The organism is Burkholderia sp. BCC1640, from assembly GCF_902833125.1.
GTDB lineage: Bacteria > Pseudomonadota > Gammaproteobacteria > Burkholderiales > Burkholderiaceae > Burkholderia > Burkholderia diffusa.
In genome coordinates, this window is sequence record NZ_CADFEF010000028.1 from 1 (window position 1) to 55,463 (window position 55,463).

The following is a 55,463-nucleotide window of genomic DNA, read 5'->3' on the forward strand; positions in this document are numbered from 1 at the left end:
CACCGCCTCAACCTTGAATTCCTTCGTGTACTGCCGTCTCGGTACCACGTTCTCTGCCATGTTCTTCTCCATACAGGCAAAAAGTTATCAAACTTCTTGCTGTACGTGGAATCGAGGCAGGGTCAGTCGCCGCCGCTCCGCTCGGTCATCCAGCGCTGGCTGATCTGGGTCAGAGCAGTGATCAAAGGTCGAGCCTGGTCCGTCGTTGTCGCCGTCCCCGCTAGCCCCTCCATGACATTGGCGTACGCCCCTGCCGGGTCGAACGTCATCACTCTCACAAGCTGTGCAACACTTTGAAGCACGGTCGGACTCCATGGTTCGGCCGTAGTGTTGCCCCAAGCCTCACGCATGCATATCTCGAACACCTCCAGTGCCTTTTGCTGACCTTGCGTCATCGCGCTTGGCGATGGCTGTGAGTAAGACCTCAGCGCAGCCGGGAGATCTACGCGAATCGAAGCGGGCGCCGTGGGCCCCACTGCCAGCACGAGTCGATCCTTGCTCGGATCGAGGCAGCGATCCCAAAGTTGTTCGCCCTGACCGTCGCGGCAGACAAGCCAGTGTCGAATGAACTGCTGGATGGTCTTTGCCAAGCCGCCATCAGGCCCGGACGAGAGGTTCACGGTTGTCTTGGCCTGCACCGCGATGAACCCACCTTTCGAGGTTGCGACCAGGATATCGTCTACCGGCGCCTCGGTCTCAAAGCGAATCCAGACAGGAACGGCTGCCCCCAATTCCAGGACATAGTCGACCGGAACCTGGGCAAGCAACTGCAGGCCGAAAAGCGCCCCAAGCTGGGCCTGAAACCCAATACCTCCTGCTGCTGCAGCGCCACCGCTGGAGATACCGCGGGAACTAGTCGGATGCTGTGAGGTTGCCAAGTTGACTCGCTAAAGTTGACGGGGGTATGGCCGCAGTGATTGTACAAGGCGAACTGCTCTCAGTCGCGTAGACAGGCCGCGCCCTCAGGCACTCCCCTGCGATTTTTCATTGCTAGGTAGATTTGGGCTAGGCGGTCACCGCCCACTGCTCGCGGAGCGATTGAGATTACTCTCACTGCCCCCCAGTTGATGCGATGGCAGATAGCCCGCCTACCGTTAGAAGTCGAGGTTACCCAAAAGAGCGAGCACAAAAAGCAGAAAGCCCTCATACCGAGGGCTTTCAATTTCACTACAGTTTCAAAACTTTATTGCACTGTCCAGTCTGGATTTTCCAATCTCTATTGCACTTTCCAGACTATATTGTCACGCTACAGCCCGGACTTACGCGAAGTTCTTCGCTGCGAAGTCCCAGTTCACGATGTTCCAGAACGCTTCGACGAACTTCGGACGTGCGTTGCGGTAGTCGATGTAGTACGCGTGTTCCCACACGTCGATCGTCAGCAGCGGCTTGTCGGCCGTCGTCAGCGGCGTGGCGGCGTTGCTCGTCGACACGATGTCGAGCGAACCGTCGGCCTTCTTCACGAGCCATGCCCAGCCCGAACCGAACGTGCCGACCGCGGCCTTCGTGAACGCTTCCTTGAATGCGTCGTACGAACCCCACTTCGCGTTGATCGCGTCGCCCAGCGCGCCCGACGGTGCGCCGCCGCCGTTCGGCGACAGGCTGTTCCAGAAGAACGTGTGGTTCCAGATTTGCGCGGCGTTGTTGAAGATGCCGCCCGACGACTTCTTCACGATCTCTTCCAGCGACAGGTTTTCGAATTCCGTGCCCGGGATCAGATTGTTCAGGTTCGTCACATATGCCTGGTGATGCTTGCCGTAGTGGTACTCGATCGTCTCTTTCGAGATGGTCGGCGCGAGTGCGTCTTCAGCGTACGGGAGCGGCGGGAGCGTATGAGCCATGGCGATTCCTTCGTTGAGTATGTAGGGAGGCTGTGTTGAATGCTGCCGAGCGTCCGATTGTAGGCGAGTCCGAATATCCCCGCAAACTCACGGGCATTTATCCGCGGTATGCAGAAAATCGCCGCTGACGCTTCATCCGGCAGGACGAGACGACGATGCGCAGCATCCGTTCCCGCGTCCGGCGACCGGTATATCCGGACCGCCGGGCGCGCGACCTTCGTTTCGCTTACGCCGTCGTCGTCGTCGTCGTCACATCGTGTCGGTCAGCCGCGGCTGCACGTCGGCGAGCGACACGTCGGCCGAGCCTTCCGCAAGATGCACGGTGAGTCGGCGCTGCGGCTTCAGCGCGCTCGGCGCGCGCACCGCGCGGCCGGTCTGCGTGTCGATCAGCGCCGCATAGCCGCGCTCAAGCGTGCGCTGCGGGCTCAGCACCTCGAGCCGCGCCGCGCAGGCCGACACGCGCGCGGTATCGCGCTCGTGACGGCGCTGCAGCGCCACCGCGAGACGTTGCGACAGCCCGGCGAGCGCCTGACGCGCCTGCGCCGGGTCGGGCCGCGCGCGCTGCCAGCGCAATTGCGCGAGCGCGAAACGCGCGCGCGCGTCGCGCACCGGCCGCGACGCCGCCGACGCGAGCCGCACCGCCAGCTGTTCGACGTGCGTGCGTTGCCGCTGCAGCCGTTCGGCCGGGCTGACCAGCCGGCGCGCGAGCCAGTCGAGCTGCTGCGCACGCTGCTCGAGCCCGCGTTCCAGGCTGCGCGCAAGCGCGCGCTGACGGTCGGCAACCTCGCGCAACAGCAACGCGCGCTGCGGACTCGCGAGCTCGGCCGCGCCGGTCGGCGTCGGCGCGCGCAGGTCGGCCGCGAAGTCCGCGATCGTGAAATCGGTTTCGTGGCCGACGCCGCTGACGACCGGCAGTTCGCTCGCCGCGATCGCTCGCGCGAGCGCTTCGTCGTTGAACGACCACAGATCCTCGATCGACCCGCCGCCGCGACAGACGAGCAGCACGTCGACCTCGCGCCGCGCATTCGCGGTCTGCACGGCCGCGACGAGCTTTTCGGCGGAACCGGCACCCTGCACGGGCGCCGGATAGACGATCACCGGAATGTGCGGCGCGCGGCGCGCGAGCGTGGTCAGCACGTCACGCAGCGCGGCGGCCTGCAGCGACGTGACGATGCCGATCGCGCGCGGATGCGCAGGCAGCGGCCGCTTGCGCTCGGCAGCGAACAGCCCCTCGGCCTCGAGCTGCGCCTTCAGCCGCAGGAACGCCTCGTACAGACGCCCTTGGCCCGTGCGCCGCACGGCCTCGACGTTGAGCTGCACTTCGCCGCGCGGCTCGTACATCGTGACGACCGCGCGCACCTCGATCCGGTCACCTTCGCGCGGCGTGAATTCCGCGTACTGCGCGCGACCGCGGAACATCACGCAGCGCATCTGCGCCTGCTGGTCCTTGATCGAGAAATACCAGTGGCCGCTCGCGGCGCGCGTGAAATTCGACACTTCGCCCGAGATCCACAGCAGCGGAAACGAACGCTCGAGCATCGTCGAAATCGCGCGATTGAGCGCCGAAACGGGAATCACTTCGTCGCCGCCGCGCGTGGCGCCGGGCGCGGAAAAAGGAGAGTCGGAAAGCATGGGCGGTCGGATGAATGCTGGCGGCGACACGATAGTCCGACACGCGCGCGGCGTCCAGCGCCGGCCGCGCGCACTGCAACACGCGGAAGGTGTCCACACTCTGGCAATCGTCCGCCAAAAACGCTTGAAAACCGTGAAAAAAACCAGACAATTCCGCGTAACACGTTGATTTTTATATATTTTTAAACCTTACAGTTTTGTTCGACGCCGATTCGAAGTCCATCCGGCGGGCGTTTGACGCGAACGGGCGGGGAGTTTTTCACAGAGTTATCCACAACCCGCTCCGATCTGCCCCCATCGGATGCGTCGCCCGGCCGCGCTTGCCGCGCCCGCGTGCGGCGCGCTAGAGTGCCGCCTTCCGAAGACCTTGCGGCATGCGCCGCCCAACGGAGAATCCGTCTTGATGAATCCGTCCCACGCCGCGGTGCACGACGCGCCGCATCCGGCCCGATGAGCGCGCCCAGCGGCCCGCTCGCGCGGCTCGAAGCACGCCTCACGCGCGAATGGCAGCGACGCGGCGCCCTCGCCTGGGCGCTCACGCCGTTCGCGTGCGTGTTCGGCCTGTGCGCGGCGCTGCGCCGCACGGCCTACGCGCAGGGCTGGAAGCAACCGGCCGACGTCGGCGTGCCCGTCGTCGTGGTCGGCAACGTGACCGTCGGCGGCACCGGCAAGACGCCGACCGTGATCGCGCTCGTCGACGCGTTGCGCGCGGCCGGGTTCACGCCGGGCATCGTGTCGCGCGGCTACGGCGCGAACGTGAAGGCACCCACCGCGGTCACGCCCGCATCGCGCGCGAGCGCGGCCGGCGACGAGCCGCTGCTGATCGCGCGCCGCACCGGCGCGCCGGTGTGGGTGTGCCCCGACCGCGTCGCGGCCGCGCAGGCGCTGCGCGCCGCGCACCCGGACGTCGACGTGATCGTCAGCGACGACGGCCTCCAGCACTACCGTCTCGCCCGCACGGTCGAGCTCGTCGTGTTCGACCACCGGCTCGGCGGCAACGGCTTCCTGCTGCCGGCCGGGCCGCTGCGCGAGCCGCTGTCGCGCCACCGCGACGCGACGCTCGTCAACGATCCGTACAGCGGCGCGCTGCCGCCGTGGCCCGACACCTATGCGCTCGCGCTCACGCCGGGCGCCGCGTGGCACCTCGATCAGCCGGCGCTGCGCCGCCCGCTGTCGCAATTCGCGAACGAGCGCGTGCTCGCCGCGGCCGGCATCGGCGCGCCGGAACGCTTCTTCGCGACGCTGCGCGCGGCCGGCCTCGCACCGGCGACGCGCGCGCTGCCCGACCACTACGCGTTCGCCGACAATCCGTTCGTCGACGACGCGGTCGATGCGATCCTGATCACCGAGAAGGATGCAGTAAAATTGGGCGCTTCCTGGCGCGACGCTCGGCTGTGGGTCGTCCCCGTCGAAGCCGCGCTCGATCCTCGCCTCATTGCCCTCGTTGTGGAGAAACTCCGTGGACGCTCGCCTGCTTGAAATCCTTGTGTGCCCTATCTGCAAAGGCCCGCTCCACTATGACCGCGCCGCGCAGGAGCTGATCTGCAACGCGGACAAGCTCGCCTACCCGATCCGCGACGGCATCCCCGTGATGCTCGTCGACGAAGCACGCCAGACCGTCGAAGGCACGCCGGTCGACCCCGCCGGCCCGGCCGGCAGCTGACGCCGCAGCGCTGCACCGGCGCCCGGCCACGGTTCGCCGCGGCCGCGTGCCGGCCCCTGCCCCGGGCGGCCCGCCTTCGACGCGCCGCCCGCCCCGCTCTTCTCACCGCCCAGCCCCGATGACTCATCCGCAGCCCTTCATCGCCGTCATTCCTGCCCGGCTCGCGTCGACGCGTCTGCCGAACAAGCCGCTCGCCGATCTCGGCGGCAAGCCGATGGTCGTCCGCGTCGCCGAGCGTGCGCGCGAAGCGGGCGCGCAGCAGGTGCTCGTCGCGTCCGACGCGCAGAGCGTGCTCGACGCGGCCCGCGAGCACGGTTTCGAAACGGTGCTGACACGCGCCGACCATCCGTCGGGCACCGACCGGCTCGCGGAAGTCGCCGCGACGTTCGGGTGGAGCGACGACACCGTCGTCGTCAACGTGCAGGGCGACGAACCACTGATCGACCCGGCGCTCGTGCGCGACGTAGCGTCGCACCTCGCCGCGCATCCGGACTGCGCGATCGCGACCGCGGCGCACCCGATCCACGCCGCCGCCGACGTGTTCAACCCGAACATCGTGAAGGTCGCGCTCGACGCGCGCAACGTCGCGATGTACTTCTCGCGCGCGCCGATTCCGTGGAGCCGCGATGCGTACCAGCCGCACTGGCCCGACGTTGCGGCCATGCCGGCACCGGCCTTTCCGGTCCATCGTCACATCGGCCTCTACGCGTATCGCGCGCGTTTTCTGCGCACCTATCCGTCGCTCGCGCAGGCGCCGATCGAGCAGGCCGAGCAACTCGAACAGCTGCGCGCGATGTGGCACGGCGAGCGCATCGCGGTGCTGATCACCGAACATGCGCCCGAAGCCGGCATCGACACGCCGGCCGATCTCGCACGCGTGCAGGCCCTTTTTCGGCCGGGTTCAAAATAACCCGTGGCATAATCAGGCGATTGTGCGAGCCGTCCGCGACCCGCGCGTCCTCGCTTGACCCAGCCACGGCCCGCCCCGGCAGCCGCGCGTCGCTTTTCGCCGACGCGCCGCATCAGACCGGTCCGCCGCGCGCAAGGCAAGCCCCGCGCACGCTGTCGCCGACACTTTTACGTCTCGCCACACGAATCTACATACTGGAGATATCACCATGCGTTTGATCCTGTTGGGCGCGCCCGGCGCGGGAAAGGGCACCCAGGCAAACTTCATCAAGGAAAAGTTCGGCATCCCGCAAATCTCGACGGGTGACATGCTGCGCGCGGCCGTCAAGGCCGGCACGCCGCTCGGCATCGAGGCGAAGCGTTTCATGGACGAAGGCAAGCTCGTGACGGACGACCTGATCATCGGTCTCGTGAAGGAGCGCCTGAAGGAAGCCGATTGTGCGAACGGCTATCTGTTCGATGGCTTCCCGCGCACGATCGCGCAGGCTGACGCGATGAAGGACGCCGGCGTCGCGATCGATTACGTGCTCGAAATCGACGTCCCGTTCTCGGAAATCGTCGAGCGCATGAGCGGCCGCCGCACGCACCCGGCGTCGGGTCGCACGTACCACGTCAAGTTCAATCCGCCGAAGGTCGAGGGCGTGGACGACGTGACGGGCGAACCACTGATCCAGCGCGACGACGACAAGGAAGAAACCGTCAAGAAGCGTCTCGAAGTGTACGAAGCGCAGACCAAGCCGCTGATCAAGTACTACGGCGACTGGGCGCAGCGCGGCGAGGAAAATGGCCTGAAGGCCCCGCAGTATCGCAAGATCTCGGGCCTCGGCAGCGTCGACGAAATCCGCGAGCGTGCGTTCGACGCACTGAAGTAAGCACAGTGTCGTGCACCGCGAGCCGCCCTTCCGGGCGGCTTTTTTTCGTCTGCTGCAGCCGTTTCGTCTGACCTGGATTCGCACGACCGTGCCGCACTGGCCGGCGCGCGACGGCGCCCCGTACAATCGATCGAACGCGTGCGCCGTGTGGATCGGCGCACCGGCCTTTCCTCCGATCGACCGGCATCGGACCCAAAACCAAGGAGACAGTGATGGAGATTCGCGGCAACGTCTTTCTAATCACGGGCGGCGCATCGGGCCTCGGCGCCGGAACGGCCCGCATGCTCGCGCAGGCCGGCGGCAAGGTCGTGCTCGCCGACCTGAACGAGGCGGCCGGCACGGCGCTCGCGACCGAGCTGGGCGGTCTGTTCGTGCGCTGCGACGTGTCGAGCGAGGCCGATGCGCAAGCGGCCGTCGACGCCGCGACGCGCGCGGGCACGCTGCGCGGCCTCGTGAACTGCGCGGGCATCGCGCCCGCCGCGAAAACCGTCGGCAAGGACGGCGCGCATCCGCTCGACGTATTCGCGAAAACGATCAACGTGAACCTGGTCGGCACCTTCAACATGATCCGGCTTGCGGCCGCTGCGATGGCGGCGACCGCGCCGAACGACGGCGGCGAGCGCGGCGTGATCGTCAGCACCGCGTCGGTCGCGGCCTACGACGGACAGATCGGCCAGGCCGCGTACGCGGCGTCGAAGGCCGGCGTCGCGGGCATGACGCTGCCGATTGCACGCGACCTGTCGCGCAGCGGCATCCGCGTGATGACGATCGCGCCGGGGCTGTTCGAGACGCCGATGCTGCTCGGCATGCCGAAGGACGTGCAGGACGCGCTCGGCGCGATGGTGCCGTTCCCGCCGCGGCTCGGCAAACCGGACGAATACGCGATGCTGGTGCGCCAGATCGTCGAAAACCCGATGCTCAACGGCGAAGTAATCCGCCTCGACGGCGCGATCCGGATGCAGCCGAAGTAAGGGCCACGCAATTGCTAATGAAAAACGCCCGCGATGCGGGCGTTTTCACGTTCGGCGTTTCGGCGCTACCGCGACGGCTCAGTCCTCGTCGTCGCGCTGCATCCGCTGCCGCAACTCGGTCACCTGCGATTCGACGACGGTCGCGTCGTCCGCATCGGGCCGCTCGCCGAGATACTGCTCGAGATCCTCGAGCGCCGGGCGCAGATAGTCGAGCCGCGCATAGGCGAAGCCGCGGTCGCGCACCTCGTCGAGCTGTTCCGGCAGCAGGATCACGAGCCGCTGCTGCACGGCAAGCAGCCGCTGCCAGCGTTCCGTCTGCAGGTAGATCGTCTTCAGGTTGCGCAGCATCCGCGCGATGATCTCGCGGCTCGTGGCCGGCTGCAGCAGCGCGCGCAACGCGCTGTCGACCGCGCCCGCCGCGCGCGCGACGTACGGCTCGAGCATCTCGACCATCTCGGCTTCGGACAGCGAATGACCGTTGGTCGGATCGATGATCAGGTCGCCGTCCGGCAGCGTCACGCGCAGCAGGAAGTGGCCGGGAAACGACACGCCGCGCGCCGGCACGCCGATCTGCTCGGCGAGCTCCAGGTACAGCACCGACAGCGAGATCGGAATCCCGCGCCGCCGCTTCAGCACCGCGTTCAGGTGGCTGTTATCGGGGTCGTAGTAATCGTTGTGATTGCACGCGAAGCCGAGTTCGCGGAAGAAGAACTCGTTCAGCGCGGCGACGCGGTCCTTCAGGTCCGCATCGTCGGCGAGCCGGCGGCGCAGCCGCGCGGCCAGCATGTCGATTTCGGCCAGCGTGCCCTGCAGGTCGAGGTCGGGATACGCGTCCTGTGCGAGCGACAGCGCGGTTTCCGTGACGGGCAGACTGTCGTCGTCCGCCACGAGCGTGCTGAAGTAGTCGAGGACGCGGGTCATTGCGGTCGTCACTTGGCGCGCCTTCTGAAGTAAGCGTATTTGAAGCCCATCACCCACAACATACCGAAATATAGTGCAGCGAACAGCACCAGGCACGCCGCCATCAGCGCGATGCGATCGAGCGGCTGCGCACGCATGCCGGTCCAGTCGAAGCTGATCGCGCACCAGTGCATCAGGCCCGCGAGCACGAGCGCCGCGCCGATCAGTTGCATGAAGAAGCGCAGCCAGCCCGGCGACGGCTGGTAGATGCCGCGCTTGCGCAGCCCGAGGAACAACAGCAGCGAGTTCAGACATGCGCCGACGCCGATGCTCAGCGTGAGGCCCGCATGGCCGATCAGCGGCACGAACACGTAGTTCGAGATCTGCGTGACGATCAGCACGCCGATCGCGATCTTCACGGGCGTCTTGATGTCCTGCTTCGCGTAGAAGCCCGGCGCGAGGATCTTGATCAGGATGATGCCGACAAGGCCGATCCCGTAGGTCGCGAGCGCGCGCGCGACCATCGTGACCGTATGCGCGTCGAACTTGCCGTAGTTGAACAGCGTCGCGGTGAGCGGCGTCGCGAAGAAGAACAGCGCGAGCGCGCTCGGCGCCGCGAGCAGGAACGTGACGCGCAGCCCCCAGTCGAGCAGTGCCGAATACTCGTGCGAATCGGCGTCGACGTGCGCCTTCGACAGGCTCGGCAGCAGGATCGTGCCGAGCGCGACGCCGAGCAGCGCGGTCGGGAATTCCATCAGGCGGTCGGCGTAGTTGATCCACGACACGGCGCCCTGCCCGAGCCGCGACGCGATGTTGGTGTTGATGATCAACGACAGTTGCGCGACCGACACCGCGAACGTCGCGGGCACCATCTTCGCGAGCACGCGCTTCACGCCGGGATGACGCAGCGCGCGCACCGGGTTGAGGCCGATCAGCGGCACCATGTCGATCTTCTTCAGCCCCGGCAGTTGCACGATGAACTGCAGCACGCCGCCGACGATGACGGCCCATGCGAGCGCGTAGACCGGCACCTTCAGGTGCGGCGCGACGAACACGGCCGCGGCGATGAACGCGACGTTGAGCAGCACCGGCGCGAACGCCGGCAGCGAGAAGCTCTTGTAGGTATTCAGCACGCCGGACGCGAGTGTCGTCAGCGAGATAAACACGATGTACGGGAACATGATCCGCGTCATCGTGACCGCGAGCGGGAACGCCTGCCCGTCGGTATGCAGGCCGGACGCGACCGCGAACACGACCCACGACGCGCCAGCGATCCCGAGGACCGACAGCACGGCGAGCGCCCAGGCGAGCACGGTCGACATCGCGTCGACGAGCGCCTTGGTCGCATCGTGCCCCTGCTGGTTCTTGAACTCGGCCAGGATCGGCACGAACGCCTGCGAGAACGCGCCTTCGGCGGACAGGCGGCGCAGCAAGTTCGGGATGCGGAAAGCGACGTAGAACGCGTCGGTGTATTGACTGGCGCCGAACGCACGGGCGATCAGCGTCTCGCGGGCCAGTCCGGTCACGCGCGACAGCAGCGTGAAGCCGCTGACCGTCAGCAGGGCTCGGAATAGATTCATGGGGCGCTTATTATACGGACGTTGCGTGTCCCGGCACGGACGGATGCCGAAAAGGGCCCACGTCGCCGACGCCCCCGTCCGACCGACGTCACGTTGACCTTGCCACGCGCTTGATTTTGTTGCTATAATCGCCGGTTTCTGAGCCTGTTACATGCACGGCGCCTGTCGTTTTCATGTCTCGGCCTCGGTTAAAATCACCGTTTTTTATGCGCCCCTGGGCAATCGTTCTCAGGGGACGGATCGAAAAGCAGCGCTTGGCCGTCAGGCTCCAAGCTCTGGAAACAGGACAGGATAAGGAACCGTCATGGCTAACTCCGCACAAGCACGCAAGCGCGCCCGCCAAGCCGCGAAGGCAAATTCGCACAACTCGGCGCTGCGCTCGAAATTCCGTACCGCGATCAAGTCGGTTCGCAAGGCTGTTGAAGCCGGCGACCAGGCAAAGGCTGCCGAGCTGTTCAAGGCTGCCGTGAAGACGATCGACACGATCGCCGACAAGAAGATCGTTCACAAGAACAAGGCCGCTCGCAGCAAGAGCCGCCTCGCCGCAGCCGTCAAGGGTCTGCAGGCAGCAGCGTAAATCCGGTGCGCCCGCTCTCGCGGGCGTTCCTGTTTCCTGCGATCGCAAAAAAGCCCGCCTAGGCGGGCTTTTTGTCGTGCGTCGCCTGCGCATCGCGCCGGGCGACCGTCAGACGCGGGCGCGGGATGCTCCCCTCGCCCGCCCAACTCACTTCTTCTCGTTGTAGTCCGGCAACTCGCACGCCTCGGTGACGACGAGGTTGTTGTCCTTCGCAAAGTTCAGCACGAAATCGAACGCCATTGGCTCGATGTCGCGCAGCCGGGAATCGAGGATCACGCATTTCAGGTCGCCGAGCATCGTCGGGCGCACGTACAGCGAATATTTCAGGCGCGCGTTCGGCCCGCTCGCACCCGGCCCGAAACAGGCCATCACGCCGGCCAGACGCTCCGACCAGTCGCTCGGGCGAAACTTTTTCCCGTCTTTCGTGATGCCCTGGATGAAGAATTCGGTCGGAGGGGTTTCAGCCATGTGGTTACCCAAGTGACGGCCCGGCGATGTCCAGGCGACGGCGCCTGGATACGCGAACACAAAGCTGGAGTGGACGGCGACACATGCGCTCCGATATCCCGAAAACAGGACGTCGCTGCGTGCCGCCGGCGCGCCGCACCGGATTTGTGCAGCGCATGGCTTGTGTCCGGCAGAGCGCGAAGAGCCTTGCCTGCCGGGCTGGAGAAAACTTTTGGATTATACCGCAGCGCGACATCGCGCGTCGTCTCGCGGCCCCTCTTCCGGCATCCTCCCGTGCGCGCGACGATCCCGCCCCGGTTTTCGGCGCGGCTCGTCAAAGCACAGAAAATCCTTTATGCTGCTTTGAGTTATCCACACCCGACGGCGGCGCCGTCCGGCCCCGCTGCCGGTCCAGACCCGCCGTATCTCGTTTCATGACCGCCAAAACCATTCGTCACTACCTGCAGTTCAAGGATTTCTCGCTGGAAGACTACGAGTACGTGCTCGAACGCACGGGTATCCTGAAGCGCAAGTTCAAGAACTACGAGACCTATCACCCGCTGCACGACCGCACGCTCGCGATGATCTTCGAGAAGAGCTCGACGCGCACGCGCCTGTCGTTCGAAGCCGGCATCTTCCAGCTCGGCGGCCACGCGGTGTTCATGAGCACGCGCGACACGCAGCTCGGCCGCGGCGAGCCGGTCGAGGATTCCGCGCAGGTCATCTCGCGGATGGTCGACATCATCATGATCCGCACGTTCGAGCAGGACGTGATCACGCGCTTCGCGGAAAATTCCCGCGTGCCGGTGATCAACGGCCTGACCAACGAATACCACCCGTGCCAGGTACTCGCCGACATCTTCACGTACTACGAGCACCGAGGCCCGATCGCCGGCAAGACGGTCGCTTGGGTCGGCGATGCGAACAACATGCTGTACACGTGGATCGAAGCCGCGCAGATCCTCGGCTTCAAGCTGCGCCTGTCGACGCCGCCGGGCTACGCGCTCGACATGAAGCTCGTGTCGCCGGACAGCGCGCCGTTCTACGAGGTGTTCGACGATCCGAACGAAGCGTGCAAGGGCGCCGATCTCGTGACGACCGACGTGTGGACGAGCATGGGTTTCGAAGCCGAGAACGAAGCGCGCAAGCAGGCATTTGCCGACTGGTGCGTCGACGAGGAAATGATGGGCCACGCAAACGCGGACGCGCTCTTCATGCACTGCCTGCCCGCGCACCGCGGCGAGGAAGTGACGGCCGGCGTGATCGACGGCCCGCAGAGCGTCGTGTGGGACGAGGCGGAAAACCGCCTGCACGTGCAGAAGGCGCTGATGGAGTTCCTGCTGCTCGGCCGCCTCAAGCACTGATCGCAGCACCCGCGGCCCGCCGGCATCGGCCGGCATGCGAAAAAAAAGCGCCGATCGACGATCGGCGCTTTTTGTTTGTACGGGGCGAAAGCGAATGAAATGCGCGGTACGAAGCGCCGCGTTACAGGCACACCGGCTCGGGTTCGAGCTCGACGCCGAACCGCTCGCGCACGTCGTCCTGGATCGCGCGCGCCAGCGCGAGGACCTCGGCCCCAGTCGCGCCGCCGTGATTCACCAGCACGAGCGCCTGCCGGTCGTGCACGGCCGCCGCGCCGAGCGCGCGCCCCTTCCAGCCGCAGCGGTCGATCAGCCAGCCGGCCGCGAGCTTCACGTGTCCGTCCGGCTGCGGATACGACACGACTTCGGGCACGCGCGCGCGCAGCGCGTCGAACTGCGCGGCGTCAATCACCGGATTCTTGAAGAAACTGCCCGCGTTGCCGAGCACGAGCGGATCGGGCAGCTTCGCGCGGCGGATCGCGACGACCGCGTCGAACACGTCGCGCGGCGTTGCCGCGTCCGGCGCGATGCCGCGCGCATCGAGCTCGCGCGTGACATCGGCGTAGCCGAGCCGCGGCGTCCAGCGCTTGGGCAGCCGGAACGTCACCGCGACGATTGCGAAGCGGCCGCGCCCTTCCCGCTTGAAGAAGCTGTCGCGATAGCCGAACGCGCAGCGCGCGGCGTCGAAGCGCTCGCTGCGCCCCGTCGCGAGCTCGACGGCGACCAGCGAGTCGAAATACGTCTTCATCTCGAGGCCGTACGCGCCGATGTTCTGGATCGGCGCGGCGCCGACGGTGCCCGGAATCAGCGCAAGGTTCTCGAGGCCAGGCATCCCGTGCTCGAGCGTCCACGCAACGAACGCGTGCCAGATCTCGCCGCCGCCGGCCTCGACGTACCATGCATCGTCGTCCTCGCGCACGACGCGGCGGCCGGCGATCTCGTCGAGCAGCACGATGCCGTCGAAATCGCGCGTGAACACGACGTTGCTGCCGCCGCCGAGCACGAGCTGCGGCAGCGACGCGACGCGCGGGTCGCGGTGCAGCGCCTCGAACTGCGCCGCCTGCGTGATGCGCGCGGCAAAGCGCGCCTTCGCGGCAATGCCGAACGTATTGTGCGCGGCAAGCGGATGGTCGGGGAGCAGCGACAGGGCGGAATCGTCAGGAGGCATCGGCATTCGCGGTCACGTCCGCCGGGCGGGCTCACGGCCGGCCTTGGGCAAACGGAGGGGCATCGGTAAAATGGCAAACAGTCCGCAATTATAGCGAGTGCCCGCGCGCGAGCCGGGCGCCCGCATCTCAAGGGAGAATGCCATGCCATCGTTCGACGTCGTTTCCGAAGCGAACATGATCGAAGTGAAGAACGCCATCGAGCAGTCGAACAAGGAAATTTCGACGCGCTTCGACTTCAAGGGCTCCGACGCGCGCGTCGAGCAGAAGGAGCGCGAGCTGACGCTGTTCGCCGACGACGATTTCAAGCTCGGCCAGGTCAAGGACGTGCTGATCAACAAGCTCGCGAAGCGCAACGTCGACGTGCGCTTCCTCGACTACGGCAAGGTCGAGAAGATCGGCGGCGACAAGGTCAAGCAGATCGTCACCGTGAAGAAGGGCGTGACGGGCGACCTCGCAAAGAAGATCGTCAGGCTCGTGAAAGACAGCAAGATCAAGGTGCAGGCGAGCATCCAGGGCGACGCGGTGCGCGTGGCCGGCACGAAGCGCGACGACCTGCAGAGCGTGATCGCGATGCTGCGCAAGGACGTGACCGACACCCCGCTCGACTTCAATAACTTCCGCGACTGATCGACGCCGCCGACCGCGCAGTCGACCGATCACGCCGCGCCGCCGGGCCCCGCACGCAGGGCGCCCCGGCGGGCGGCAGCAGTCATCCCCTTCCTCAGACCTTCCCGCCGTCCTGCGCACCGCCATCGGACGCAGCTTTCTTCTTGTCGCCGATCCGGCTTTCCTGCCCCGCCAGCAGCTTCGAGATGTTGCCGCGGTGGCGCCATACGAGCAGCACGCTCATCGCGAGCACGGCCCACGCGACCGGGTTGTGCCCGGTGCCGAACAGGAACACGTCGAACACCGGTGCGAACACGGCCGCCACCAACGCCGCGAGCGACGAATAGCGGAAGAAGAACGCGACGATCAACCAGGTCAGCGCGGTCGCCAGGCCGAGCACCGGATGCACGGCGAGCAGCACGCCGGCCGCGGTCGCGACGCCCTTGCCGCCCTGAAAGCGGAAGAACACCGGATACAGGTGGCCGATGAACACGGCGATCGCGACCCACGCGACGGCGACGTCGGACAGCCCGAAGTGCCGCGCGAGCCAGACGGCGAGCCAGCCCTTGAACGCATCGCCGACGAGCGTCAGGATCGCGGCCTTCTTGTTGCCGCTGCGCAGCACATTGGTCGCGCCGGGATTCTTCGACCCGTACGAACGGGGATCGGCCAGGCCCATCGCGGCGCTGACGACGACGGCGAACGACACCGAACCGATCAGGTAAGCAACAAGTGCGGCGAGCAGGATCTGCATGCGGAGAACTCTTCTTTCAACGTATCGGTGAAGGGGCGGCCGGGCACGGCATGCCGGCCGGTTGCGGCGGGCGCCGTCGCGGTGAACCGCCGGCAGGCCGTGGCGGCCGGCCGTGCGGGCCGACCGGCCGAAACGGCGCTCATTCTACCGAACGAGCACGGCCTGCCACGAAGGTGAAACCCTCAGTCGACGCTCGCGCACTGCACGGGCGTCGCGCCGAGCAGCGTCGTGAGCACCGCCGGCGCGAGGCTGACGAGATAGCCGCGGCGGCCGCCGTTCAGGTAGATCGTCGGCAATTCGAGGATGGTCGACTCGACGTACACGGGCATCGTCTTGCGCGTGCCGAACGGCGACGTGCCGCCGACCAGATAGCCGGAATGGCGGTTCGCGACATCGGGCTTGCACGGCTCGACACGCTTCGCACCGATCTGCCGCGCGAGGTTCTTGGTCGACACCGTGCGATCGCCGTGCATCAGCACGATCAGCGGCTTCGCGTGCTCGTCCTCCATCACGAGCGTCTTCACGACGCTGTGTTCGTCGACGCCGAGCTGGCGCGCCGACTCGCCGGTGCCGCCATGCTCGACGTAATCGTACGGATGCTCGCCGAAGGCGACGCCGTGGCGGCGCAGCAGCTGGGTCGCGGGTGTCTCGGACACGTGTCTGGATTTGCTCATGGCGGCATTTTAATGGCGAACGACCGCCGGGCGGGCGTCGACACACGACCGCACCGTCCCGTGTTCGGGGCGGCAGGCCGCGCACCGGCGGTATACTCGCGGCCCTTTTGCACCGGTGCCCCGGGCGAGCCCCCGTCGCCGCGGCGCGTCCGTCCATCATCATTGCGCACATCGCGAAGTGCTATTGCCCGATTGGCCGATTGTGGCGCGCCCGCCGTCATGGCACGATCGTTCGCAAAACTTGCCGCGCCGCCGCCCGGCCCTTCCTCTGGAGACGCCATGTCCTCGCCTGTCCGTTCATCCGCGCCGCTCGACGTCCCGGCGTTGCTCGCCGCCTTGCCCGCGCGCATCGCCGACGTGCCCGCCCGCTGGGCTGCGCAAGCGCCTGCGCATCCGGCGCTGATCGAGGACGCGCGCCGCCTGTCGTACGGCGAGCTGTCGCGAGCGGTCGATGCAGCCGCCGAGCGGCTCGCGCGCCTCGGCGTGCACGGCGGCGATCGCGTGATGATCGTCGCGGAAAACAGCATCGCGCAGATCGTGCTGCTGTTCGCGGCGGCGCGCGTCGACGCATGGGCGCTCGTGTCGAACGCGCGGCTGTCGGCCGGCGAACTCGATGCGATCGCTGCGCATGCGCGGCCGAAGCTGATCGCATTCGCGACGGAGGCATCGCCCGATGCGCGCACACACGCGGCGCGCCACGACGCAACGCCGGCCGACGCGCTGCCGGTCGACATCGGCGCGTGGTCGTACCGCGTCGACCCGAGCGCGCCCGACGAACCGGTGGCGGCCGATGGCGCCGCGCAGTGCGCGGCGCTGATCTACACGACCGGCACGACGGGTTCGCCGAAAGGCGTGATGCTGTCGCACCGCAACCTGCTGTTCATCGCGGCGACGTCGAGCGCGCTGCGCCGCGTGTCGCCGGACGACCTCGTCTACACGGTGCTGCCCGTGTCGCACGTGTACGGGCTCGCGTCGGTCTGCCTCGGCAGCCTGTACGCGGGCGCGACGCTGCGGCTCGCGCCGCGCTTCTCGCCGGAGGCCGTGCGCGTCGCGCTTACCGACGAAGGCGTGACGATCTTCCAGGGCGTGCCCGCGATGCACGCGAAGCTGCTCGAACACCTGCATACGCACGCGCACGCGTGGCGCGCGCCGCGGCTGCGTTTCGCGTATTCGGGCGGCTCGCCGCTCGACGCCGACCTGAAGGCGCGCGTCGAGCGTGTGTACGGCGTGCCGCTGCATAACGGCTACGGAATGACCGAGAGCAGCCCGACGATCACGCAGACGCCGCTCGACGCGCCGCGTGCCGACTGCTCGGTCGGCATGCCGATCCCGGGCGTCGAGATGCGGATCGTCGCGCCGGACGGCGCCGACGTGCCGCAGGGCGAAGTGGGTGAAATCCGCGTGCGCGGGCCGAACGTGATGCTCGGCTACTACCGCAACGCGGATGCCACGCGCGCGGCCGTGTCGCCCGACGGCTGGCTGAGCACCGGCGATCTCGCGCGCCAGGAAGCCGACGGCTCGGTGACGATCGCGGGCCGCAGCAAGGAGTTGATCATCCGCTCGGGCTTCAACGTGTATCCGGTCGAGATCGAACAGGTGCTGAACGCGCACCCGGACGTCGTGCAGGCGGCCGTCGTCGGCCGCGCGGTCGAGGGCAACGAGGAAGTGCTCGCATTCGTCGAGCTGGTGCCGGGCGCGACCGCGACCGAGGCCGCGCTGCAGGCGTGGTGCGCGGAACGGCTCGCGCCTTACAAGCGCCCCGCGCGCATCCGCGTGCTCGATGCGCTGCCCGCCGCATCGACGGGCAAGGTGCTGAAGCACAAACTGCGCGAACTCGCGTGACGCGCGGGCGCGGGCTGCATCCCGCGTGTGGCCCGCGCTAGCCGCGCGGGTGGTGCTGCGCGTGCAGCGTCTTCAGCCGCTCGCGCGCGACGTGCGTGTAGATCTGCGTGGTCGAGATGTCGCTGTGGCCGAGCAGCAACTGCACGACGCGCAGGTCGGCGCCGTGGTTCAGCAAATGCGTCGCGAATGCGTGCCGCAGCGTATGCGGCGACAGGTGCGCGCGCACGTCGGCCTGCTGCGCATGGCGCTTGATGATGTTCCAGAACTGCTGGCGCGTCATCCCGTCGCCGCGTCCGGTCACGAACAGCGCGTCGGCCGCGCGCGCGCCGAGCAGCGCGGGCCGCGCGTCGCGCAGGTAGCGCTCGATCCAGCCGTGCGCGACTTCGCCGAACGGCACGAGCCGTTCCTTCGAGCCCTTGCCCATCACCCGCACGACGCCCTCGTTGAGCCCGACCTCGACGGTCTTCAGCGTGACGAGTTCGCTCACGCGCAGCCCGCTCGCGTACATCAGCTCCAGCATCGTGCGATCGCGCAGGCCGAGCGGCGTGCCGATGTCGGGCGCGCCGAGCAGCGCTTCGACCTGCGCCTCGGACAGCGTCGACGGAAACCGCGCGGCCTGTTTCGCCGAGGTGATCCGCAGCGTCGGGTCCGCGCTCGCGCGATGCTCGCGTACGGCCCAGCCGTAATAGCGACGGAACACCGACAACCGCCGGTTCGACGACGTCGCCTTGCCGTCGCTGCGCGCGGCGATGTAGCCGGTCACCATCGCTTCGTCGACCGAGTCGAGCGACGCGTCGTGCGTCGCGGCCAGCCAGTGCGAAAACAGCATCAGATCGCGCCGGTACGCATCGAGCGTGTTGCGCGCGAGCCCGTGTTCGAGCCACAGCGCGTCGCAGAACACGTCGATCGACGCGCGGCTCGCGAGCAGCGCGGGCGATGCCGCGGCCTCGTCGCCATTGGCGTCGGGCGCGGGGTCGGGATCGGGGGAAAGCAAGGGTTCACTCATCAGTACGGCACGCCTTCGTGCGCCAGCAGCCAGCGCTTCACTTTCTGGTAATAGCCATTGTCGTCGTGGTTCGCGAAGCCGCCGAGGCCGCCTGCCGCCACGACGCGATGGCACGGAATCACGAGCGGGAAATAGTTCGCGCCGCACGCCTGGCCGACCGCGCGCGGCGCGCTGCCGATCCGCTTCGCGACCTGCCCGTAGGTCTGCACCGTGCCCGGCGGAATGTCGCTGATCACGTTCCACACGCGATGCTGGAAAGCACTGCCGACGTCGGCGAGCGGCAGGTCGAAACGCGCCGACGCGCGCTCGAAATAACGTTCGATCTGCTTGACCGCGCGCGTCGCGAGCGGCGAGTCCGGATCGACCGATTTGACCGACTCGGGCAGATAGACGATCTCGCGCACCACCGCGGCATCGGTGCGAATGCCGACCTTGCCGAACGGTGCGTCGATGACTGCGTTGAACATGAGCTTCTCCTCACCGGTGAAACGCGCGGCGCCGCCGCGCGCCGACGACACTTTACGCCGCCTTCATGCGGCACGCAGCGCCCATTCGACATGCTCGCGCACGACCGGCGACGGATCGTCGGCCCGTGCACGCAACGCGGCGACGATCGCGTCGCGCGCATCGGGCGCGAGCCGGTCGGCCGGTGCGCGCAACGCATTGCCCAGCCCGACCGCGAGATTGCGCAGCCAGCTTTCGTATCCGATGCGCCGGATCGCGCTGCCTTGCATCCGCGTGTCGAACGCGTCGGCATCCCAGCCGAACAGCTCGACGAGCGTCGCGCGGTCGAGCCCGTGCCGCACGTCGAAATCGGCGACGGGCGCGGCCTGCGCGAACTTGTTCCACGGGCACACGAGCTGGCAGTCGTCGCAGCCGTATACGCGGTTGCCGATCATCGGCCGCAGCGGCTCCGGAATGCTGCCTTTCAGTTCGATCGTCAGGTAGGAAATGCAACGGCGCGCGTCGACGCGATACGGTTCGACGATCGCGCCGGTCGGGCACGCGCCGATGCAGCGCGTGCAACTGCCGCAGTGCGCGCCGGGCGTCTCGGGCGCGACGTCGGGCGCGGTTTGCGCGTCGGTCGGCAGCGGCACGTCGACATAGATTTCGCCGAGGAAGAACAGCGAACCCGCGTCGCGCTGCAGCAACAACGTGTGCTTGCCGCGCCAGCCGACGCCGGCCTTCTGCGCGAGCTCGACCTCGAGCACCGGCGCCGAGTCGGTGAACACGCGGTAGCCGAATGCGCCGATCTCGCGCTCGATGCGCTCCGCGAGCGTCTGCAACCGGTTGCGCAGCACCTTGTGATAGTCGCGGCCGCGCGCGTAGATCGACACGACGGCCGCCTGCGGATCGTCGAGACGCGCGCGCTCGCGTGCGCGCCAGTCGTGCGGCACGAGCGCACCGGATGACGCGTCGGGTGCGTCGACGGCGAGCGTTTCGGCCGGCAGATAGGCGAGTCGCGCCGAGATCACGCGTCGCGTACCGGCCACAAGTTCGGCCGGCCGCGCGCGTTTCATCCCGTGTTTCGCCATATAATCCATTTCGCCGTGGTACCCGGCTTCCAGCCAGGCGGCGAGGCCCGCTTCGGCATCCGAGAGATCGGTATCGCTGATGCCGATCGCCCCGAAACCCAATTCGCGCCCCCACGCCCTGATGCGCGCGGCGAGCGCTGTCAACGTCGCATCATCGAGCGCGCATGGCGTCGCGCCTTCGGCACGTGTCGAAGGTCTGTCGGATGCGGCGAGTTCCGGTAATCGGTTCATCGCACTATTTTACGAGAATGCCAGCCACGCCCCATACGCCTCATGCCGACACGCTGCCCGTCCCGCTCGCGGAGCGCGTGATCGCACTCGCCGACGAAGCGGCGACCGAGGCCTTCGGCACCCGCTTCGCGCACGCGCTCGACGCGGCACGCAGCGAACTCGCCCATGAACACGCGTTCGACGGGTTGCAGATCCAGCTGATCGGCGACCTCGGCGCGGGCAAAACGACCCTCGTGCGCGCGATCCTGCGCGGCCTCGGCCACCCGGGGCGCGTGCGCAGCCCGACCTACACGCTCGTCGAACCATACGCATTCGCACGCGACGATGGGGAACTTGAGGTCTATCACTTCGATCTGTATCGATTCAACGATCCGGCCGAATGGTCCGACGCCGGCTTTCGCGAATATTTCAATTCCAGCGCGATCTGCCTCGTCGAATGGCCGCAACAGGCGGGCACCCTGCTCGGCGTGCCCGATCTGGTTTTCTCGCTCGACGTGGATGGCGACGGCCGCGCCCTCACCGTCCGGGCGTTCAGCGCTTCAGGAAAGGCATGTCTCGAAAGATGTTGATCAAACCGTTCCGCTCGATCGAATCGGCGGCCACCGCGACGCACAACTGGCGGCGCCGTCAGATCCTGCGCGCGGGCGCGTCGACGCTGGTGCTCGGTCTCGCCGTGCCGCGGCTCGCGCACGCGTCGTCGGTGCTCGGCGTGCGCGTGTGGCCCGCGCGCGATTACACGCGCGTCACGATCGAATCCGACCAGCCGCTGCAGAATAGCCAACAGCTGTTGCAGGGTCCCGACCGGCTCGTCGTCGACCTGAACGGGCTCGATCTCGACCAGGCGCTGCGCGACCTCGTGTCGAAGATCGCGCCGAACGATCCGCAGATCCAGTCGGTGCGCGTCGGCCAGTATCAACCGCACGTCGTGCGGATGGTGTTCGACCTGAAAGGCTCGGTGAAGCCGCAGGTGTTCACGCTGCCGCCGGTCGGCACCTACAAGTACCGGCTCGTGTTCGACCTGTATCCGGCCGTCGCGCCCGATCCGCTGACCGACCTGATCGCGCAGACGGAGCGCAAGGAGCAGGCGCTCAACGACAGCGCGCGCGCGCAGCAGGTGCAGCCGCCGACCGCGCTCGCGGGCCCCGCCGCGCCGCCACCCGCCGCGGGCGACAACAGCGACGCATTCTTCCAGCGCTTCGCGCAGAACACGCCGACCACCCCGCGCACGCCGCCGGCCGCCGCGACACCTTCGGCGCCCGCGAAGCCGGCCGTCAAGCCGCCGCCCGTCATCGCACGCCGCGACGACAGCGAAGACGACGGCGACACCTACAAGTTCACCGCGCCGAAATCGGGCAAGGGCGGCACCGTGCGCCTGCTGACGGTCGCGATCGATCCGGGCCACGGCGGCGAGGATCCGGGCGCGATCGGCGGCGGCGGCACGTACGAAAAACACATCGCGCTCGACATCGCGAAGAAGCTGCGCGCGAAGATCGACGGCGCGCCGAACATGCGCGCGATGATGACGCGCGACGCGGATTTCTTCGTGCCGCTGAACGTGCGCGTGCAGAAGGCGCGCCGCGTCGGCGCCGACCTGTTCGTGTCGATCCACGCCGATGCATTCACGACGCCGTCCGCGCGCGGCTCGTCGGTGTTCGCGCTGTCCGATCACGGCGCGTCGAGCGCCGCGGCACGGTGGCTCGCGAACAAGGAGAACTCGTCCGACCTGATCGGCGGCATCAACATCAAGACACAGGACGCGGCAGTCAGCCGCGCGCTGTTCGACATGTCGACGACCGCGCAGATCCGCGATTCGCTGCGCTACGGCAACTACGTGCTGAAGGAAGTCGGTGGCATCAACAAGCTGCACAAGGGCTCGGTCGAGCAGGCCGGGTTCGCGGTGCTGAAGGCGCCCGACATTCCGTCGATCCTCGTCGAGACCGCGTTCATCAGCAACCCTGACGAAGAACGCCGGCTCAACGACGACAGCTATCGCGACGAGATGGCCGACGCGATCTTCCGCGGCATCAAGCGTTACTTCGCCGCGAATCCGCCGCTCGCGAAGAACCGGATGGCCTGACCGGCCGCCCTTCCCCGCCGCCGGCACGCGCTGCGTGCCGGCGCGTCACGACGCCGCGAAGCGGCGCACCAGCTTTCCGCCGAACACGTTCACAGCGAGCCCGCCCATCACGAGCGCGGCGCCGATCAGCTGCGCGTCCGTCAGATGCTCGTCGAGCAGCAGCGCCGACGACGCCAGCCCGACGACCGGCACCAGCAGCGAGAACTGCGCGACCTGCGCGGCCGGATAGCGCGACATCAGGCGGCTCCACAGGCCGTAGCCGACGAGCGTCGCGACGAACGCGAGATAGACGACCGCGAAGATCGACGCGCCGTCGAGCCCGGCCATCGCGGCGCCGATCCGCTGCGGCCCCTCGAACCAGAGCGACAGCAGGAAGAACGGCACGGGCGGCACGAGGCTCGCCCACACGACGAGCGACACCAGATTGGCCTTGCCGACCTTCTTCGTGACGATATTGCCGAACGCCCACATCGCCGCCGAGCAGATGGTCAGCAGGAAGCCCGCGAGCGTCATCGCGCGGCCGCCCTGCGCCGCGATCACCACGAGCCCGCCCGCGGCGATCGCGAGCCCGATCAGGTTCTGCACGTGCAGCCGCTCGCCCAGAAACACCATCGCGAACACGAGCGTGAAAAATGCCTGCGACTGCAGCACGAGCGACGCCAGGCCGGCCGGCATGCCGACATACATGCCAGTGAACAGGAACGCGAACTGGCCGAGCTGGATCGTCGCGCCGTACAGGATCAGCATCCGCCACGGAATCTGCGGCCGGCGCACGAAGAACACCGCGGGCACCGCCGCGAGCGTGAAGCGCAGCGCGCCGAGCAGCATCGGCGGCATGCCGTGCAGGCCGACCTTGATCACGACGAAGTTCACGCCCCACGCCAGGATCACGACCAGCGCGAGCAGCAAGTCCTTCGGAGCCATCATCGGCGTCTCCTCAATTGTCGGATGGTTTCCTGAAGCCGCTCAGTCTACCCAATTTCGCCGTGCGGCCCGATACCCGCGCGGCGCGCATGGAATCGGCGACGGGCAACGACATGGCGGCCGCACGACGCGTGCCCGCACGTCCGCATCGCGGGGGAGTCATTTCGCACGCGCCCCCGACGCGCGCGTCGCCACCGCGCCGCCAGTACAATGACCGGCATTCCAGCCGTTGCCCACGAGGCCCGCCATGACCGATTCGATCAAAGCCCTGCTCAAGCCGCATGTTCGCGACATCGGCAACCTGCAGGTGCGCCGCACGCTGCCCGCGCTCGCCGCGCGCCTCGTCGGTCCGTTCATCTTCTTCGATCACATGGGGCCCGCGACGCTGCCGGCCGGCACCGGGCTCGACGTGCGCCCGCACCCGCACATCGGGCTCGCCACCGTCACCTATCTGTTCGACGGCGCGATCCTGCACCGCGACAGCCTCGGCTCGCTGCAGGAGATCGTGCCGGGCGACGTGAACTGGATGACGGCCGGTCGCGGCATCGTCCATTCGGAGCGCACGCCCGACGCTCAGCGCGCGAGCGGCCACACGGTGCACGGGATCCAGACCTGGGTCGCGCTGCCCGTCGCCCACGAGACCACCGAGCCGTCGTTCGAGCACCATGCGGCCGACACGCTGCCCAAGCGCGACGAGAACGGCGTGTCGCTGACGGTGATCGCCGGCGACGCGTTCGGCCTGCGCTCGCCCGTCACGACGTTCTCGCGCACGCTGTATGTGGCCGCCGAATTCGCGGCCGGCGGCCGTTTCGAACTCGACGCATCGCACGAGGAGCGCGCGGTCTACGTGGTCGACGGCGACCTCTCGATCGACGGCACGTCGGTGCCGGCCGAGCAGATGGCCGTGCTCGCGCCTGGCGCCACCGTCACGCTCGCGAGCGACGGCGGCGCGCGCGCGATGCTGCTGGGCGGCGCGAAGATCGACGGCGAGCGCTTCATCGAATGGAACTTCGTCGCCAGCAGCCGCGACGCGATCGAGCGCGCGAAACAGGCGTGGACGAACCAGGAAATGGGCAAGGTGCCCGGCGAAACCGAGTGGATTCCGCTGCCCGAATCGAAGCCGCGTTGAAAAAGGGGCACGCTGCCCCCATCCTGACGACATTCGAACGGAAGAGAACGACATGGACACCACGCTTGCCACTTTCGAGAAAGACGTCATCGAGGCGTCGCTGGACACGCCCGTGCTGGTCGACTTCTGGGCGCCGTGGTGCGGCCCCTGCAAGACGCTCGGTCCGCTGCTCGAAAAGCTCGAAGCCGACTACGAAGGCCGCTGGAAGCTCGTGAAGGTGAACGTCGACGAGAACCAGGAACTCGCCGCGCACTTCCAGACGCGCAGCATCCCGCACGTGATCGCGTTCGCCGACGGGCGTCCCGTCGACCAGTTCATCGGCGTGCTGCCGGAAGGCCAGTTGCGCGCATTCCTCGACCGGCTGCTGCCGGCGCCCGACGAAGCCGAGCGCCGCGCCGCGCAAGACGCGATCGCCGAATCGCGCTACGACGATGCGCTGACCCACCTCGAAGCGGCGCTCGCGCTGAATCCGGGCTTCGACGACGCACGGCTCGACCTGATCGAACTGCTGCTCGCGAACAATCAGGTGGACGCCGCGCGCGCCGAGGCCGAGCGCCTGTCGCCGCAGACGGTACAGAGCGGCGATCCGCGCTACCAGGCGATCAAGACCCGTTTCGACGCGCTCGACGCGACGGCCGACCTGCCGCCGACCGACGCGCTCGAAGCGCGCATCGCGGCGAATCCCGCCGATCTCGACGCACGCTTCGACCTCGCGCAGAGTCTGATCGCGCGACGCGCATACGAAGGTGCGCTCGAGCAGTTGCTGGAAATCGTGTTGCGCGACCGCGCGTATGGCGACGACCTCGGCCGCCGCACGATGATCTCGGTGTTCGAGCTGGCGGGCGATCGCCCCGAACTCGTCGCCGCATGGCGGCGCAAGCTGAGCATGGCGCTCAACTGACGAACGACCGGCCGGGCCGCGATGGCCCGGCCGAATCGCATTTCGCGCGCGGCAGGCCTGCCGCGCCGCGACATTCTTCCGCGTGTCGATCTGCTCGCCGATCAGCCCGCTGCGCGCGCCGCGACTGCCCGCAGCGCATGCGCGGCGGCCGCGAAGCCGAAGCTCGCGGTCACGCATACGCTCGAACCGAACCCCGCGCAGTTGAGCCCCGCGACATGCGCGGCGGCGGACGGCTCCGCGCCGTCCTCGATGTCGCACGCGGCCGCTTCCGGATAGATCAGCGGCTCGTCCGAATACACGGCGCTCACCTTGAAACGCGCCTTCGGCCCGCGCGGAAAGCCGTGCTGCTTGCGCAGCTGCGCGCGCACCTTCGACAGCAGCGGATCCTGGATCGTCAGCGCCAGATCGTCGATGCGGATACGCGTCGGGTCAAGCTGCCCGCCCGCGCCGCCGACCGTGACGAGCGGCTGCCCTTTTGCGACGCACCACGCGATCAGCGCGACCTTCGTGCGCACGCTGTCGATCGCGTCGACCACGTAGTCGAAGCCGCCGCCGAGCAGCGCGTCGAAGTTGTCGGGTTCCGCGAAATCCTCGATCCGGTTCACACGGCACGCGGGATCGATCAGCGCGATCCGCTCGGCCATCGCGTCGACCTTCGGCTTGCCGTAATTGCCGTCGAGCGCGTGGATCTGCCGGTTCGTATTGCTTTCCGCGACGTTGTCGAGGTCGATCAGCGTCAGCGTGCCGATCGCGCTGCGCGCGAGCGCCTCGGCCGTCCACGACCCGACGCCGCCGATGCCGATCACGGCGACGTGCGCGCGTTCGAACGCGGCGAGCGCGGGGGCGCCGTACAAGCGCGCGATGCCGCCGAAGCGGCGCTCGCGATCCACGTCAAGCTGGATTGTCGGGCTCGGGGTAAGATCAGAGGAACTGTGCGGGGCAGTGTCGGCAGCGGACATGGCAGCAAGGAAAACGTAAGTCGTGCAGCCCTCTATTTTGCCTGAACTCCCCGCCGACACGCGTCCCTGTGCACGCACGATTCTCGCGCGTTCGCTATACTGGCCCCAGATTGAAGCGTTTGCATAACATGACGACTCTCGCCGATCTCCGCATCAATTATTCGCGTGCTTCGCTCGACGAAGCCGATGCCGCCCCCAACCCCTTCGCCCAGTTCGATCGCTGGTTCAAGGAGGCGCTCGCCGCCAAGCTCCCCGAGCCCAACACGATGACGCTCGCCACCGTCGGCGACGACGGCCGGCCGTCGGCCCGAATCGTGCTCATCAAGGGTGTCGACGAACGCGGGTTCGTCTTCTTTACCAATTACGAAAGCCGCAAGGGCCGCGATCTCGCCGCCAATCCGCATGCGGCGCTGCTGTTCTACTGGATCGAGCTCGAGCGCCAGGTGCGCATCGAAGGCCGGATCGAGAAAACCAGCGCCGACGAAAGCGACCGCTATTTCGCGTCGCGCCCGCTCGGCTCGCGCATCGGCGCGTGGGCGTCCGAGCAGAGTGCCGTGATCGACAGCCGCGCGACGCTCGAAGCGCGCGAAAAGGCCGTGACCGAACGCTACGGCGAGAACCCGCCGCGCCCGCCGCACTGGGGCGGTTACCGCGTCGTGCCCGACGCGATCGAATTCTGGCAGGGCCGCCCGTCGCGGCTGCACGACCGCCTGCTCTATACGCGCGACGCCGCGGCAGGGTCGGGCTGGACGATCTCGCGCCTGTCGCCGTAAGCGCGGCTGCCGCAGTGCCGGCGCGCGCCGGCCGTGTCTCGTGTTGCATCCGGGCGCCCGCGTCGCAAGGCGTGGGCGCCGGTCAAGATACTTGGCTGTATTCGATTCAACGAACAAACGGAGAATCCAAATGTTCTGGGAAAAGAAGCTGGCACAGTGGGCGGACGAAGTACGGGCGAAAGCGAACATACCGGCGCGACTCGTGCTGTGGAACGGCGATCAACTCGATTTCGGCACCTTCAGCGCGCCGCAGGTCACGCTGAAGGTCAACAGCGCGTCGGCGTTGCCGCTCCTGCTCGAACCGAGCCTCGACAATCTCGGCGAGGCGTACGTGAAGGGCAAGATCGACATCGAGGGCAGGCTGTCGGACATCATCAACATCAGCTACTCGCTCGCGCGCAGCACGGTCACCAGCGCAAGCAAGCTCGCGCGCGTGAAGCGCTACTTCAATCACACGAAAAACACCGACAGGAAGGCGATCCAGTATCACTACGACGTCTCGAACGCGTTCTACCAGCTGTGGCTGGACGAAAACATGGTGTACTCGTGCGCGTACTTCGAGAACGGCGACGAGGATCTCTCGACCGCTCAGATCAAGAAGATCGACCACATCCTGACCAAGATCCAGCTCGAGCCCGGCCAGCGCCTGCTCGACATCGGCTGCGGCTGGGGCGCGCTCGTGCTGCGCGCCGCGCAGAAGTTCGGCGCGACGTGCCTGGGCGTGACGCTGTCGCAGAACCAGTTCGATCTCGCGACCGCGCGCGTGAAAGCCGCCGGGCTCGAGGACAAGATCGAGATCCGCCTGCAGGACTACCGCGAGATCGAGGGACAGTTCGACCGCATCACGAGCGTCGGGATGTTCGAGCACGTCGGCCGCAAGAACCTGCCGCTCTATTTCTCGCGCGTGCACGATCTGCTCACCGACGACGGCATCGCGATGAACCACGGAATCACGTCGACTGACGCGGAAAGCGGCGAAACGGCGCTCGGCGGCGGCGAATTCATCGACCGCTACGTGTTCCCGGACGGCGAGCTGCCGCACATCAGCCTCGCGCTCGAAGCGGCGCAGCGCGGCGGGCTCGAGGCGATTGACGTCGAAAGCCTGCGGCGGCACTATGCGCGCACGCTCGAAATCTGGACCGAGAATTTCGAGGCGAAGGCGGAAGAGGCGCGCACGCTCGTTGACGACGAAAAATTCCGCATCTGGCGCGTGTATCTCGCCGGTTGCGCGTATGCGTTCGAGCACGACGACGTGTCGATCTTCCAGATCGTGTGCCGCAAGGCCGGACGCAGCGCGAAAACGCTGCCGTGGTCGCGCCGCTACATGTACGAACACACGCTGCCGCGCTAGGCGGCACTTCACGCTGGGCATGCATGGGTGACGGCAGGACGCGGCGCAGCACGCCGACGCAACGACAGCAGCGCGACGAACCGGACGAGTCGCACGCCGACGGGCAGTTCGACCTGTTCGGCGCGTCGCCCGACGACGCGCGCGCGTCCGCGCCCGCGGACGACGACAACCCCGCAGGCGCCGGCGATCGCGCGACGCCTGACGAACACGACACCGCGCGACCGGCAAAGTCGCCCGCACGCGCGGGCCGTGCATCGCCCCGCCTTCCCGCCGACCAGGAACCGGAACCGCCGCCCGCCTCCGGCATGCTGTGGGACGAACCGCCGCCGGCCACGCCGCCGAAGAAGGCCCGGCGTCGGCGCGGCGTGCCGCCCGCACCGGTTTCCGCGGAAGTCGCCGCCGCCGCGGCCGCGCTGCCGCCGAACGTGCGGCTCGGCACGTCGTCGTGGTATTTCCCCGGCTGGGACGGCATCGTCTACGACGGCGATTTCGCGCAGACGAAGCTGTCTCGCGAGGGGCTCGAGGCGTACGGCGCACATCCGCTGCTGAAGAGCGTGAGCCTCGACCGGTCGTTCTACGGGCCGCTGTCGGTGGCCGACTACCTGCGCTACGCGCAACAGGTGCCGGACGACTTCCGCTTCGTCGTGAAGGCGCCGGCGTCCGTCACCGATGCGGTCGTGCGCGGCCGGCGCGGCGAGCCGTCGGGCCCGAACCCGACCTTTCTCGACGCGCAGCTCGCCACTCGCGAATTCGTGCAGCCGTGCCTCGAAGGGCTCGGCAGGAAGGCCGGCGTGCTGGTGTTCCAGTTTTCTCCGATGCCCGATCAACTGCTCGCCGAACCGGCCGCGCTGATCGACCGGCTGTCGGCGTTCTTCGCGGCGCTGCCGACGCTGCCGCCGGACGCCGACGGCACGCGCTACGCGATCGAGATCCGCGACGCGAGCCTGCTCACGCCGCGCTTCATCCGCGCGCTCGCGGCGCTCGGCGTGCGCTACTGCGTCGGCCTGCATGCGCGGATGCCCGACCCGCTGCGCCAGGCAGCCGCGCTCGCGCTGCTCGACGGCGACGCGCCGGGCCCGCTGATCGTGCGCTGGAGCCTGCATGGCGGCTTCAGGTACGAACAGGCCAAAGCGAAATACGAGCCGTTCGACAAGCTCGTCGACGAGGATCCCGCCACGCGCTCGGCGCTCGCCGAGCTGGCCGCGCGCTACGCGCTGGCCGGACAGCCCGTGATCATCACGATCAACAACAAGGCGGAAGGCTCCGCGCCGCTGTCGTGCCTCGCGCTCGCGCGCGAGATCGCCGCCGCGTGCGCGCACTGGCGCAGCGAGGCGGCGTAAGCATCGCGGGCGCGGGCGCCGTTTGCGCGCCGGCGAACCGCGCCGGAAAATCGATTACGCGCCGCGCAGCGACTTCAGCCGGTGCGAGAACTTCTGGCGGAATTTCGCGAGCTTCGGCCCGATCACGACCGAGCAGTAGCCCTGCCCCGGATTGCGCGCGTAATAGTTCTGGTGATAGTCCTCGGCCGGCCAGTAGTTGTCGTCGAGCGGCACGACCTGCGTGACGATCGGCTGCCCGAACACCTGCTCGCGCTCCAGTTCGCGGATCACGTCGAGCGCGACGTCGCGCTGCGCGTCCGAATGCGTGAACACGACCGAACGGTATTGCGTGCCGACGTCGTTGCCTTGGCGGTTCAGCTGGGTCGGATCGTGCGTCGCGAAGAAGATCTCGAGGATCTCGCGATAACCGATGCGCGCCGGATCGAACGTCACGTTCACGACCTCCGCGTGACCGGTATCGCCGTCGCATACGTCGCGATAGCCGGGATTGCGCGTATGGCCGCCTGCATAGCCCGACTGGACGGCCGTCACGCCGTCGACGTCGAGAAACACGGCCTCCGTGCACCAGAAGCACCCGCCGCCAACAGTCGCGGTTTCAAGCATCTCGTTCACCATGAAATCATTACCTCGTTGATGACGACGGCCGGCACGCGGGCGCGCGCGGGCATCGCCGGTCCTTATCTCCGCTGCCCGGCTGCGGCCCGGTTGCCCGATGCGCAGCGGCAGCGTTCAAGTATCTCACTCGTGCGCGAATCCGGCAGAACCGCATGCGTGCCACGCACCACCGGCCGCGCGTTTCTCGTCTACACTTAGGCACGCTTCGCCGTGACGGCACACCGTCCGGCTGCGCGCAGCGTCCGATGCATGCCCGTCCTGATGCCAACATCATCCGCCGGAACATCGATATGCACGCCTCAGCAGAATTCGCCCGCATCGCGGGCCCGACCGCCGGCGCTTTCACCGCGCCCTCGCGCCGCCGTGCGCCCGTTGCGCTGCGTGCGCGGCGATCCGGCGCACCACGTTTCCCACCTTTCCCGACCTGATGCATCGCGCCGCGCGTCCTCCAATCGCGCGAGGCCGCCAGTGCGCACCCGTCACGCAACCCGTTCGACCCGCACGTTCGCAGCGAACGTCCGTGCGCCCGTGATCCGATACGACCGAAAGAGGCACTACGATGAGCATGCGGCCTGACCCGACATTTCACGCTTCGCCGGAGCTTGCGATGCAGGCGCCGGCGGAGGAATTTGCCTATACGTTGTTGCTGAGCCCCGATTTTTCCAGACCCGACGCGCTCGCCGTGATCGACGTGAAACCCGGCTCGACGACCTACGGCAAGATCGTGCACACGGTGACGATGCCGAACACCGGCGACGAATTCCACCACTTCGGCTGGAATGCGTGTTCGTCGTCGCTGTCGCCGCTGACCGGCCACGCGTTCCTCGAGCGCCGCTTCCTGATCATCCCGGGCCTGCGTTCGTCGCGGATCTACGTGATCGACACGAAGCCGCACCCGACGCAGGCGCGCATCCACAAGATCATCGAGCCCGAGGAGGTGCTCGCGAAGACCGGCTATTCGCGGCCGCATACGGTTCATTGCGGCCCCGAAGGCATTTACGTGAGCACGCTCGGCGGTGCGGGCAAGGACGGCACCGACGGCACGCCCGGCATCTTCATCATGGATTGCGAGACGTTCGACGTGCTCGGCCGCTGGGAGATCGACCGTGGCCCGCAGGACAAGCATTACGACTTCTGGTGGAACCTGCCGCGCGACTACATGGTGTCGAGCGAATGGGCGCTGCCGCCGCAATTCGAGAACGGCATCGTGCCGGAAGACCTGCTCGCGAACCGCTACGGCCACCGGCTGCATTTCTGGGACCTGCGCGCGCGGCGCAACGTGCAGACGATCGATCTCGGCGCGCATCACCAGATGGCGCTCGAGGTGCGGCCCGCGCACGATCCGGTACGCGAATACGGTTTCGTCGGCGTCGTGGTCGACACGACCACTCTCGAAGGATCGATCTGGACCTGGTGGCGCGAGGACGGCCAGTTTCATGTGAAGAAGACCGCGACGATTCCGCCCGAACCGGCCGCGGCAGACGAACTGCCGCCGCTGCTCAAGGGTTTCGGCGCGGTGCCGCCGCTCGTGACCGACATCGACCTGTCGCTCGACGACCGCTTCCTGTACGTGTCGTGCTGGGGCACCGGCGAGATGCGCCAGTACGACGTGTCGGATCCGCATCACCCGGTGCTCGCGGGGTCGGTGCGTATCGGCGGGATCGTGCGCCGCGCGCCGCACACGAACGGCCGCGCGTTCGCCGGCGGCCCGCAGATGGTGGAAATCAGCCGCGACGGCCGCCGCGTGTACTGGACCAACTCGCTCTACTCGACGTGGGACGACCAGTTCTATCCGGACGGCGTGCCGGCCGCGCAGGTGCTCGCGCATGCGGGGCCGGACGGCGGGCTGACGCTCGCCGACGACTATTGGGTCGAGTTCCCCGACGGCTATCGCGCGCACCAGATCCGGCTCGAAGGCGGCGACTGCTCGACCGACTCGTTCTGCTATCCGTCGGTCAAGCGTTGAGCGCAGGCCTCTCCGCGCCGCTCGCGCTGTGGGCGGCCGTGCTCGCGAGCGGTGTCTATCACGGGCTCAATCCGGCGATGGGCTGGCCGCTCGCGGTGTCGAACGCGCTGATGACGCGCCGCGACGGCGCGCTCGTCGCCGCGCTCGGCTATCTCGCGCTCGGCCACGCGCTCGCGGTATTCATGGTGATGCTGCCGTTCGGGCTGCTTGCCGCACTGCTTGTGTGGCAGTCGGCGATCCGGATCGGCGCGAGCGCGCTCGTGATCGGCTTCGGCGTGGTGCTGCTGATCCGGCGGCGGCATCCGCGTGCGCTCGCGCGGATTCCGCCCGCGCGGCTCGGCCTGTGGTCGTTTGCGGTTGCGCTCGCGCACGGTGCGGGGCTGATGCTGGTGCCGATTTACCTCGGGCTCTGCGGGCTCGACCGGGACGCCGGCCATCGCGCGGCGGCCACGCTCGTCGATGCGCATCTCGGGATGGCGCTCGTCGTCGCGGCCGTGCACGCGGCCGCGATGATCGGCGCAGGCGGCGTGCTCGCGTGGCTCGTGTACCGCTATCTCGGGCTGAAGTTCGTCGCGCGGAGCTGGTTCAATCTCGATGCGGTGTGGGCGTCCAGCCTGATCCTGACGGGTGCGCTGTCGCTCGGGCTGGCGGCGACGGCCTAGCGCCCGGCTCGGGGAGCGACCTCGTGTGACGCGCAACGAAAAGCGCGAGAACGACCATTCCAGCATGGCGCCGGCGCCGCGCGACAGTGTTCGCTACCTCACGCTCGCCCCGCGATGCGCCGTCCGCACGGGTCCGGCGGTCGCGATTCCGCTAAAATCGGGCCATGCGCACCACTTCCCAACCGACCGCCCTGGCCTTGTCGCCTTTCGTCCGCCGCGCCCGTTGCATCCGCCGCGCGCCGCGCCCGTCCGTTTCGTTCCGGATGGCAGCCCGATGAACCACGCCACCCCGCCGGATTTCGACTCGGCCGCCTTTCGCCAGGCGCTCGGGCAGTTCGCGACCGGCGTCACTGTCATCACGACGCGTGCCCCGTCCGGGCAGCTGATCGGCATCACCGCGAGTTCGTTCAACTCGGTATCGCTCGACCCGCCGCTCGTGCTGTGGAGCCTCGCGCACAAATCGGCGTCGACCGCGGTGTTCCGCAACAACAGCCATTACGTGGTGAACGTGCTCGCGGCGTCACAGCTCGACCTGTGCAAGCGCTTCTCGACCTACAAGGGCGACCGCTTCGAAGGGATCGCGCACGCGGCCGGCAACTCGGGCATGCCGGTGCTCGACGGCGCGCTCGCGTGGTTCGAATGCCATAACCGCAGCCGCTACGACGAAGGCGACCACGTGATCTTCGTCGGCGAAGTGGAACGCTGCGGCGTGCGGGCCGCGTCGGATGCCGCAGCACCGCTCGTGTTCCACGGCGGCGGCTTCCACGGCCTCACACCGCTTTGATCGCCCCCATGCGCGCCAGCCCGACCGGCGCGCCCGCTTCGTCCTTCAGCGTCTGCAGCACGATGTTCGAACGGATGTCCATCACGCCCGGCGCCTTGTAGAGCCGGTTCAGCACGAAATCCGAGTAGTGCTTGAGGTTGTGCGCGAGCACCCGCAGCAGATAGTGGCTCTCGCCCGTCACGACGAACGCGCCGACCACCTCCGGCCATTCGCGCAGCGCTTCCGCGAAGCGCTCGTGCCATTGATTCTCTTCGTTGCGCATCGACACCTGCACGAACGCCTCGAGCTCGAAGCCGAGCTTCTCGCGGCTCAGGCACGCGCGATAGTGCTCGATCACGCCCTGCTCCTCGAGCAGGCGCATCCGGCGCAGACAGGCGGACGGCGAAAGCGATATCCGTTCCGCCAGGTCGAGATTGCTGATTCTGCCCTCCTCCTGCAGTACCGCCAGAATCCGGCAGTCGGTGGCATCGAGCGTGATCGCGTGCATTTTTGGTCCCCGTTTTCCCTCTGAGTCGAATTATCTGCCAATCGGGCGGATTGTCCATGTTTATTTCGCAAGCACTTTCTGCGAGCGTCCACCTATCATTCGAAGCATCGATTCACCGCTTCGTCATGCCATGGACACACTCTGGGACATCTCGCCACCCGTCAGCCCCGCCACCCCCGTGTGGCCGGGCGACACGCCGGTTTCCGTCGAACGCGTCTGGCGGATGGAGGCCGGCTCGCCGGTCAACGTCGCGCGTCTGACGCTGTCGCCGCACACGGGCGCGCACTGCGACGCGCCGCTCCACTACGACGCCGACGGCGCACCGATCGGCGCGGTGCCGCTCGACACCTATCTCGGCCCGTGCCGCGTGATCCACTGCATCGGCGCGTCGCCGGTCGTGCGCCCGGCCGACCTCGACGCCGCGCTGGACGGCGTGCCGCCGCGCGTGCTGCTGCGCACCTATGCGCGCGCCAGCGTCGAGCAATGGGACAGCGGCTTCTGCGCGGTCGCGCCCGAAACCGTCGACCTGCTCGCCGCGCGCGGCGTGAAGCTGATCGGCATCGACACGCCGTCGCTCGACCCGCAGGAGTCGAAGACCATGGATGCGCATCACCGCGTGCGCGCGCATCGGATGGCGATCCTCGAAGGGATCGTGCTCGACGACGTGCCGCCCGGCGACTACGAACTGATCGCGCTGCCGCTGAAGTTCGCGACGCTCGACGCGAGCCCCGTGCGTGCGGTGCTGCGCGCGCTGCCCGGCCGATCCTCCTGATTCACCGAACCACTGACCCGAGAACCACTGACCCGACATCATGATCAAGACCCGTGAAGACGCGCTCGCCCTCGACCGCGACGACCCGCTCGCCCCGCTGCGCGACCAGTTCGCGCTGCCCGACGGCGTGATCTATCTCGACGGCAACTCGCTCGGCGCGCAGCCGCGCGCGTCGGCCGCCCGCGCGCAACAGGTGATCGGCGCCGAATGGGGCGAAGGCCTGATCCGCAGCTGGAACACCGCCGGCTGGTTCGCGCTGCCGCGCCGCCTCGGCGACAAGCTCGCGACGCTGATCGGCGGTGCCCCCGGCGAGACCGTCGTGACCGACACCATCTCGATCAACCTGTTCAAGCTGCTGTCGGCGATGCTGCGCCATCAGGCCGAGCGCGCGCCGGAACGCCGCGTGATCGTGTCGGAGCGCTCGAACTTCCCGACCGACCTGTACATCGCGCAAGGGCTGATCGAACAGCTCGGCGGCGGCTATGAACTGCGCCTGATCGACGATCCGGCGGACCTGCCCGACGCGCTCGGCGCGGACACGGCCGTCGCGATGATCACGCACGTGAACTACCGCACCGGCTACATGCACGACATGCCGGCCGTCACGCAGCTCGTGCACGACGCGGGCGCGCTGATGCTGTGGGATCTCGCGCATTCGGCCGGCGCGGTGCCGGTCGACCTGAACGGCGCGCGTGCGGACGGCGCGGTCGGTTGCACGTACAAGTATCTGAACGGCGGCCCCGGTTCGCCGGCGTTCGTGTGGGTGCCGCACCGTCATCATGCGCACTTCTCGCAGCCGCTGTCGGGCTGGTGGGGCCATCGCGCGCCGTTCGCGATGCAGCCGGACTTCGCGCCCGATCCGGGCATCGCGCGCTTCCTCTGCGGCACGCAGCCGATGGTGTCGATGTCGATGGTCGAATGCGGGCTCGACGTGTTCCTGCAGACCGACATGCACGCGATCCGCCGCAAGTCGCTCGCGCTGACCGATGCGTTCATCGCGCTCGTCGAGGCACGCTGCGCGGGCCTGTCGCTGAAGCTCGTCACGCCGCGCGCGCCTCACCAGCGCGGCTCGCAGGCGAGCTTCGAGCATCCGCACGGCTACGAGGTGATGCAGGCGCTGATCGCGCGCGGCGTGATCGGCGACTACCGCGAGCCGTATGTGCTGCGCTTCGGCTTCACGCCGCTCTATACGCGCTTCGTCGACGTGTGGGATGCCGTCGAGACGCTGCGCGACATCCTGGCCACCGATGCGTGGAAGGCGCCCGAGTTCGCCGAGCGCGGCGCGGTGACCTGACCGGCTTTTTGGCCGGCGCGCGCCGCGATGACATGCGGATTGCGCGCCGCGCCCCCGTCATTCAATTCTGGAGAGAGTCGTGAATTCTGGTCATATGCAGCCACCCGGCGACGATGCGCCGGCGGGCTGCCCGTTCTCGGGCGCACGCGCGACCCAACCGGCACACGAAGCACCGCACGTGCCGGGCGATGCCTCGGGCGAAGCCGGCTGGCACAACGCGCAGCTCGATTTCTCGAAGTCGATGAGCTACGGCGACTACCTGTCGCTGAATTCGATCCTCGACGCGCAGCATCCGCTGTCGCCCGATCACAACGAGATGCTGTTCATCATCCAGCATCAGACGAGCGAGCTGTGGATGAAGCTCGCGCTGTTCGAATTGCGCGGCGCGCTCGACGCGGTGCGCGGCGACGCGCTGCCGCCCGCGTTCAAGATGCTCGCGCGCGTGTCGCGCATTCTCGAGCAGCTCGTGCAGGCGTGGAGCGTACTGTCGACGATGACGCCGTCCGAGTATTCGGCGATGCGGCCGTACCTCGGCCAGTCGTCGGGCTTCCAGTCGTATCAGTACCGGCAGCTCGAATTCCTGCTCGGCAACAAGAACGTGCAGATGCTGCAGCCGCATGCGCACCGGCCCGACATCCTCGAACAGGTGCGCGCGACGCTCGAGGCGCCGTCGTTCTATGACGAGGTCGTGCGCCTGCTCGCGCGGCGCGGTTTCCCGATCGCACCCGAGCGGCTCGAGCGCGACTGGACGCAGCCGATGCGGCACGACGAAACCGTCGAAGCCGCGTGGCTCGAGGTCTACCGTCACCCGCAGCAGCACTGGGAGCTCTACGAGATGGCCGAGGAGCTCGTCGATCTCGAGGACGCGTTCCGCCAGTGGCGCTTCCGTCACGTGACGACCGTCGAGCGCATCATCGGCTTCAAGCAGGGCACCGGCGGCACGAGCGGCGCGCCGTATCTGCGCAAGATGCTCGACGTCGTGCTGTTCCCCGAGCTCTGGCACGTGCGAACCACGCTGTAACGCGCTCGTGCATCATGCGCCCGCGCGTCACGACGACGTGCGGGCCATTTTGTCCGGCGCACGCGCGCCGACACCGACGAGACTCCGACGTTCCGCTGGCGAGCGCATAGCCATTTCGTTGCGGCACCGCACAATCGTTCGACCGCAGACGTGCTGGCTTCCATACGCGCCGGCTCGCCCTTTTCGACATCGCGTCGAGACGCGTTCGGTCACACGCCGAAGCGTCTCGCCGTGGCACGCACGTCTGCCGCGTTCCGCGACCACCACCATGGGATCCTGCCGGGGCCGGCCGGCAAGCTGCTCGACGAACTCGTCGCGCTCACGCGCGAAGGGCGCTGATACCGCCCCCCCTTCGCGCCCCGCATTCGCGCCGCCGTGCGCGCCCGCCGCGCGCGCCGCCGCAGCGCACCATCGAAATGCCGTGTCCCCGCCTTGACTTTCGCTCGCCCGAATACGATCATTCGCTCACACAAAGAGCAAATGATCGTATTCGACAGGAAAGACTGGCACGAACAGGAGACACCGGATGAGCGAATCGTCCTCCGCCCGCGCGCCCGTGCTGCTGCACATCGGCGCGGGCTCGTTCCACCGCGCGCACCAGGCGTGGTATCTGCATCGCGTGAACGCGGCCGTGCCGGCCGACGAACGCTGGTCGCTGACCGTCGGCAACATCCGCGACGACATGCGCGCGACGATGGACGCGCTCGCCGCGCAGCACGGCGCGTACACGCTCGAAACCGTCACGCCGCAGGGCGAACGCGCATACGAGACGGTCCGCGCGATCTCGCGCGTGCTGCCGTGGTCGATCGACCTCGCCGCGCTGATCGACGCCGGCGCCGACCCGGCCTGCCGGATCGTGTCGTTCACCGTGACCGAAGGCGGCTACTACCTCGACGAACACAACCGGCTCGACCTCGCGAACGCCGATCTCGCGGCCGACCTGCAGGGCGCGCGCACGACGCTGTACGGCGCGCTCGCGGCGCTGCTCGTCGAGCGCGTGAAGCGCGGCGCGGGCCCGCTCACGCTGCAGAGCTGCGACAACCTGCGCAACAACGGCGCGCGCTTTCGCGCGGGCATGCGCGAATTTCTCGAACGGCGCGGAGAGGACGGCCTGCTCGCATGGTTCGATGCGAACGTCGCGACGCCGAGCGCGATGGTCGACCGCATCACGCCGCGCCCGACGGCCGACGTGCGCGAACGCGTGCGCGCGGCCACCGGCGTCGACGACGCATGCCCCGTGATGGGCGAATCGTTCATCCAGTGGGTGATCGAGGACCGCTTCGCGGCCGGCCGGCCGCGCTGGGAGCTGGCCGGCGCGGAGCTGGTCGACGACGTGCACCCGTACGAGGAAGCGAAGATCCGCATCCTCAACGCGACGCACAGCTGCATCGCGTGGGCCGGCACGCTCACGGGCTACACGTACATCCACGAGGGCACGCACGACGCGGCGATCCGCCGGTTCGCGCACGACTACGTGACGCAGGACGTGATCCCGTGTCTCAGCCCGAGCCCGCTCGATCTCGGACGCTACCGCGACGTCGTGCTCGAACGCTTCGGCAACCCGTACGTGCTCGACACGAACCAGCGCGTCGCGGCCGACGGCTTCTCGAAGATTCCCGGCTTCATCGCGCCGACGCTCGCCGAATCGCTCACACGCGGCGCGGCGCCGGTCGCGACCGCCGTGTTGCCGGCGCTGTTCCTGCGCTTTCTCGAACGCTGGGCGCGCGGCTTGCTGCCGTATGCGTACCAGGACGGCGTGATGGACGACGGCGCCGCGCGCGCGATCGTCGAAGCCGACGACCCGGTCGTCGCGCTGTGCGCGAGCCGCGCGCTGTGGGGCTCGCTCGCCGGCAACGCGGCGCTGTTCGACGCGCTGCGCGCCGGGCTCGCACGCGTCGACGCATGGCTCGCGCAGCGCTGACGCGCGACGGCCGACAGCCTCGCAACCGGCCGCCGCGAGCGGCCGCGCATCCGGGCGAACCTGCGTTGGCAGGTGCGCGTGCGTGCGGCTAAAGTAGCGGCTCCTCACTGACGGAACGGATCGCTCATGTATCTCGGCATCGACCTCGGCACCTCGGAAGTGAAGGTGCTGCTGCTTGCCCCGGATGGCACGGTGGTCGGCACCGCGGGCACGCCGTTCAGCGTGTCGCGGCCGCACCCGCGCTGGGCGGAACAGCATCCGGACGACTGGTGGCGCGGCACGCTCGCCGCGCTCGCGGCGCTGCGCGAGCGGCATCCGCACGCATTCGCGCAGGTGCGCGGGATCGGCCTGTCGGGCCAGATGCACGGCGCGGTGCTGCTCGGCCGCGACGACCGCGTGCTGCGCCCCGCGATCCTGTGGAACGACATGCGCAGCGCCGACGAATGCGCGCTGCTCACCGAACGCGCCCCCGATCTGCACGCGCTCGCCGGCAACCTGGCGATGCCAGGCTTCACCGCGCCGAAACTGCTGTGGGTCGCGAAGCACGAGCCCGACGTGTTCGCGGCGACCGCGTGCGTGCTGATGCCGAAGGACTACCTGCGTTTCCGTCTCACCGGCGCGAAGGTGTCCGACCCGTCCGACGCGGCCGGCACGCTGTGGCTCGACGTCGCGCGCCGCGACTGGTCCGACGCGCTGCTCGCCGCGTGCGACATGACGCGTGGGCAGATGCCGCGCATCGTCGAAGGCAACGCGCCGTCCGGCACGCTGCGCGCGGATCTCGCGCGCGAGCTCGGGCTGTCGGAGGCCGTCGTGGTGGCGGGCGGCGGCGGCGACAACGCGACCAGCGCGCTCGGCATCGGCGCGATCCACGCGGGCGACGGCTTCGTGTCGCTCGGCACGTCGGGCGTGCTGAGCGTGGTCGGCGACCGCTTCATGCCGAACTCCGCATCGGCCGTGCATGCGTTCTGCCACGCGATTCCCGATCGCTGGCAACTGATGAGCGTCGTGCTGTCGGCCGCGAGCTGCCTGCGCTGGGTCTGCAAGCTGACGGGCACGGACGAGCCGGCGCTGCTCGCCGAAATCGAGGCGCTCGACGCGGACGCGCTCGCGACGGCGCCGCTGTTCCTGCCGTACCTGTCCGGCGAACGCACGCCGCACAACGATCCTTACGCGCAGGGCGTGTTCTTCGGGATGACGCATGCGACCGAACGCGCGCACCTCGGCTACGCGGTGCTCGAAGGCGTGACGCTCGGCCTCGCGGACGGCCTCGACGCGCTGCATGCGGCCGGCGTCGAAACCGACCGCCTGTCGCTGATCGGCGGCGGCGCGCGCAGCGCGTTCTGGGCGCAGCTGATCGCCGACGCGCTGAACGTGCGCACGTGCCAGCACGGCGGCGGCGAAACCGGTGCGGCGCTCGGCGCCGCGCGCCTGGGCTGGCTCGCCGTCGGCGGCGATCCGCATGCCGTGCTGACCAAGCCGCCGGTGCGCGCCGAATACGCGCCGGATGCCGGCCGCCATGCGCTGCTGCGCGAGCGCCTCGACGCGTTCCGCGCGCTGTATCGCCACGTGCGCCCGCTTTACGAACCGTCGCGCGCGCGGCTCGCGTAAGCGGCGACGCGCAGCGGCCGGCGGCCGCGCATCCGGCATGCGTTACAGTGGATGCCGTTGCGCCGCCCGACGGCCGACCCAGATCCGAACCGAACCGCTATCGTGTCCAAGTCCTCAGAAAAACTCGATCTCGCCACGCGCGCCGCGTGGCTCTACTACGTCGCGGGCGACACGCAGAACGAAATCGCCGAGAAGCTGCAGGTATCGCGCCCGGTCGCTCAGCGCCTCGTCGCGTTCGCGGTCGAGAAGAACCTGATCCGCGTGCGCGTCGATCATCAGCTCGCCGATTGTCTCGACCTCGGCGCGCAGCTGTCGAAGCGCTACGGGCTCGCGATGTGCGAAGTCGTGCCCGTCGACGCCGACGCGCCCGAAGCGATCGACCGCAAGCTCGCGGTCGCCGGCGCGCAGGTGATGGAGCGCTATCTGAACGAGACGCGGCCGATGGTGATCGCCGTCAGCAGCGGCCGGACGCTGAAGGCCGCGGTCGCGCAGATCGCGCAGATCGAGCGGCCGCAGCACCGGCTCGTGTCGATGGTCGGCGCGATCGCGGCCGACGGCTCGTCGAACCGCTACGACGTCGCGCAGTACATCTCCGAGAAAACCGGCGGCAAGCACTTCCTGCTGCCCGCGCCGCTGTTCGCCGACAGCGACGCCGAGCGCGCGCAATGGTGCAATCACCGGCTGTACCGGATCGTCGACGCGCTGTCGGCGCAGGCCGATGTCGCGTTCGTCGGGATCGGCAACATCGGCCCGCACTGCCCGCTCTACGAGGACGGCTTCATCACCGAACAGGAACGCGACGAGATGACCGCGCTCGGCGCGGTGGCCGAACTGCTCGGCGTGCCGATCGATGCGCAGGGCAAGCTGGTCGACGTGTCGACCAGCGCGCGCGTGACGAGCGTCGCGCTCGACGCGCCGCCGAAGCGCCCGACGATCGCGTTCGCGGGCGGCCCGAAGAAGCGCGACGCCGTGATCGCCGCGCTGCGCGGCGGCTGGCTGTCGGGGCTCGTCACCGACGAGACCTGCGCGCGCGCGGCACTCGAGGCGAAGGCGGCCTGACGCCGCCCAACGCTCACGCGGCCGCGCGCGGCGCCGGAAACGCGTGCCGGCGCGCGCGCCACGCACCGATCCACGCCGCCGCCAGCAGCGCGACGAGCACCCACGGAATCGCCCCCGCACCCGTCGCGCCGAGCAGCATCCCGCCCGCGATGCCGCCGCCCGCGATCGCCAGATTCCACACCGTCACGAGCATCGACTGCGCGACATCGGCCGCGTCGCCCGCCGCGTTCGCGGCAGCCGTCTGGAACAGTGTCGGCGCGCCGCCGAACGCGAGCCCCCACAGCGCGACGCCCGCATACACGATCGTCATGCCGGACCCGGCGCCGAGCATCGCCGCCGCAAGCGCGAACAGCGCGATGCTCGCGAGCGTCAGCCGCCGCTGCGCGGCGCCGATCCATGCGCCCGTCAGTGCAATGCCGACCAGCGACGCGACGCCGAACACGAACAGCACCGCATCGACCTGCGCGCCCATCCGCACGCCCGCGAGGAACGGCGCGACGTACGTGTACAGCATGTTGTGCGCAAGCACGTACGCGAACATCACGACCAGCACCGGCCGCACGCCGGGCAGCGCGAACACGCGGCGCACCGGCGCGCGCGCGCCGGCCTGCTGCCCCGGAAAGTCGGGCACGCGCAGCCGGATCCAGCCGATCAGCGCGAGCGCCGCGACCGTGATGCCCGCGAACGCGACGCGCCAGCCGAACATCGCGCCGAGCGCGGTGCCGGCCGGAATGCCGATCGACATCGCGACCGGCGCGCCGAGCATCGCGACCGCGATCGCCCGGCCGCGCAACGAAGCGTCGACCATCCGGCTCGCGTAGCCCGCCAGCAGCGCCCACAGCAGCCCGGCCGACATGCCGGCGACGAAGCGCGCGGCGAGCGTGAGCGCGTAGTACGGCGACGCGGCCGTCAGCGCGTTCGACACGACGAACCCGGCGAGCGCCGCGAGCAGCAGCCGGCGTCTGCGCATCGCGCGCGTCGCGGCGACGAGCGGAATCGCCGCGACGATCGAGCCAAGCGCATAGACGGTCACGAGCTGGCCGATCAGCGCCTCGGTCACGCGCAGGTCGACGCTCATCAACGGGAGGAGGCCGGCCGGCGACGCTTCGGTGAGGATCGTGATGAACCCGGCGGTCGCGAGCGCCAGCAGGTTCGCAACCGGCAAGCCTTCGCGCACCGGCGCGGACAATTCGGACGCCGGGTCGGCGATACGGTCGGACACGCGATCGGAAACGGCTACGCACTCGCTCATGTCGCGCTCCGTTCGTCGACGCCGTACACCGCATCGCGCACGTCGGTGACGAAACGCCCGTGCATCCCTTCGTACAACGTATTGGTCAGCGCGACGACCGTCAGCTCGGCCGCGCGATCGACGAACCACGCATGCCCGTATGCACCGCCCCAGCGCCACGTGCCGACCGACTCCGGCGACTGCGCGGCCGCCGGATCGCGCAGCACCGAAAGACCCAGCCCGAAGCCGAATCCCGGCGCGTCCGGCAGGTCGTGCGCGCCCGGCTGCACACGCGCCATCTCGTCGATCCAGCGGCGCGCGAGCCAGCCGTCGCGGCCGGTGCGCAACGTCTCGAGCAGCGTCAGGCAGTCGCGCGCGGTGCCGACCATCCCCGCCCCGCCCGACGGCCACGCGGCCGCGTCGAACGCGCGCGCCGGCGCGAAGCGGATGCCGACCGTGCCGTCGTACACCGGCGCGAGATCGTCGTCGGCCATCCGCCGCGGCGCGCCCGGCGTGCTCACGTACGGCGTCGCGAAGCGCGCCGCATCGCGTGAGAAAAACGCGGTGTCCGTCATCCCGAGCGGCGTCGTGACGTGCGCGGCCACGGCGTCGGCGAGCGGCCTGCCGTCAACCGCCTCGATCAGCGCGCCGACCACGTCGGTCGCGAGCGAGTAATCCCACGACGTGCCGGGCACGAACCGCAGCGGCACGCCTGCGATGCGCCGCACGTTCTCCGCGAGCGACAGGTCCGCGCGGTCCATCCCGTCGGACACGCCGGCACGCGCATACGGGCCGTCGGCGTCGGCTTCGAGGAAGCGATAGCCGAGCCCGGCCGTATGCGACAGCAGATGACGCAACGTGATGTCGGCCGGCGTGCCGTCGGCCAGCGTCGGCCGGAACGCGGGTAGCCAGCGCGCGACCGGCTCGTCGAGTTCGATGCGTGCCGCCGCGACCAGCCGCATCGCGGCGGCCGTCACGATCGGCTTCGATACCGACGCGAGCCGGAACAGCGTGTCCTCCCGCATCGGCGTGCCGGCCTCGCGATCGGCGAGACCGGCCGCGCGCGCGTAGCGAAGCTCGCCGTCGCGGGCGACCAGCACGACCGCGCCGACCACGCGCGCGTCGGCCAGCGCGCGGTCGAGCGCGGCATCGAGGCGCTCGGGCAGCGCGACATCCGGTTCGGCGCGATGAGCGGAGACAGGCAGGGATGACATGGCGTGACCTCGAAGAGAGAAGGAACGCCCATCGTAGGGAACCGGCGCAGGAAGAAAAACCGGGTTAGAGTTCCGGACACTCCGGACGTCGATGTCCGCAATCGGGAACGTGCATGGAAAATCTTGGCGGTTTCGTCGTGTTCGTCCAGGTCGCGGAAACGCGCAGTTTCGTCGCGGCCGGCCGCGCGCTCGGGTTGTCGGCGTCCGCGATCGGCAAGCGCATCGCGCGGCTCGAGGCCCGGCTGAACGTGCGGCTCTTCCACCGCAGCACACGCAGCATCACGCTGACCGCGGAAGGCACGCGCTTCCTGGAACGGTGTCGGCGCGTGATCGCCGAGATCGACGCGGCCGAGCAGGAACTGACGCACAGCGCCGAAGCGCCGCGCGGGCGCTTGCGCGTGAGCCTGCCGACGATCGGCACGCTGCTGCTGCCGCTGCTCGCCGATTTCATGGCCGCGTATCCGGAGATCGAACTCGACATCGATTTCAGCGACCGCCTCGTCGACGTCGTCGAAGAAGGCTTCGACGCGGTGCTGCGCACCGGCCGGCCGACGGATTCGCGACTGTCGTCGCGGTTGCTCGGCCATTTCCGGCAGCACCTCGTCGCGTCGCCCGGCTATCTCGAACGGCACGGCGCGCCGCGCACGCCGGCCGATCTCGCCCGGCATCGCTGCCTGCACTACCGTTTCCCGAGCAGCGGCAAGCTCGAGACCTGGCCGTTGCGCGCATCGCGCTCGGGCACGCCGCCGGTGGTGCCCGTCTCGATGGTCAGCAACAACGCCGAGACCCGCCTGTGCTTCGCCCAGCGCGGGCTCGGCATCGCGTGCCTGCCCGAATTCTTCGTGCGCGACGCGCTCGACGACGGCACGCTGCATGCAGTGCTCGACGAATACGTCGCGAGCCGCACGCCGATCTACGTCCTGTGGCCGTCAGGGCGCCATCCGACGCCGAAACTGCGCGCCTTCGTCGATTACATGGTCGCGCACCTGCGCATCTGACCGCGCCCGGCCGTCACGCCGCCTTCGCGTGCGGGCTCAGCCGGCGCAGCGCCTGTCCGTGTTCGTCGAACAGGTGGCAGTGCTCGGCCTGCGCATGCACGTGCAGCGCCTCGCCGGTGCGGTACGTGTCGAGCGGCGGAATCCGCGCGATCAGCCCGTCCGGCGCGACGGCCGACTCCGCGTACAGATACGCGGCATCGCCGAGCGATTCGACGGCCATCGTCCGCGCGGCGACGCCGGTTGCCGCCTGCGCCACCATCAGATGCTCGGGCCGCACGCCGACGGTCACCGCCGCGCCGCGCTGCAACCCGGCCGCATCGACCGCGACGCGCTGCGTCTCGCCGCTGCCGAAGCGCACCAGCACGCCGGTCGCATCGGTCGACTCGACCGTGCCCGTCAGGAAATTCATCTTCGGCGAGCCGATGAAGCCCGCGACGAACTGGTTGGCCGGCGCGTGGTACAGCGCGTTCGGCGTGCCGACCTGCTGCACCGCGCCGCCCGACAGCACGACGATCTTGTCGGCGAGCGTCATCGCCTCGACCTGGTCGTGCGTCACGTAGATCATCGTCGTCTTCAGCTCGTCGTGCAGCCGCGCGAATTCCAGCCGCATCTTCACGCGCAGCGCCGCGTCGAGGTTCGACAACGGCTCGTCGAACAGAAACACCTTCGGCTTGCGCGTGATCGCGCGGCCGATCGCGACGCGCTGCCGCTGGCCGCCCGACAGCTGCTTCGGCTTGCGGTCAAGCAGGTGATCGATGTGCAGGATCTTCGCGGCCTGCTTCACCGCCTGGTCGATCTCGGGCTTCTTCGCGCCGGCGAGCTTCAGGCCGAACGCCATGTTGTCGTACAACGTCATGTGCGGGTACAGCGCATACGACTGGAACACCATCGCGATGCCGCGCTTCGCGCTCGGCACGTCGTTGACCTTCGCGCCGTCGATCAGCAGGTCGCCGCTCGAGATGTCCTCGAGCCCGGCGATCATCCGCATCAGCGTGGATTTGCCGCAGCCGCTCGGCCCGACGAACACGACGAATTCGCCGTCGGCGATGTCGAGGTTCACGTTGCGCAGCACTTCGGTGTCGTCGTAGCGCTTCGCGATGTTGCGCAGGAGCACGCTTGCCATGATCTGTCTCCGTTCATTCGTGATGCGCCGCGTTCGATGCGGCGCGATCGTTCGTGGTACTAGTTCGGCAGCACGGCGCCGGTCGCCTGCCAGCGCGCGACGTAGCCGGGCAGCTCGTGCATGTCGTCGAATACGTGACGCGCGCCGATCCCGCGCAGCGCGTCGATCTGCGCGGCCGACGCATGCCCGCCGCCGATGAAGCCGAGCACGGTCATGCCGGCCGCGGCAGCTGCGGTGATGCCGGTCACGCTGTCCTCGACGACGAGGCATTGCGCGGGCACCGCGCCGAGCGCGCGTGCGGCCGCGAGATACACGTCGGGCGCGGGCTTCGGCCTCGCGACGGCGTCCGCGCAGAACAGCCGGTCGCCGAAGAAGCGCGCGAGGCCGGTGCGGGTGAGCGCCGCCTCGACGTATGCGCGGTAGCTGTTGCTCGCGCATGCCGTCGTCAGACCGATCGCGGCGAGTGCCGTATCGATGCCGGCGACCATCGGCGCGTTGACGGCCGCCGCCTCGACCGCGCGGCGGATCGCGTCGACGTCGCCCGCCGTCAGCGTGCGGCCGACCGCCTCGCTCGCGCCGGCCAGCACGCGCTCGATGCGCAGCCCGAGCAGCGGCATTACCGCCGGCCGCGCGTCGACGCCCGGCCAGCGCGCGTCCAGCTCGCGCACGATCACGTCGGCGGCGACGGCCTCGCTGTCGATCAGCACGCCGTCGCAATCGCAGATCAGCACGTTCATCCCGTGGCCGACCGCACCTTTTCCGCGCGCGCCTTCGCTGGCCGCGCTCATTTGACCGCCCCGAACGTGAGCCCGCGCACGAGCTGCTTCTGCGACAGCCAGCCGACGATCAGGATCGGCGCGACGGCCAGCAGGGAAGCCGCGGACAGCTTCGCCCAGAACAGCCCCTCGGGGCTCGAGTACGACGCGATGAACACGGTCAGCGGCGCGGCGTTCGAGCTCGACAGGTTGATGCTCCAGAACGCCTCGTTCCACGACAGGATCACGAGCAGGAGCGCGGTGGACGCGAGACCCGGCAGCGCCATCGGCATCAGCAGGTAGACGATCTCCTGCCACGTCGACGCGCCGTCGATGCGCCCGGCTTCGAGGATGTCCTTCGGGATCTCGTTGACATACGTGAAGGTCATCCAGACCGCGATCGGCAGGTTGATCAGCGTGTACACGATCACGAGGCCCGACACGGTATCGAGCAGCCCCGCGTTCTTCCACAGCAGGTAGATCGGCACGAGCACGCCGACCGACGGCATCATCTTGGTCGACAGCATCCACAGCAGCACCTTCTGCGTGCGGTGGTTCGGGAAGAACGCCATCGCGTAGGCCGCGGGCACGGCGAGCAGCAGCGAGATCACGGTGACGCCGGCCGAGATCAGCACCGAATTCCACGCGAACGCGAAGTAGTTGCTGCGCGCGAACACCTCGCGGAAGCTGTCGAGCGTCGGCATGAAGAACAGCGACGACGCGTACGCCTGCTGCTCGGTCTTGAACGCGGTGATCGCCATCCAGAAGATCGGGAAGAACAGCAGCAGCGCGAGCAGCCACGCGAGCGCGCCGGGCAGCGCACGCCGCACGAGGTCGAACGCGGCCGGCGCGCGCCGGCCTTCGAAAGTCAGGTCGCTCATTTCTCGTACTCCCCTTTCAGGTTGCGCGCGAGCATCCGCACCAGGAAGAACGACACGACGTTCGCGACCACGACGGCGATGATCCCGCCCGCGGATGCGAGGCCGACGTCGAACTGCTGCAGGCCGAGCGCATAGATCAGGTACGACAGGTTGGTCGTCGCGTTGCCGGGGCCGCCGCCCGTCGTCGTGTAGATCTCCGCGAAGATCGACAGCAGGAAGATCGTCTCCATCATCACGACCACGGCGATCGCGCGCTTCAGGTGCGGCAGCGTGATGTAGAAGAACATCGCGATCGCGCCCGCGCCGTCGATGCGCGCGGCTTCCTTCTGCTCCTGGTCGAGCGACTGGATCGCGGTGAACAGGATCAGGAACGCGAACGGCAGCCACTGCCACGCGACGATGATGATCACGGCGGTGAGCGGGTAGTCGGCGAACCAGTCGATCGGCGTCATCCCGAGCGCGCGCATCGCGTTCGCGACGAGCCCGTACACCGGATGCAGGATCATGTTCTTCCAGATCAGCGCGGCGACCGTCGGCATCACGAAGAACGGCGCGATCACGAGCAGGCGCGCCACGCCCTGCCCGTAGAACTTGCGGTCGAACAGCACGGCCATCAACACGCCGCCGACCACGGTGATCGCGAGCACCGCGCCGATCAGCACGAGCGTGTGCCAGATCGCGGGCAGGAACGACGGATCGGTCGCGAGGAAGCGGTAGTTGTCGAACCCGGCAAAGCCCTTCACGTCCGGGTTCAGCAGGTTGTAGCGCGAGAACGAATACCAGATCGTCATCGCGAGCGGGATCGACATCCACAGCAGCAGCACCGCGACGGACGGCGACACGAGCCAGCTGGCGCCGCCGCGCGCGCGGCGCGGCGCGCCCGGCGGCGACGACGCGTCGCCGACCGACGGCGCGTGGCTCAGGGGAAGACGTAAATGACGCATGATCGGAGTCCCTCCGGTTGAGGCGCGGGCGCGAACGGCCGCCCGGCCTGTCTGCTTCGGCGACGGGCACCGTGCGCGGCGGCGCGCACGGTGCGGGCCGCGTTACTTCTTGTAGCCGGCCTGACGCACCGCGCGATCGGCGGCGGCCTGCCCGGCGGCGAGCGCCTGGTCGACCGTCATCTGGCCGGCCACCGCACCCGCGATCGCCTGTCCGACCACCGTTCCGAACGACTGGAATTCAGGAATCCCGACATACTGCACGCCCGTGTACGGCACCTTCTTCAGCGACGGATCGTTCGGGTCGGCCGTCTCGATCGCCTTCAGCACGAAGTCCGAGAACGGCGCGGCGGCCTTGTACTCGGGGCGCTGGTAGGTCGACGCGCGCGTGCCCGGCGGCACCGACGCCCAGCCTTCGTCCTTGCCGGCCATCTCGATGTACTGCTTCGACGTCGCCCACGCGATGAACTTGCGCGCGGCGTCCTGCTGCTTCGACGTCTTCGGCACGGCCAGCGCCCATGCCCACAGCCAGTGCGAGCCCTTCGGCGTGGCAGCGACCGGCGCGGCCGCGAAGCCGACCTTGTCGGCGACCTGCGACTGCTGTTTGTTATAGAGCATCCCGGCCGCGACCGTCGCATCGATCCACATCGCGCACTTGCCCGATGCGGTCAGGGTCAGGTTCTCGTTGAAGCCGTTCGAGCTTGCTCCCGGCGGGCCGTCTTTCTTCAGCAGGTTCACGTAGAAATTGATCGCCTTCTTCCATTCCGGCGACGTCAGCTGCGCGTTCCAGTTCTCGTCGAACCAGCGCCCGCCGAACGTGTTCACGACCGTCGACACGTACGCCATGTTCTCGCCCCACCCGGCCTTGCCGCGCAGGCAGATGCCGTAGGTGCCCTTCGCCTTGTCGGTGAGCTTGTCCGCGAATTCGGCGATCTGGTCGTAGGTCGGCTGGTCGGGCATTTTCAGCCCGTTCGCCGCGAACAGGTCCTTGCGGTAGAACGTCATCGAGCTTTCGACGTAGAACGGCAGCGCATACAGCTGGCCGTTGTACGACAGGCTGTCGCGCGCCGTCTTCACGATGTCGTTCAGGTCGTAGTCGGCGGGCAGGCCCGTCATCGGCGCGAGCCAGCCGCGCTTGCCCCACTGCGGCGTCTCGTACGTGCCGATCGCCATCACGTCGAACTGGCCGCTGCCGGTCGTGATGTCGGTCGTCGCGCGCTGGCGCAGCACGTTTTCCTCGAGAATCACCCAGTTCAGCTTGATGTCCGGGTTCGCCTTCTCGAACGCCGGCGACAGCTTCTTCAACTCGATCATGTCCGGGTTGTTCAGCGTCGCGATCGTCAGCGTGCCGGCGGACGCCGCGCACGCGGCCGTCGCGAGCGCGGCTCCGGCGAAGCAGCGTGCGGCGGCATCGAGCATCTTTCGTTGCATGGCATGTCTCCTGTGATTGTTCGAACTGTCGTCGGTGTTGCGTGTTGCGTATTGCGTCGCTTCCTTCGCGGCCCGTCACGCCGGCCGCTGCATCCCGCACGCGCGCGCATAGTGCGCGATCACGTCGCGTATCCGGTGGCGCACCCATGCGCGCGGCTCTCTCGCGAGGCCGCCCGCGCGGCACGCGGCGTACACGTCCGGCAGCCACTGCGCGACGAGCGTCTCGGGCACGGGCTGCCGCGCAAGGTTGTCGAACAACTGCTCGACCGCCGCCGCGACGGCCGGCTGCAGCCAGTAATAGCGGATCCGGTCGCTGTAACTGAACTGGCGCGCGAGCCGCTGCTCGGTTTCGTCGCCGCGGTAATACGGCGCCCAGTGCTCGGGCTGCGCGCGCATCGCGGCGTCGACGACGTCGCGCAACCGCGAGCGCTGCGCGACGTCGTCGATCAGCGCGTCCTCGATGAAGGTGAGCGCGAACAGCGCCTCGCGCAACGCGAAGGTCAGCGCGGGCCCGACCTTCAGCACCGCGAAGTGGTCGCGCACGAGCGCGGCGAGCGCGCCTTCGGTCTGGTAGTCGGTCGAATGCGCTTCGAACACGAGGCGCGGCGTGCGCAGGATGCTCGCGCCGAGCGACGCGGCCTTCGCGCTGTCGTAGTCGAGCACGTGGCGATCGTCGAAATCGACGCCCGGTTGCGCGACGATCGCGACCACGCGCGTCCATGCGTCGTCGAGACCGGCCGCCGCGAATGCGCCGCGATGCGCGTCCAGCGTCGCGGCGATGCTGTCGCTGCGTGTGACCGCGATCCGCGCGATCGCATCGCCGCCCGTGTCGCCGGCCACTTCGCCGCCCGGCGTCGGCACCTCGGTGCCGATCACGTAGACGGGCGCGACGCCGGCGCGCGCGGCCGCGTCTTCGGCCGCGCGGCACAGCTCGGCCGCGCGGGCGGCGATGGTACGGTCGTCGAGCCGCGCCGGATCGTCCGCGCACGCCATGCTCGCGTCGAGGTGGATCTTCTCGAAGCCGGCTTCGACGTATGCGGCGACCATCGCGGCCGCTTCGCGCATCGCATCGGCCGCGCGGCGGTGCCGCCACGGGTTCGGGCCCAGATGGTCGCCGCCGAGCACCAGCGCCGACGGCGCGAGCCCGCAGCGCTGCGCGATCGCGTCGACGTCGCGCCGGAAATCGGCGGGCGTCATGCCCGTGTAGCCGCCGAGATGGTTCACCTGGTTGCAGGTCGCCTCGATCAGGAGCGGCGAGCCGTCCGCGCGCGCGGCCTCGCACGCGGCCTCCAGCACGAGCCGGTGCGCGCTGCAGACCGAATAGATGCCGCGCTGCGCATCCGCGCGGTTCGCGTCGAAGATCATCCGCAGCACGGTGTCGGCGTGCGCGTTGCGCGGGCGTTCGGCGACGGGGGTCAGGCCGGACATGCGACACCTCGTTCGGTCAGGAAGCGGTCGATTTCCGTCGCGCTGCTGTTGCCCTCCATCGGGCCGCGCCGCGTGACCGCGATCGCGCCGGCCGCGTTCGCGCGGCGCAGCGCGACGTCGATCGGCAGGCCGGCGACGAGGCTTGCGACCAACGTGCCGCCGAAGCAGTCGCCGGCGCCGGTCGGATCGACTTCGTCGACCGGCCAGGCCGGCACGTCCACACGGCTCGCACGGTCGAACGCGGCGCTGCCGGCCGCGCCGCGCTTGAGCACGACGCGCTCGAGCAGCGGATGCGTCGCGAGCAGCCCCGCGATCGCGCGCTCGGCCGGCTGCGGCCCGCAGAAGAACGGCAGGTCGGCCTCGCTCGGCAGAAACAGATGGCACGCGGCGAGCATCGTGTCGAGCGCCGCGCGCATCGGACGAAAGCTCAGCATCTCGGGCCGCACGTTCGGGTCGAACGACACCTTGGCGCCGACTCGCGCCGCTTCGATCACGCCGCGCTGCACCGCCGCGATCGCCGATTCGCTCGTCAGCGACGAGCCCATCACGTGGAAGTAGCGGCAGCCATCGAACATCGCAGTGTCGACGTCGGATGCATCGACGCAGGCGGCCGCGCTGGTCGACAGGCTGAACACGAAGCTGCGCGAGCCGTCGTCGCGATACGCGACGAACGCGGTGCCGGTGGGACGCGCGACACGACGAATGCGCGCGACGTCGACGCCGTCCCTCTCGAGCCGCGCGACGATCGCGTCGCCGAACGCGTCGCGCCCGACGCAGCCCGCATACGCGACGCGCGCGCCGAGCCGCGCGGCCTGGTCGGCGAAGATCGCCGGCGCGCCGCTCGGAAACGGCCCCGCGAACAGGCCCGGCGTGTCGAAGCCCTGGCCGCGCTCGGCGGCGACGAATTCGGCCAGCAGTTCGCCGGCGACGACGATCTCGGCCATCATGCGTGCCCTCGTGCGGCGGCGGCCGCGCGCGGCGCGGTCGCCCGGGTTGCGCGTGCGAGCGGCGCCATTTCAGCTCATCCAGTTGCCGCCGTCGACGTTCAGCGTCTGGGCGGTGATGTAGTCGGCGTCGGCCGACGCGAGGAACAGCGCGGCGCCGGTCAGGTCACCCGGCACGCCCATCCGGCCCAGCGGCACGGCTTCGCCCACGAGCCGCTTCTTCTCGCCGAGCGGCCGGTTCTCGTAGCGTGCGAACAGCGCATCGACCTGCTCCCACATCGGTGTGTCGACCACGCCCGGCGCGATGCCGTTCACGTTGATCCGGTGCGGCGCGAGCGCGAGCGCGGCCGACTGCGTGTAGCTGATCACAGCGGCCTTGGTCGCGCAGTAGTGCGAAACGAGCGCCTCGCCGCGACGCCCCGCCTGCGACGACATGTTGACGATCTTGCCGCCGCGGCCCTGCTCGACCATCCGCTGCGCGACGGCCTGCATCAGGAAGAACAGCCCTTTCACGTTGACCGCGAACAGCCGGTCGAACACGTCCCAGGATTCGTCGAGGATCGGGCGCATGTCGAACAGCGCCGCGTTGTTGAACAGGATGTCGACGCCGCCGAAGCGCTCGACGGCGGTCGCGACGATGCGCTCGATATCGTCGCGGCGCGTGACGTCCGCGGTGACGGCCACCGCGCGGCCGGGGTTCGCCTCGATCAGCCGTGCGAGCGAACCGCTCGCGGGCTTCACGTCGACCAGCACGCAGCGCGCGCCCTCGTCCAGATAGCGTTGCGCGACCGCTTCGCCGATGCCGCTTGCCGCGCCCGTCAGGATCGCGACCTTGTCTTCCAGTCTCACTGGTTGTCTCCGGTTCGTTCTGCTGTGCGAAGGCAGCGAGGTGAGCGAACGCTCGCCGACCGATCAATTGCTCTGTTGTTGGTCGAATGATCGGATACGCGATTCACGCTGTCAAGGCGGCACGGCGGCTTTCGATGATGCGCTGCGGCACGATCGCGCCGCGCGTCGCGTGGGGAGCCGCGCGCGGCAAGGCGCGGCACGCTGGGTGCGGCGCGGCTGAAACGGCGATGAAGGGGACGGAGCCAGCCCCGGGGCGGAATTCGGGCTGCACGACGAGAAGATACGTTATATCATCGCGATACTTCGTTTCATTGCCTGCTTCACGCCATGGCCACCTCATCGCCCATCGACGCCCGGCTGTCCCGGGCCGACGCATTCGCCGCCGAGCACGGGCTCGCGTGGACGCCGCTGCGCCGCCAGGTCTACGAACGCGTGCTGGCCGCGCAGCGCCCGATCGGCGCGTACGACCTGCTCGCCGAGCTCGAGCCGCAGCGCGGCCGCGTGCCGCCGACGACCGTCTATCGCGCCCTGGATTTCCTCGTCGAGCACGGCTTCATCCACCGGATCGAATCGAAGAACGCGTTCTTCGCATGCTGCGAGATCGGCGTGCCGCACGAAGGCCAGTTCCTGATCTGCGACTCGTGCGGCGAGACCGTCGAGATTCCGGGCAGCGACCTCGCGAAACAGCTGTCCGCGAGCGCACCCGCGCACGGGTTCGAAGTCCACCACCAGGTCGTCGAGCTGAACGGCCTGTGCGGGCACTGCAAGGGCAAGCCCGCGCAACGCTGACACCGCACACGCGCGGCGCACGCGCCGCCCCTTCCAACGAGGAGTTTCATGCCTATTGCCCTGAAGCGCGCGCCGCGGCGCGCCCTGCCGCTTGCCCGTCTGTTCGCCGCCGCGGCCGCCGCGCTGTCGATCGCCGCGCCTGCCTTCGCGCAGGCCGCGACCGTCAACGTGGTTGCCGCCGAGAATTTCTATGGCGACGTCGCATCGCAGATCGGCGGCCGCCACGTCGCGGTGACCAGCATCCTCAGCAATCCCGATCAGGATCCGCACCTGTTCGAAGCGAGCCCGAAGACCGCGCGCGCGCTGCAGCACGCGCAGGTCGTGATCTACAACGGCGCGGACTACGATCCGTGGATGGGCAAGCTGCTCGGCGCGTCGAAGCAGGCGAAGCGCACGACGATCGTCGTCGCGGATCTCGTCGGCAAGAAAGCCGGCGACAACCCGCACCTGTGGTACGACCCGGCGACCATGCCGGCCGCCGCGCGCGCGATCGCAGCCGAGCTGGGCCGCGCCGATCCGGCGAACAAGGCCGACTACGAAGCGAACCTGCAGAAGTTCATCGCGTCGCTGAAGCCCGTCGACGACAAGGTCGCCGCGCTGCGCACGCAATACAAGGGCGTGCCGGTGACGGCCACCGAGCCGGTGTTCGGCTACATGTCCGACGCGATC

General features: G+C 68.6%; 54 protein-coding genes and 1 pseudogene (1 of these 55 running past the window's edge). 29 read left to right on the top strand and 26 right to left on the bottom strand.

All coding sequences use genetic code 11. The annotated features are described in order from the left end of the window. Positions 1–122 precede the first annotated feature (122 nt). The 3 genes from HWX25_RS25635 to xseA all read right to left on the bottom strand — a co-directional run bounded on the left by HWX25_RS25635 (position 123) and on the right by xseA (position 3,470). A complete protein-coding gene (locus tag HWX25_RS25635; protein ID WP_175911209.1) occupies positions 123–878 on the bottom strand; it encodes a hypothetical protein in 756 nt (251 codons plus the stop codon). Between the two features lie 381 nt (positions 879–1,259). Next, positions 1,260–1,838, bottom strand: a complete 579-nt coding sequence (gene sodB, locus HWX25_RS25640) for a superoxide dismutase [Fe] (protein WP_044848579.1) — start codon at positions 1,836–1,838, stop codon at positions 1,260–1,262. Positions 1,839–2,087: 249 nt separating this feature from the next. Continuing rightward, positions 2,088–3,470 carry an exodeoxyribonuclease VII large subunit gene (gene xseA / locus HWX25_RS25645; RefSeq protein ID WP_059690570.1) on the bottom strand — a complete coding sequence of 461 codons (1,383 nt, stop codon included), beginning with the start codon at positions 3,468–3,470 and terminating at the stop codon, positions 2,088–2,090. Between the two features lie 450 nt (positions 3,471–3,920). Between xseA and lpxK the strand changes: the two genes are divergently transcribed. The 5 genes from lpxK to HWX25_RS25670 all read left to right on the top strand — a co-directional run bounded on the left by lpxK (position 3,921) and on the right by HWX25_RS25670 (position 7,885). Further along, on the top strand, positions 3,921–4,949 hold the full coding sequence (gene lpxK, locus HWX25_RS25650) for a tetraacyldisaccharide 4'-kinase (RefSeq protein WP_175911211.1): 1,029 nt from the start codon (positions 3,921–3,923) through the stop codon (positions 4,947–4,949). Then, positions 4,930–5,133 (top strand): Trm112 family protein, encoded by a 204-nt coding sequence (locus tag HWX25_RS25655; protein WP_006750935.1) that lies wholly within the window; start codon positions 4,930–4,932, stop codon positions 5,131–5,133. Before lpxK ends, HWX25_RS25655 begins: the two co-directional genes overlap by 20 nt. Positions 5,134–5,251: 118 nt before the next feature. Continuing rightward, positions 5,252–6,043, top strand: a complete 792-nt coding sequence (kdsB, locus tag HWX25_RS25660; protein ID WP_175911213.1) for a 3-deoxy-manno-octulosonate cytidylyltransferase — start codon at positions 5,252–5,254, stop codon at positions 6,041–6,043. Between the two features lie 208 nt (positions 6,044–6,251). Next, positions 6,252–6,914, top strand: coding sequence for an adenylate kinase (gene adk, locus HWX25_RS25665; RefSeq protein WP_059690572.1), 663 nt, complete (start codon positions 6,252–6,254; stop codon positions 6,912–6,914). Between the two features lie 212 nt (positions 6,915–7,126). After that, entirely contained in the window at positions 7,127–7,885 is a 759-nt protein-coding gene (locus tag HWX25_RS25670; RefSeq protein ID WP_059701828.1) for an SDR family NAD(P)-dependent oxidoreductase, read from the top strand. 78 nt (positions 7,886–7,963) lie between these two features. Here HWX25_RS25670 and HWX25_RS25675 read toward each other — a convergent pair whose 3' ends face one another. Then, positions 7,964–8,806: a SirB1 family protein gene (locus tag HWX25_RS25675; RefSeq protein WP_059528320.1), complete on the bottom strand. Its 843-nt coding sequence runs from the start codon at positions 8,804–8,806 to the stop codon at positions 7,964–7,966. An 8-nt stretch (positions 8,807–8,814) separates the two neighbouring features. Next, a complete protein-coding gene (gene murJ / locus HWX25_RS25680) occupies positions 8,815–10,410 on the bottom strand; it encodes a murein biosynthesis integral membrane protein MurJ (protein WP_347879266.1) in 1,596 nt (531 codons plus the stop codon). 259 nt (positions 10,411–10,669) lie between these two features. On the opposite strand from murJ, the gene rpsT reads away from it, so the two are divergent. Next, entirely contained in the window at positions 10,670–10,942 is a 273-nt protein-coding gene (rpsT, locus tag HWX25_RS25685; protein WP_006482211.1) for a 30S ribosomal protein S20, read from the top strand. A gap of 147 nt (positions 10,943–11,089) precedes the next feature. On the opposite strand, the gene HWX25_RS25690 is transcribed toward rpsT, so the two are convergent. Continuing rightward, positions 11,090–11,410 carry a DUF3579 domain-containing protein gene (locus tag HWX25_RS25690; RefSeq protein ID WP_006762342.1) on the bottom strand — a complete coding sequence of 107 codons (321 nt, stop codon included), beginning with the start codon at positions 11,408–11,410 and terminating at the stop codon, positions 11,090–11,092. Positions 11,411–11,823: 413 nt separating this feature from the next. Between HWX25_RS25690 and argF the strand changes: the two genes are divergently transcribed. Then, the gene (argF, locus tag HWX25_RS25695) at positions 11,824–12,753 is read left to right on the top strand and encodes an ornithine carbamoyltransferase (RefSeq protein WP_059511839.1); all 930 of its coding nucleotides are present in this window, start codon (positions 11,824–11,826) and stop codon (positions 12,751–12,753) included. A gap of 121 nt (positions 12,754–12,874) precedes the next feature. Here argF and murB read toward each other — a convergent pair whose 3' ends face one another. After that, positions 12,875–13,924: a UDP-N-acetylmuramate dehydrogenase gene (murB, locus tag HWX25_RS25700; RefSeq protein ID WP_175911215.1), complete on the bottom strand. Its 1,050-nt coding sequence runs from the start codon at positions 13,922–13,924 to the stop codon at positions 12,875–12,877. Between the two features lie 136 nt (positions 13,925–14,060). Here murB and HWX25_RS25705 point away from each other — a divergent pair, with 136 nt between their 5' ends. Beyond that, positions 14,061–14,546 (top strand): YajQ family cyclic di-GMP-binding protein, encoded by a 486-nt coding sequence (locus HWX25_RS25705; protein ID WP_006762345.1) that lies wholly within the window; start codon positions 14,061–14,063, stop codon positions 14,544–14,546. 94 nt (positions 14,547–14,640) lie between these two features. Here the strand turns inward: HWX25_RS25705 and plsY are convergent, their stop codons facing one another. Together plsY and ybaK are read right to left on the bottom strand one after the other, a co-directional pair. Then, positions 14,641–15,279 (bottom strand): glycerol-3-phosphate 1-O-acyltransferase PlsY, encoded by a 639-nt coding sequence (gene plsY / locus HWX25_RS25710; RefSeq protein WP_059690575.1) that lies wholly within the window; start codon positions 15,277–15,279, stop codon positions 14,641–14,643. A gap of 182 nt (positions 15,280–15,461) precedes the next feature. Then, positions 15,462–15,953, bottom strand: coding sequence for a Cys-tRNA(Pro) deacylase (ybaK, locus tag HWX25_RS25715; protein WP_044848566.1), 492 nt, complete (start codon positions 15,951–15,953; stop codon positions 15,462–15,464). Between the two features lie 279 nt (positions 15,954–16,232). On the opposite strand from ybaK, the gene HWX25_RS25720 reads away from it, so the two are divergent. Further along, the gene (locus HWX25_RS25720) at positions 16,233–17,795 is read left to right on the top strand and encodes an AMP-binding protein (protein ID WP_175911217.1); all 1,563 of its coding nucleotides are present in this window, start codon (positions 16,233–16,235) and stop codon (positions 17,793–17,795) included. A 37-nt stretch (positions 17,796–17,832) separates the two neighbouring features. Here the strand turns inward: HWX25_RS25720 and xerD are convergent, their stop codons facing one another. The 3 genes from xerD to queG form a co-directional block, all read right to left on the bottom strand. Next, a complete protein-coding gene (xerD, locus tag HWX25_RS25725) occupies positions 17,833–18,801 on the bottom strand; it encodes a site-specific tyrosine recombinase XerD (protein ID WP_175911219.1) in 969 nt (322 codons plus the stop codon). Continuing rightward, entirely contained in the window at positions 18,801–19,268 is a 468-nt protein-coding gene (locus HWX25_RS25730; protein WP_175911221.1) for a methylated-DNA--[protein]-cysteine S-methyltransferase, read from the bottom strand. The genes xerD and HWX25_RS25730 overlap by 1 nt, the downstream gene beginning before the upstream one ends. 63 nt (positions 19,269–19,331) lie before the next feature. After that, positions 19,332–20,567, bottom strand: a complete 1,236-nt coding sequence (gene queG / locus HWX25_RS25735) for a tRNA epoxyqueuosine(34) reductase QueG (RefSeq protein WP_175911223.1) — start codon at positions 20,565–20,567, stop codon at positions 19,332–19,334. Positions 20,568–20,584: 17 nt separating this feature from the next. On the opposite strand from queG, the gene tsaE reads away from it, so the two are divergent. Beyond that, the gene (tsaE, locus tag HWX25_RS25740; RefSeq protein ID WP_175911224.1) at positions 20,585–21,136 is read left to right on the top strand and encodes a tRNA (adenosine(37)-N6)-threonylcarbamoyltransferase complex ATPase subunit type 1 TsaE; all 552 of its coding nucleotides are present in this window, start codon (positions 20,585–20,587) and stop codon (positions 21,134–21,136) included. Then, complete coding sequence (locus tag HWX25_RS25745; RefSeq protein ID WP_175911225.1) at positions 21,118–22,644, top strand: N-acetylmuramoyl-L-alanine amidase; 1,527 nt, start codon at positions 21,118–21,120, stop codon at positions 22,642–22,644. Before tsaE ends, HWX25_RS25745 begins: the two co-directional genes overlap by 19 nt. 45 nt (positions 22,645–22,689) lie before the next feature. On the opposite strand, the gene HWX25_RS25750 is transcribed toward HWX25_RS25745, so the two are convergent. Further along, positions 22,690–23,568 carry an EamA family transporter gene (locus tag HWX25_RS25750; RefSeq protein WP_175911286.1) on the bottom strand — a complete coding sequence of 293 codons (879 nt, stop codon included), beginning with the start codon at positions 23,566–23,568 and terminating at the stop codon, positions 22,690–22,692. A gap of 247 nt (positions 23,569–23,815) precedes the next feature. Between HWX25_RS25750 and HWX25_RS25755 the strand changes: the two genes are divergently transcribed. Together HWX25_RS25755 and trxA are read left to right on the top strand one after the other, a co-directional pair. Then, on the top strand, positions 23,816–24,697 hold the full coding sequence (locus tag HWX25_RS25755; RefSeq protein WP_175911226.1) for a pirin family protein: 882 nt from the start codon (positions 23,816–23,818) through the stop codon (positions 24,695–24,697). Between the two features lie 52 nt (positions 24,698–24,749). Then, positions 24,750–25,598 carry a thioredoxin gene (gene trxA, locus HWX25_RS25760; RefSeq protein WP_175911227.1) on the top strand — a complete coding sequence of 283 codons (849 nt, stop codon included), beginning with the start codon at positions 24,750–24,752 and terminating at the stop codon, positions 25,596–25,598. A gap of 101 nt (positions 25,599–25,699) precedes the next feature. Here the strand turns inward: trxA and tcdA are convergent, their stop codons facing one another. Then, the gene (tcdA, locus tag HWX25_RS25765) at positions 25,700–26,557 is read right to left on the bottom strand and encodes a tRNA cyclic N6-threonylcarbamoyladenosine(37) synthase TcdA (protein WP_059527837.1); all 858 of its coding nucleotides are present in this window, start codon (positions 26,555–26,557) and stop codon (positions 25,700–25,702) included. A gap of 128 nt (positions 26,558–26,685) precedes the next feature. Between tcdA and pdxH the strand changes: the two genes are divergently transcribed. From pdxH to HWX25_RS25780, 3 genes are all read left to right on the top strand, one after another. Further along, positions 26,686–27,330, top strand: a complete 645-nt coding sequence (pdxH, locus tag HWX25_RS25770) for a pyridoxamine 5'-phosphate oxidase (protein WP_059527840.1) — start codon at positions 26,686–26,688, stop codon at positions 27,328–27,330. A gap of 130 nt (positions 27,331–27,460) precedes the next feature. Continuing rightward, complete coding sequence (locus tag HWX25_RS25775; RefSeq protein ID WP_059527843.1) at positions 27,461–28,681, top strand: cyclopropane-fatty-acyl-phospholipid synthase family protein; 1,221 nt, start codon at positions 27,461–27,463, stop codon at positions 28,679–28,681. Between the two features lie 23 nt (positions 28,682–28,704). Then, complete coding sequence (locus HWX25_RS25780; protein ID WP_175911228.1) at positions 28,705–30,021, top strand: DUF72 domain-containing protein; 1,317 nt, start codon at positions 28,705–28,707, stop codon at positions 30,019–30,021. 54 nt (positions 30,022–30,075) lie between these two features. Here HWX25_RS25780 and msrA read toward each other — a convergent pair whose 3' ends face one another. Beyond that, a complete protein-coding gene (gene msrA / locus HWX25_RS25785) occupies positions 30,076–30,636 on the bottom strand; it encodes a peptide-methionine (S)-S-oxide reductase MsrA (protein WP_059527848.1) in 561 nt (186 codons plus the stop codon). A 559-nt stretch (positions 30,637–31,195) separates the two neighbouring features. Here msrA and HWX25_RS25790 point away from each other — a divergent pair. The 3 genes from HWX25_RS25790 (at position 31,196) to HWX25_RS25800 (ending at position 34,048) form a co-directional block, all read left to right on the top strand. After that, positions 31,196–32,602 carry a selenium-binding family protein gene (locus tag HWX25_RS25790; protein WP_175911229.1) on the top strand — a complete coding sequence of 469 codons (1,407 nt, stop codon included), beginning with the start codon at positions 31,196–31,198 and terminating at the stop codon, positions 32,600–32,602. Then, positions 32,599–33,264: a hypothetical protein gene (locus HWX25_RS25795; protein ID WP_175911230.1), complete on the top strand. Its 666-nt coding sequence runs from the start codon at positions 32,599–32,601 to the stop codon at positions 33,262–33,264. Before HWX25_RS25790 ends, HWX25_RS25795 begins: the two co-directional genes overlap by 4 nt. A 274-nt stretch (positions 33,265–33,538) precedes the next feature. Further along, the gene (locus tag HWX25_RS25800; protein WP_175911231.1) at positions 33,539–34,048 is read left to right on the top strand and encodes a flavin reductase family protein; all 510 of its coding nucleotides are present in this window, start codon (positions 33,539–33,541) and stop codon (positions 34,046–34,048) included. Here HWX25_RS25800 and HWX25_RS25805 read toward each other — a convergent pair. Further along, entirely contained in the window at positions 34,035–34,535 is a 501-nt protein-coding gene (locus HWX25_RS25805; RefSeq protein ID WP_044844460.1) for an Lrp/AsnC family transcriptional regulator, read from the bottom strand. The two genes, HWX25_RS25800 and HWX25_RS25805, sit on opposite strands and share 14 nt — an antisense overlap. Before the next feature lie 130 nt (positions 34,536–34,665). On the opposite strand from HWX25_RS25805, the gene kynB reads away from it, so the two are divergent. From kynB to HWX25_RS25840, 7 genes and pseudogenes are all read left to right on the top strand, one after another. Beyond that, complete coding sequence (gene kynB, locus HWX25_RS25810; RefSeq protein WP_175911233.1) at positions 34,666–35,307, top strand: arylformamidase; 642 nt, start codon at positions 34,666–34,668, stop codon at positions 35,305–35,307. Positions 35,308–35,350: 43 nt separating this feature from the next. Further along, positions 35,351–36,601, top strand: coding sequence for a kynureninase (kynU, locus tag HWX25_RS25815; RefSeq protein ID WP_175911288.1), 1,251 nt, complete (start codon positions 35,351–35,353; stop codon positions 36,599–36,601). Positions 36,602–36,695: 94 nt separating this feature from the next. Beyond that, the gene (gene kynA / locus HWX25_RS25820; protein WP_175911290.1) at positions 36,696–37,622 is read left to right on the top strand and encodes a tryptophan 2,3-dioxygenase; all 927 of its coding nucleotides are present in this window, start codon (positions 36,696–36,698) and stop codon (positions 37,620–37,622) included. Positions 37,623–37,853: 231 nt separating this feature from the next. Further along, positions 37,854–37,961 (top strand): annotated as a pseudogene (locus HWX25_RS25825) (LysR family transcriptional regulator); the annotation flags it as partial. Between the two features lie 187 nt (positions 37,962–38,148). Next, entirely contained in the window at positions 38,149–39,543 is a 1,395-nt protein-coding gene (gene dalD / locus HWX25_RS25830) for a D-arabinitol 4-dehydrogenase (RefSeq protein WP_175911235.1), read from the top strand. A 126-nt stretch (positions 39,544–39,669) separates the two neighbouring features. Next, on the top strand, positions 39,670–41,151 hold the full coding sequence (gene xylB, locus HWX25_RS25835) for a xylulokinase (protein WP_175911237.1): 1,482 nt from the start codon (positions 39,670–39,672) through the stop codon (positions 41,149–41,151). 51 nt (positions 41,152–41,202) lie between these two features. Then, positions 41,203–42,210: a sugar-binding transcriptional regulator gene (locus HWX25_RS25840; RefSeq protein WP_175911239.1), complete on the top strand. Its 1,008-nt coding sequence runs from the start codon at positions 41,203–41,205 to the stop codon at positions 42,208–42,210. 13 nt (positions 42,211–42,223) lie between these two features. Here the strand turns inward: HWX25_RS25840 and HWX25_RS25845 are convergent, their stop codons facing one another. Both HWX25_RS25845 and HWX25_RS25850 read right to left on the bottom strand, forming a co-directional pair. After that, positions 42,224–43,462: an MFS transporter gene (locus HWX25_RS25845; RefSeq protein WP_244138794.1), complete on the bottom strand. Its 1,239-nt coding sequence runs from the start codon at positions 43,460–43,462 to the stop codon at positions 42,224–42,226. Further along, on the bottom strand, positions 43,459–44,655 hold the full coding sequence (locus tag HWX25_RS25850) for a serine hydrolase domain-containing protein (protein WP_175911241.1): 1,197 nt from the start codon (positions 44,653–44,655) through the stop codon (positions 43,459–43,461). The genes HWX25_RS25845 and HWX25_RS25850 overlap by 4 nt, the downstream gene beginning before the upstream one ends. A 113-nt stretch (positions 44,656–44,768) precedes the next feature. On the opposite strand from HWX25_RS25850, the gene HWX25_RS25855 reads away from it, so the two are divergent. Beyond that, complete coding sequence (locus HWX25_RS25855; protein WP_175911243.1) at positions 44,769–45,653, top strand: LysR family transcriptional regulator; 885 nt, start codon at positions 44,769–44,771, stop codon at positions 45,651–45,653. Between the two features lie 13 nt (positions 45,654–45,666). Here the strand turns inward: HWX25_RS25855 and ugpC are convergent, their stop codons facing one another. From ugpC to HWX25_RS25895, 8 genes are all read right to left on the bottom strand, one after another. Then, positions 45,667–46,776, bottom strand: a complete 1,110-nt coding sequence (gene ugpC / locus HWX25_RS25860) for a sn-glycerol-3-phosphate ABC transporter ATP-binding protein UgpC (RefSeq protein WP_059528326.1) — start codon at positions 46,774–46,776, stop codon at positions 45,667–45,669. A 59-nt stretch (positions 46,777–46,835) separates the two neighbouring features. Beyond that, complete coding sequence (locus tag HWX25_RS25865) at positions 46,836–47,564, bottom strand: HAD family phosphatase (RefSeq protein WP_175911245.1); 729 nt, start codon at positions 47,562–47,564, stop codon at positions 46,836–46,838. Next, a complete protein-coding gene (locus HWX25_RS25870) occupies positions 47,561–48,412 on the bottom strand; it encodes a carbohydrate ABC transporter permease (protein ID WP_175911247.1) in 852 nt (283 codons plus the stop codon). Before HWX25_RS25870 ends, HWX25_RS25865 begins: the two co-directional genes overlap by 4 nt. After that, positions 48,409–49,356, bottom strand: a complete 948-nt coding sequence (locus HWX25_RS25875) for a sugar ABC transporter permease (RefSeq protein WP_059527898.1) — start codon at positions 49,354–49,356, stop codon at positions 48,409–48,411. Before HWX25_RS25875 ends, HWX25_RS25870 begins: the two co-directional genes overlap by 4 nt. 102 nt (positions 49,357–49,458) lie before the next feature. Further along, entirely contained in the window at positions 49,459–50,784 is a 1,326-nt protein-coding gene (locus tag HWX25_RS25880; RefSeq protein ID WP_175911249.1) for a sugar ABC transporter substrate-binding protein, read from the bottom strand. 75 nt (positions 50,785–50,859) lie between these two features. Continuing rightward, the gene (locus tag HWX25_RS25885; protein ID WP_175911251.1) at positions 50,860–52,212 is read right to left on the bottom strand and encodes a D-tagatose-bisphosphate aldolase, class II, non-catalytic subunit; all 1,353 of its coding nucleotides are present in this window, start codon (positions 52,210–52,212) and stop codon (positions 50,860–50,862) included. Further along, a complete protein-coding gene (locus tag HWX25_RS25890) occupies positions 52,200–53,156 on the bottom strand; it encodes a sugar kinase (protein WP_175911294.1) in 957 nt (318 codons plus the stop codon). Before HWX25_RS25890 ends, HWX25_RS25885 begins: the two co-directional genes overlap by 13 nt. Positions 53,157–53,228: 72 nt before the next feature. Further along, positions 53,229–54,005: an L-iditol 2-dehydrogenase gene (locus tag HWX25_RS25895; protein ID WP_059820333.1), complete on the bottom strand. Its 777-nt coding sequence runs from the start codon at positions 54,003–54,005 to the stop codon at positions 53,229–53,231. A 327-nt stretch (positions 54,006–54,332) separates the two neighbouring features. On the opposite strand from HWX25_RS25895, the gene HWX25_RS25900 reads away from it, so the two are divergent. After that, positions 54,333–54,794 carry a Fur family transcriptional regulator gene (locus tag HWX25_RS25900; RefSeq protein WP_059527909.1) on the top strand — a complete coding sequence of 154 codons (462 nt, stop codon included), beginning with the start codon at positions 54,333–54,335 and terminating at the stop codon, positions 54,792–54,794. Between the two features lie 48 nt (positions 54,795–54,842). Beyond that, a protein-coding gene (locus tag HWX25_RS25905) for a zinc ABC transporter substrate-binding protein (RefSeq protein ID WP_175911253.1) crosses the window boundary here: on the top strand, positions 54,843–55,463 show its 5' portion. Its footprint extends 294 nt past the window's final position; the window shows 621 of its 915 coding nt (coding positions 1–621); it begins with the start codon at positions 54,843–54,845; the stop codon falls past the right edge of the window.

Excerpts from the sequence above, each read along its gene's own strand:
- sodB (WP_044848579.1), bottom strand. The coding sequence starts at position 1,838 with ATGGCTCATACGCTCCCGCCGCTCCCGTACGCTGAAGACGCACTCGCG.
- xseA (WP_059690570.1), bottom strand. The coding sequence starts at position 3,470 with ATGCTTTCCGACTCTCCTTTTTCCGCGCCCGGCGCCACGCGCGGCGGC.
- lpxK (WP_175911211.1), top strand. The coding sequence starts at position 3,921 with ATGAGCGCGCCCAGCGGCCCGCTCGCGCGGCTCGAAGCACGCCTCACG.
- kdsB (WP_175911213.1), top strand. The coding sequence starts at position 5,252 with ATGACTCATCCGCAGCCCTTCATCGCCGTCATTCCTGCCCGGCTCGCG.
- adk (WP_059690572.1), top strand. The coding sequence starts at position 6,252 with ATGCGTTTGATCCTGTTGGGCGCGCCCGGCGCGGGAAAGGGCACCCAG.
- HWX25_RS25670 (WP_059701828.1), top strand. The coding sequence starts at position 7,127 with ATGGAGATTCGCGGCAACGTCTTTCTAATCACGGGCGGCGCATCGGGC.
- HWX25_RS25675 (WP_059528320.1), bottom strand. The coding sequence starts at position 8,806 with ATGACCCGCGTCCTCGACTACTTCAGCACGCTCGTGGCGGACGACGAC.
- rpsT (WP_006482211.1), top strand. The coding sequence starts at position 10,670 with ATGGCTAACTCCGCACAAGCACGCAAGCGCGCCCGCCAAGCCGCGAAG.
- HWX25_RS25690 (WP_006762342.1), bottom strand. The coding sequence starts at position 11,410 with ATGGCTGAAACCCCTCCGACCGAATTCTTCATCCAGGGCATCACGAAA.
- argF (WP_059511839.1), top strand. The coding sequence starts at position 11,824 with ATGACCGCCAAAACCATTCGTCACTACCTGCAGTTCAAGGATTTCTCG.
- murB (WP_175911215.1), bottom strand. The coding sequence starts at position 13,924 with ATGCCGATGCCTCCTGACGATTCCGCCCTGTCGCTGCTCCCCGACCAT.
- HWX25_RS25705 (WP_006762345.1), top strand. The coding sequence starts at position 14,061 with ATGCCATCGTTCGACGTCGTTTCCGAAGCGAACATGATCGAAGTGAAG.
- plsY (WP_059690575.1), bottom strand. The coding sequence starts at position 15,279 with ATGCAGATCCTGCTCGCCGCACTTGTTGCTTACCTGATCGGTTCGGTG.
- ybaK (WP_044848566.1), bottom strand. The coding sequence starts at position 15,953 with ATGAGCAAATCCAGACACGTGTCCGAGACACCCGCGACCCAGCTGCTG.
- HWX25_RS25720 (WP_175911217.1), top strand. The coding sequence starts at position 16,233 with ATGTCCTCGCCTGTCCGTTCATCCGCGCCGCTCGACGTCCCGGCGTTG.
- xerD (WP_175911219.1), bottom strand. The coding sequence starts at position 18,801 with ATGAGTGAACCCTTGCTTTCCCCCGATCCCGACCCCGCGCCCGACGCC.
- HWX25_RS25730 (WP_175911221.1), bottom strand. The coding sequence starts at position 19,268 with ATGTTCAACGCAGTCATCGACGCACCGTTCGGCAAGGTCGGCATTCGC.
- queG (WP_175911223.1), bottom strand. The coding sequence starts at position 20,567 with ATGAACCGATTACCGGAACTCGCCGCATCCGACAGACCTTCGACACGT.
- tsaE (WP_175911224.1), top strand. The coding sequence starts at position 20,585 with ATGCCAGCCACGCCCCATACGCCTCATGCCGACACGCTGCCCGTCCCG.
- HWX25_RS25745 (WP_175911225.1), top strand. The coding sequence starts at position 21,118 with ATGTCTCGAAAGATGTTGATCAAACCGTTCCGCTCGATCGAATCGGCG.
- HWX25_RS25750 (WP_175911286.1), bottom strand. The coding sequence starts at position 23,568 with ATGGCTCCGAAGGACTTGCTGCTCGCGCTGGTCGTGATCCTGGCGTGG.
- HWX25_RS25755 (WP_175911226.1), top strand. The coding sequence starts at position 23,816 with ATGACCGATTCGATCAAAGCCCTGCTCAAGCCGCATGTTCGCGACATC.
- trxA (WP_175911227.1), top strand. The coding sequence starts at position 24,750 with ATGGACACCACGCTTGCCACTTTCGAGAAAGACGTCATCGAGGCGTCG.
- tcdA (WP_059527837.1), bottom strand. The coding sequence starts at position 26,557 with ATGTCCGCTGCCGACACTGCCCCGCACAGTTCCTCTGATCTTACCCCG.
- pdxH (WP_059527840.1), top strand. The coding sequence starts at position 26,686 with ATGACGACTCTCGCCGATCTCCGCATCAATTATTCGCGTGCTTCGCTC.
- HWX25_RS25775 (WP_059527843.1), top strand. The coding sequence starts at position 27,461 with ATGTTCTGGGAAAAGAAGCTGGCACAGTGGGCGGACGAAGTACGGGCG.
- HWX25_RS25780 (WP_175911228.1), top strand. The coding sequence starts at position 28,705 with ATGGGTGACGGCAGGACGCGGCGCAGCACGCCGACGCAACGACAGCAG.
- msrA (WP_059527848.1), bottom strand. The coding sequence starts at position 30,636 with ATGGTGAACGAGATGCTTGAAACCGCGACTGTTGGCGGCGGGTGCTTC.
- HWX25_RS25790 (WP_175911229.1), top strand. The coding sequence starts at position 31,196 with ATGAGCATGCGGCCTGACCCGACATTTCACGCTTCGCCGGAGCTTGCG.
- HWX25_RS25800 (WP_175911231.1), top strand. The coding sequence starts at position 33,539 with ATGAACCACGCCACCCCGCCGGATTTCGACTCGGCCGCCTTTCGCCAG.
- HWX25_RS25805 (WP_044844460.1), bottom strand. The coding sequence starts at position 34,535 with ATGCACGCGATCACGCTCGATGCCACCGACTGCCGGATTCTGGCGGTA.
- kynB (WP_175911233.1), top strand. The coding sequence starts at position 34,666 with ATGGACACACTCTGGGACATCTCGCCACCCGTCAGCCCCGCCACCCCC.
- kynA (WP_175911290.1), top strand. The coding sequence starts at position 36,696 with ATGCAGCCACCCGGCGACGATGCGCCGGCGGGCTGCCCGTTCTCGGGC.
- dalD (WP_175911235.1), top strand. The coding sequence starts at position 38,149 with ATGAGCGAATCGTCCTCCGCCCGCGCGCCCGTGCTGCTGCACATCGGC.
- xylB (WP_175911237.1), top strand. The coding sequence starts at position 39,670 with ATGTATCTCGGCATCGACCTCGGCACCTCGGAAGTGAAGGTGCTGCTG.
- HWX25_RS25840 (WP_175911239.1), top strand. The coding sequence starts at position 41,203 with ATGCCGTTGCGCCGCCCGACGGCCGACCCAGATCCGAACCGAACCGCT.
- HWX25_RS25845 (WP_244138794.1), bottom strand. The coding sequence starts at position 43,462 with ATGAGCGAGTGCGTAGCCGTTTCCGATCGCGTGTCCGACCGTATCGCC.
- HWX25_RS25850 (WP_175911241.1), bottom strand. The coding sequence starts at position 44,655 with ATGTCATCCCTGCCTGTCTCCGCTCATCGCGCCGAACCGGATGTCGCG.
- HWX25_RS25855 (WP_175911243.1), top strand. The coding sequence starts at position 44,769 with ATGGAAAATCTTGGCGGTTTCGTCGTGTTCGTCCAGGTCGCGGAAACG.
- ugpC (WP_059528326.1), bottom strand. The coding sequence starts at position 46,776 with ATGGCAAGCGTGCTCCTGCGCAACATCGCGAAGCGCTACGACGACACC.
- HWX25_RS25865 (WP_175911245.1), bottom strand. The coding sequence starts at position 47,564 with ATGAGCGCGGCCAGCGAAGGCGCGCGCGGAAAAGGTGCGGTCGGCCAC.
- HWX25_RS25870 (WP_175911247.1), bottom strand. The coding sequence starts at position 48,412 with ATGAGCGACCTGACTTTCGAAGGCCGGCGCGCGCCGGCCGCGTTCGAC.
- HWX25_RS25875 (WP_059527898.1), bottom strand. The coding sequence starts at position 49,356 with ATGCGTCATTTACGTCTTCCCCTGAGCCACGCGCCGTCGGTCGGCGAC.
- HWX25_RS25880 (WP_175911249.1), bottom strand. The coding sequence starts at position 50,784 with ATGCAACGAAAGATGCTCGATGCCGCCGCACGCTGCTTCGCCGGAGCC.
- HWX25_RS25885 (WP_175911251.1), bottom strand. The coding sequence starts at position 52,212 with ATGTCCGGCCTGACCCCCGTCGCCGAACGCCCGCGCAACGCGCACGCC.
- HWX25_RS25890 (WP_175911294.1), bottom strand. The coding sequence starts at position 53,156 with ATGGCCGAGATCGTCGTCGCCGGCGAACTGCTGGCCGAATTCGTCGCC.
- HWX25_RS25900 (WP_059527909.1), top strand. The coding sequence starts at position 54,333 with ATGGCCACCTCATCGCCCATCGACGCCCGGCTGTCCCGGGCCGACGCA.